Raw genomic sequence first — 57,671 nt, forward strand, 5'->3', positions numbered from 1 at the left:
GGCCATGAAGTCGGTGGCCTTGTCGGTGGTGAACTGCTCGTCCACCACGGTGATGCCCTTGCTGGCGGCGATCTTCTTGAACACATCGGCCACGCCCTGGCCGTAGGCGGTGCGGTCGTCGATCACGGCCACGCGCTTGAGCTTCAGGGTGTCCGCAGCGTAGAAGGCCAGGCCGGCGCCCAGCGCATTGTCATTCGAGATGATGCGGTAGGTGGTCTTGTAGCCGGGCTTGGTCAGGTTGGGGTTGGTGGCGGCACCGGTGATGTGCGGGATGCCGCAGTCGTTGTACACCTTGGCGGCCGGGATGGTGGTGCCCGAGTTCAGGTGACCAACCACGCCGGCGACCTTGGCGTCGCACAGCTTCTGTGCCGCTGCGGTGCCTTGCTTCGGATCGGCTGCGTCGTCTTCAGCGGCCAGTTCCCACTTGATCTTCTTGCCACCGATCACGATGTTTTGCGTGTTCAGGTCTTCAACGGCCATGCGGGCGCCGTTCTCGTTGTCCTTGCCGTAGTGGGCCTGGGCACCCGACATCGGGGCGACGTGGCCGATCTTCACGACCTGAACGTCTTGTGCCGAGGCAGCGCCTGCCAGAACTGCCAGTGCGGCAACAGCGGTAAGTGTCAACTTCAATTGCATGGATGAACTCCGAATCAGTAATAAACGCCGATAGAAGGCGGCGGTGGAAGGTATTTCAATTTCCGGGCCAGCTTTGTCGGGAGATGCCCTTAAAGCCCTCTTGCATCACTTCGATTCATGGACCAGCAGCTGCGTTAATAGATCCGACACCGATCTGCCGCCCGTTCCGTTGGAAGTTTCGAATCCACGTCTGCCGCCACGCCGGCACAGCCGCCCGCCAAGCATCAGAAAAAATGATGTCACTTGAAGTGCGCTAATTGGCATCAAGCTGTAACAAAAACCCCACAGACCGAAGTTACGAAATGCAAACCTGTCTCTAAAATCCGCCACCTGTCGTCAAAGACATTTATTTGTGGGCGAAAAACCATTTCGCCTCATCTTGGTGCCTTCCTGGTCGGATGCACCCAGACGCGGCGCGATGCGGCCCCTCTGACTCACCCCTGCCCCACCTGAACACAGGATTTGCAATGAAAAAGACATTTCTGATGACCGCCCTCGCCCTGAGCATGGGCTCGGCCTTTGCTCAATCGAGCGTCACCCTGTACGGCGTGATCGACACCGCCTACCAGCACCAGACCAATGCCACCGCCGCGGGCGGCAACCTGAACGCAGTCACTTCGGGCTCGATCAGCGGCAGCCGTTACGGTTTCAAGGGCAAGGAAGACCTGGGCGGCGGTCTGTACTCGCTGTTCACCCTGGAAGCTGGCTTCAACCCCAATGATGGCAGCCGCGGTCAAGGTGGCCTGGCTTTCGGTCGTCAAGCCTTCGTGGGCCTGGGCGGTGACTTCGGCCAGCTGACCGTGGGCCGTCAGTACACCCCGCTGTTCGAGCACTATGGCAACTTCGACCCGCTGTGGGGCATCTCCAACGTGAACGAGTCGGGCTTCTACCTGGCCTACGGCACCTTCCGTCAGAACAACGCCGTTCGCTATGCCAAGAACATCGCCGGCGTGAACTTCGCCGCCATGCACGGCTTTGGCAACGTGTCGGGTTCCACCTCGGCCGGGCAGCTGAACGGCCTGCAAGCCAACTACACCGCCGGCCCCCTGCTGGTGGGCGCGGCTTACCAGAAGTTTGACGTGAACGCCTCGGCCAGCACCAACCTGGGCAGCACCTCCAACGCCATGATCGGTGCCAACTACGGCTTCGGCCCGGCCCGCGTGTTCTTCAACTACATGGACACCAAGCTGAGCACCGGCGCCAAGAGCGACGTCGCCACCCTGGGCGTGAACTACGAAGTGGCCCCGCTGGTGGGCCTGGTGGGTACGTACTACAACGACAAGACCAAGTCGACCACCAACGTGAACGGCAGCCGCAACACCCTGGCCCTGGGCCTGACCTACTCGCTGAGCAAGCGCACCATGGTCTACACCTATGTGGATCGCTCCAAGCAAAACAGCGGTTATTCGGCGACCGCCATCTCGGCCGGTTCGGACCTGTTCGGCGCCCCGACCACGCTGACCACCCGCTCCAACCTGATGGTGGGCGTGCGTCACGCCTTCTGATCGGCCCGCCCGATCGGACCCGCGATCGCCGCTGCCCGGCACCCGGGTCCTGGTTTCTCCAAGTTCAAGCCCCTCGCAGCCGCGAGGGGCTTTTTTCATGGTCAGGCCGCCTCGGTTTGCAAGAGGGCCCACAGCCGACTCGACGACAGCGGCATCTGCAGTCTTGGTGCCGCATCGGCATGGCCAGCCCGCGCCAGGGCATCGGCCACGGCATTCACCAAGGTGGGGGTGGCGCCGATGGTGCCCAGTTCACCCACGCCCTTGACACCCAGAGGGTTGTTCTTGCATGGGGTGGATTCGTCCATCGTGGTGCGGAAATCGGGCGCCAGATCGGCCCGGGGTGCTGCGTAATCCATCAGGCTGCCGGTGACCAGTTGACCGGTTTCGCGGTCGTACAACAGGTGCTCGCTCATGGCCTGCCCCAGGCCTTGCACCGCCCCGCCGTCGAGCTGTCCACGCACGATGAGCGGGTTCACCACCCGCCCCACATCGTTGACCGAGGAGTAGGCCACCACCTGCAAGTCACCCGTCTGCGGATCCAGCTCCACTTCGCAGACATGGCAGCCATTCGGCCAGGTGGGGCCCGACACCGTGCTGGTCGAGTCGATGTGGATGCGCTGCTCGCTCTGGGCCCGTGCCAGTGCAAACAGGTCGATCCCCAGATCGGTGCCTTTCACACTGAAACGACCGCCTTCATAAGAAATGTCTTCGGCCGCCACCTCCAGCTCGGCCGCCGCCAGGGTCTTGGCATGCTCGATGGTGCGCTCGGCCCCCACCCGCACGGCCGAGCCGCCAGTGAACAGCGAGCGTGAGCCCGCACTGCCAAAGCCGTCGCCTCGGTCGGTGTCGCCCAGCACCACGCGCACCTGGGTGATCGGCACACCGAACACATCCACCACCAACTGCGCCAGCGTGGTGGCAATGCCCTGGCCCATGGCGTTCACCGCCGAGAAGACCTCGATGGTGTCGTCCGGCAGCACCGTCACGGTGACGCGTTCCTCGAACACATTGCCCCCCGTCCACTCCAGGAAGGTGGCGATGCCCTGGCCGCGCAGCAGGCCCTTCTGACGCGAAGCCGCCGCCCGCGCCTCGAAGCCGGCCCAATCGGCCTGGGCCAGGGCCTGGTCCATGACCTTCTCGAAGCAGCCGGTGTCGTAGGTCTGCCCCATGGGGTTTTTGTAGGGCATCTGCTCGGGCTGGATGAAGTTGCGACGACGCAGGGCGACCCGGTCGATGCCGGTCTGCCGGGCCGCCTCGTCCATCAGGCGCTCCATCGTGAAGATGGCCTCGGGCCGGCCTGCACCGCGGTAGGCCCCGGTGGGCGCGGTGTTGGTCAGCACCGCCTTGAAATGGAAGTCGATGGTCTGGATGTCGTACACGCTGGTCTGCACCCAGGGGCCGATCAACAACTGGATGGCCACCCCGGTGCCGGTGGCATAGGCCCCCACATTGGCCAGCGAGCGCAGCCGCAGGCCCAGGATCTTGCCGTCGGCGGCCAGGGCCAGCTCGGCCCGGGTCTGCAGATCACGGCCATGGCTGGACGACAGGAACTCCTCGCTGCGCTCGGCCACCCATTTCACGGGGCGCTGCAGGCGCTGGGCACTCCAGGCCACCACCATGTCTTCGGGGTAGGCCCCCGTCTTCATGCCGAAGCCGCCGCCCACATCGCCCACCACCACCCGCAGGCGCTCGCGCGGCAGGCCCAGCACGGCGATCAGGGTGTCACGCACGCCCGAGGGCATCTGGGTGCTCATGCGCAGGGTCAGGCGCCCATCGGCAGGATCGGGGTAGGCCAGCACGGTGCGCGGCTCCAGCGTGAGGGCCGCCAGGCGCTGGTTGACCACCTCCAGCGCCACCACATGGGCGGCCTGGGCAAAGGCCGCGGCACAGGCGGCCGGGTTGCCATGCTGCATCTCGGCCGCGATGTTGTCGGGGGCCTCGGGGCACAGACTTGGGGCGCCCGCGCTGATGGCGTCGTCGAGGTTCACCACCATGGGCAACTCGTCGTATTCAACGAACACCGCCTCGGCCGCATCTCGGGCCTGCTGGGGCGTTTCGGCCACCACCGCCACCACGGCCTCGCCGACATAGCGCACCCGCTCGTGGGCCAGCGGGTGGCGCGGTGGCGAGGCCGCCACACCATCGGCCCGCTTGAAACCGGCGTTGCCCGGCAGCGGCTTGACGCCGGCCTGCACCAGATCAGCCCCGGTGTAGACGCCCAGCACCCCGGGCAGACCCAGCGCCCCGGAGATGTCGATGCTCACGATGCGCGCATGGGGGTAAGGCGAGCGCTGAAACGCCAAATGGGTCTGGCCGGGCAGGCTGAAGTCGTCGGCATAACGGCCTGCCCCCTTGAGCAGACCTTCGTCTTCGAGGCGCAGCACGGCCTGGCCGCTGCCGAATCGGGCAAAGGAAGTGGGTGTGTTCACGGATTTGTCTCACTGGTTGGGGCTTTGGAAACAGGATGCGGAAAACGGGAAATGCACCGCCGACCACTCTAGCCAATTCCCGCCCATCCTGCTGTCACGCGCCTCGCGCCGGGCCCTCCGTGTGCCCATCAGGCACCGATCTGGCGCAAAACACCCCGAAAAATGCCCCACAACCCAGGAATGCTTCGTGCTTGATGCTGCATCGCAGCAATACCCCCGTGGTGTGCGATCGAGTGACATCACGCGGGGTCTTCTGGCCTCTTTTCCAACCCTCGATAGGAGCCTTTCATGCTGGACCGAACCTCAACCCTGTTCTCCCACGTCAAGCCTGGCGACAACGACTACGTCAGCGGCGGATTGCGCGACTTCTTCCTGTACCGGGACCTGGGCGTGGCCGCGGCCACGCACGGCAAGGTGATCGCCCACCTGGTGAAGGCCAACATGGCGCCCGAAGCCGGCACGGGTTGGCACCGGCATGAGGCCGATTTCCAGATCGTCATCATGCTCAAGGGCTGGGCACGCTTCATGTACGAAGACCAGGAAACCCTGGTGCAGGCCGGTGACTGCGTGCACCAGCGCCCGGGCATCCGGCATTACCTGTTCGACTACTCACCCGACATGGAGTACCTCGAGATCGTGTCGCCGGCCGATTTCAAGACGGTGGACGTGCCTGCCGTCTGCCCCATCCCGGCGCCCACCCCCTGGGCGTGAAGCCCGGCATGCACCCGCCTGGGGCGGGTGCACCGGAGCCGGGCACCCAAGGGTCAGAACTCGGCGTCCAATTCGTCGATCTCATCGGGCTCCAGGGCCGCGGCCGCCACCCACTCTTTCATGGCGGGCAGGGCCATGATCGTCTGGCAATAGGCGGCACACACCGGGTCCAGCGCCACGTCGTAGGTCAGAAAACGGGTCACCACCGGCGCGAACATGGCGTCGGCGATGCAGGGCTGGGCACCGAACAGATAGGGGCCGCCATAGCGCTGCAGGCACTCGGTCCAGATGGTGGTGATGCGGTCGATGTCGGTCTGCGCGCGCGACCACAGCTTGAAGCCCGGGAAATGCGCCTTGATGTTCATGGGCAGGGACGAGCGCAGCGCGCTGAAGCCCGAATGCATCTCGCCACAGATGGCCCGGCAATGGGCTCGGGCCGCGCGATCGGCCGGCAACAGGCCGGCATGGGGCTTGATTTCGTTGAGGTATTCGCCAATGGCCAGGGTGTCCCACACATAGAGGCCATCGTGGTCCAGGGCCGGCACCCGCATCGACGCCGACAACAGCAGCATCTCGGCCTTCATGTCGGGGTCGTCGGGCGAAATCACCTTTTCGGTGAAGGCCAGCCCCGCCAGCTTCGCCATCAGCCAGCCGCGCAAGGCCCAGGCACCGTAGTTCTTGCTGCTGATCGTCAAAACCGCTTTGGCCATGGCTTGCTCCTGTTGGTCCAGCGGCTGTGCAAGCCCCGTGCCATGCCGCCAGCCCTGGGCCTTGGCCCGCAACTTGCCTTCGCCCCGGCAACACCCACCGAAAGATTGCCATGCTGTATCAGGCCTACCAACTCCAGTCTGACCTGATGTCCCCGCTGCGCCTGATGGCCCAGGCCGTGGGCTCGGCGTTCATGGTGCCCGGCACCGAACGCACGGTGCTGCGCCAGATGGCGGCCGCCGGCGAGGTGTTCTCGCGCCTGAGGCTCACGCACAGCCGGCCGGCCTATGGCATCGAGGCGGTGCAGATCGGCGAACAGCGCGTGGCCATCACCGAGCGGGTGGCGCACACCCTGCCCTTCGGCACCCTGCTGCACTTTGCCAAAGACCCGGCCGCCGGCCTGCCCACCCAACCGCCGGTGCTGCTGGCCGCGCCGCTGTCGGGCCACTTTGCCACCCTGCTGCGCGAAACCGTGCGCACCCTGCTGCAGGACCACGACGTCTACATCACCGATTGGCACAACGCCCGCGACGTGGCCCTGCGCGAAGGCGCTTTCGGGCTGGACGACTACATCCGCTACATGATGCTGTTCCTGCAGCACATCGGCCCCGGCACCCACCTGGTGGCCGTGTGCCAGCCCTGCGTGGCGGCCTTGGCCGCCACCGCCTTGCTGGCCGAAGACGACGACCCCGCCCAGCCGCGCAGCCTGACCCTGATGGCCGGCCCGGTGGACTGCCGCGTCAACCCCACCGAAGTGAACCGCCTGGCCACCAGCAAACCGATCGAGTGGTTTGAAAAGAACCTGATCAGCCATGTGCCACTGCCGCACCGCGGCTTCATGCGCCGCGTGTACCCGGGCTTCGTGCAGCTCAGCGCCTTCATGAGCATGAACCTGGAGCGCCATCAACAATCGTTCGAGCACCTCTACCAGCACATCCTGGAAGGCCGGCTCGACGAGGCCGACACCATCAAGACCTTCTACGAAGAGTACCTGGCGGTGAACGACCTGCCCGCCGAGTTCTACCTGGAGACGGTGGAGAAGGTGTTCCAGACCTACGACCTGGCCGTGGGCCAGCTCCACTACCAAGGCCGCCGCGTCAACCCCGCCGCCGTCCGGCGCACGGCCCTGCTCACGGTCGAGGGGGAGCGCGACGACATCTGCGCCATCGGCCAGACCGTGGCCGCACAAGACCTGTGCAAAAGCGTGCGCCCCTACCTGAAGAACCACCATGTGCAGACCGGCGTGGGCCACTACGGCGTGTTCAGCGGTCGCAAGTGGAACCAGCAGATCTACCCCCGGGTGCGCGACAGCATCCACGCCAGCCTGGGCTGAGCCCCTGACCCGTCCAGCACTGGCAGCCAACACCTCGGCGCCAGCCTCTGGGCCTCGACCGGGAGGAGGGGCACAGTGGGGCCCATGCCCGTGAAACACCACCCACAACCCATTCACAGCACGCTTGAAACTGACGAATTTCGAGTTGTCCTGGCATTGATCTCCCAGGCCAGGCAGCAGGCTGTGCAAGCGGTGAACACCGCGCTGATCGATCTGTATTGGCAGATCGGCGGCATCATCAGCCGCAAGATCGCTTCAGCCGAATGGGGAACGGGTGTGGTCGACAAACTCGCCCATCGAATTGCCCAAGAACACCCGGGGCTGCGCGGCTTCACCCGACCCAACCTTTTCAGAATGCGGCAATTTCATGAGGCCTATCGCGATGCACCAACAGTCTCACCACTGGTGAGACAAATACCCTGGTCACACCATCTGCTCATACTGGCCCAGAGCAAACACCCCGAAGAAAAGCTGTTCTACCTGCAGATGACAGCCCAGGAATGCTGGAGCAAACGGGAACTCATGCGCCAACTCAAAAGTGCCTTGTTCGAGCGCCGCATGCTCAGTCCCGTCAGGGCAACTGCCGCACTCAGTCACCACCACCCTCAGGCTTTATCCGTCTTCAAAGACAGTTACCTGGTCGAGTTTCTGGGCCTGCCAGCGCAGCACAGTGAAGCCGATCTGCACGCGGGCCTGCTGGCCCAGTTGCGCGACTTCTTGATCGAACTGGGACGAGACTTCTGTTTCGTCGGCACACAGTTTCCCTTACAGGTGGGTCGACAAGACTTCGCGATTGACCTACTGCTCTTTCACCGGGGCTTGAACAGCCTGGTGGCGATTGAGTTGAAAGTGGGTCGATTCGAACCGGAACATTTAGGCAAGCTCAACTTCTACCTGGAGGCCCTGGACCGAGACCATCGCAAGCCCCACGAAAACCCCGCCATTGGCGTATTGCTGTGCGCCAGCCAGGACGACGAGGTGGTCGAATACGCGCTGAACCGCAGTTTGTCACCCGCCATGATCGCCCAGTACCAGACCCAGTTGCCCGACAAGAAACTGCTGCAACGCAAGCTCCAGGAGTTGCTGAGCCGACAGGATTGATGAAGTCCTCTGTGCTCAGCCCACCACCTGCCGCGCCACCCGCGCCACCTGGGCGGCGTCCACGCCAAAGAAGGCACGCAAGGCGGCTCGGGTGTCGCTGCGGCCGAAACCGTCGGTGCCCAAGGTGACATAGCGGCGCCCGGCCGGCACCCAGGCGCGCACGCTCTCGGGCACGGCGCGCACGTAGTCGGTGGCGGCAATGACCGGGCCTTCGGTGTCGGCCAGCAGGGCCGTCAGCCACGGAGTGCCGGGCTCGGATTCACCGGCCAGGGCCCGGGCCTCGCAGGCCTGGCCGTCACGGGCCAGTTCGCTCCAGCTGGTGACGCTGATCACGTCCACACTGAAACCCTCGGCCGCCAGTTGTTGCGCGGCCTTGACCACCTCGGTGAGGATGGCGCCCGAGCCGAGCAGGGTCACCTTGTGGGTGGCCGTGCCGGGGATGCGCTGCAGCCGGTAGGCGCCGCGCAACACGCCCTGCGACGCGCCTTCGGGCAGGTCGGCTTGGGCGTAGTTCTCGTTCATCAGGGTGAGGTAATAAAAAACGTCTTGCTGCTCGACCAACATCTCGCGCATGCCCTGGTCGATGATCACGGCCAGCTCGCCCGCGTAGGCCGGGTCGTAGGCCTTGCAGTTGGGGATGGTGGCCGCCACCAGGTGGCTGCTGCCGTCCTGGTGCTGCAGGCCTTCGCCGCCCAGCGTGGTGCGGCCCGAGGTGGCACCCAGCAGAAAGCCGCGGGCGCGCTGGTCGGCCGCGGCCCAGATGGCGTCGCCCACGCGCTGAAAGCCGAACATCGAGTAATAGATGTAGAAGGGCAGCATGGCCAGGCCGTGCACGCTGTAGCTGGTGGCCGCCGCCGTCCAGCTGGCGATGGCGCCGGCCTCGCTGATGCCTTCTTCGAGGATCTGGCCGTCCAGGGCCTCGCGGTAGCTCAGCACCGAGCCGATGTCTTCGGGGGCATAACGCTGGCCCACGCTGCTGTAGATGCCCACCTGCTTGAACAGATTGGCCATGCCGAAGGTGCGCGCCTCGTCGGCCACGATGGGCACGATGCGCGGGCCCAGCTGCGGGTCTTTGAGCAGGTTGCCCAGCATGCGCACAAAGGCCATGGTGGTGCTCATCTCCTTGCCCTCGGGCTGCAGGGCAAACTGCCCGTAGCGGGACAGCTCGGGCACCGGCACCACCGCGCAGGCGGCTTCGCGGCGCGGCAGGTAGCCCCCCAGGGTGGCCCGGCGCTGCTGCAGGTAGCGCATCTCGGCACTGTCGGGCGCAGGCTTGTAAAAGGTCAGCGACCTGGCCTGCTCATCGCTGAGCGGCAGCTGGAAGCGGTTGCGGTACTCGATCAGGTCGTCTTCGTCGAGCTTCTTCTGGCTGTGCGTGGTCATCTTGCCTTGACCGGCCGTGCCCATGCCATAGCCCTTCTTGGTGTGGGCCAGGATCACGGTGGGCTGGCCGCGGTGCGCAGCGGCCGCGGCATAGGCGGCGTGGATCTTGACCAGATCGTGCCCGCCGCGCTTGAGGCGGTCGATCTGCTCGTCGGTCAGGCCCATGGCCAGCGCGGCCAGTTCGGGGTTCTGGCCGAAGAAGTTGTCGCGGTTGAAACGGCCGTCCTTGGCGGCGAAGGTCTGCATCTGACCGTCCACCGTGGCCGACAGGGCGCGGGCCAGGGCGCCGGTGATGTCGCGCGCAAACAAGCCGTCCCAGTCACTGCCCCAGACCAGCTTGACCACGTTCCAGCCGGCGCCGGCAAACAGGCGCTCCAGTTCGTCGATGATGCGGCCGTTGCCGCGCACCGGGCCATCGAGCCGCTGCAGATTGCAGTTGACCACCCAGACCAGGTTGTCCAGGCCCTCGCGGGCGGCCAGGGTCAGGGCGCTCATGCTCTCGGGCTCGTCCATCTCGCCATCACCGAACACGCCCCACACCTTGCGCCCACTGCAGTCCAGCAACTGCCGGTGCGACAGGTAGCGCATGAAACGCGCGTGGTAGATCGAGCTGATCGGCCCCAGGCCCATCGAGCCGGTGGGGAACTGCCAGAACTCGGGCATCAGCCACGGGTGGGGGTAGCTGCTCAGGCCCTGGGCGCCGGCCGCCGGGGCCGAGATCTCCTGGCGGTAGTGCATCAGGTCGGCCTCCTGCAGGCGGCCTTCGAGGAAGGCGCGGGCATACACCCCGGGGGCACTGTGCGGCTGGAAGAACACCAGATCACCGCGGTGCTGGCCCGGGCCCAGGCCCTGGCGCGCATGGAAGAAGTGGTTGAACCCCACCTCGAACAGGTCGGCCGCGCTGGCGTAGCTGGCAATGTGACCGCCCAGCTCGGCCGAGCCGCCGGTTTCCACCTGGTTGGCGCGCACCACCATGGCCAGGGCGTTCCAGCGCATCAGGGAGGCGAGTCGCTCCTCGACGGCCAGATCACCCGGGAAGGGCGGTTGCTGCCCCACCGGCACCGTGTTCACATAGGCTGTGTTGAGCCCGGGGCGCCAGCCGGTCTGGTGCGCCCGGGCCAGGCGCGCCAGCTCGTCCAGCACGAAGCGGGCGCGCTCCGGCCCCTGGGTCTGCACCAGGGACTCGAAGGCCTCACGCCATTCGGCGGTCTCGGTCGGGTCGGCATCGGGGAGGCCATCACTGAGCTGCAGGAGACGGGGGTCGGCAGGTGCGTTCATAGCTCGGTACTTTAGAGAAATGGCCGCAGAATGAGCCGCCAAATCAAGCCACAAAAACACATCAACGCAGCACAATATGCTGCACAACCAAAAATACCAAGCACATGAAGCTCGACACCCTGGACCTTCGCATCCTGGCCGAACTGCAGGCCGATGGCGCCCTGTCGAACGTCGAACTGGCCCGACGCGTGCATCTGTCGCCCTCGCCCTGCCTGGCCCGCGTCAAGGCGATGGAGCAATCGGGCGTCATCTCGCGCTACGTGGCGCTGGCCAGTGCGGCGGCGCTGGGGCTGGGGCTCAATGTGTTCATCTCGATCAGCCTGCGCACCCAGAGCAAGGCCGCGTTGGCCGACTTCGAGCAGCGCATCTGCGAGCACGACGAGGTCATGGAGTGCTACCTCATGACCGGCGACAGCGACTACCTGATCCGCGTGGCCGTGACCGACATCGCCGCCCTGGAGCGCTTCATCCTCGAACAACTCACGCCGATTCCGGGTGTGGAGAAGATCCGCTCCAGCTTCGCCCTCAAGCAGGTGCGCTACAAAACCGCCCTCCCCTTACCCGCCGCCGGTCGCTGATAAGGGAAAACGAGACATATGACCTTGACATAGCGCCTATTTCCATCTTGTAACAATTTTTTGATTCACCCAGAATGGGGCTGTCCGAACCGGTGTCGTCGGGTCCGTTCCAGGAAGGCCGCCAATCATGCAGGGCAGGGGAGTTCAAAAAAATCATCATCCAGGCGGCCGTTTGCTGGCTGGGCTGTGCCATGTCTTTCTGAGCTGGGCGCTGCTGATGCTGGCTCAGCCTGGCTGGGCCGGCGAAGCCTTTCGCCTGCGCTTCGCGCCTGAAAAGGACTACGGACCGTTCATCTACCTGACCGACGAGGGACAGGTGGAAGGCCTGTCGGCCGACTTCCTGACGGCCATGGCGGCCCATGGCGAACTCCAGATCGACACCCTGCCAGCCCAACCCCTGGCATCCATCCTGGAGGCGGCCCGGCAAGGGCAGGTCGACCTGATCTCCTCGCTGCGCCCCACCCCGGAGCGGGCCGAGTTTCTGGGCTTCACCCGCCCCTATGTCACGGTGCCCGCGGTGCTGGTCACCCTGCCCAGCCGGGACCCCCAGTCGCTGAGCGACTTCCGTGGCCGGCCTGTGGCCGTGGGCCGTGGCTATGCCGTGGAAACCTTTGTGCGCGAAAAGTACCCCGAGGTGCAATGGACGCCGGTGGACGACGACAGCGAAGGCCTGCGCCTGCTGCGTTCGGGCCAGGTGGGGGCGGTGGTGGCCGATGTGGCGAGCGTGCATTTTGCGGCCGACCGGCTGGGGCTGCGCGGGATTCAGGTGAACGCGGCCATCGGCTTCGAATACCCGCTGAGTTTCGCCTTTCCCAAGTCCCGGCCGGACATCGGGCGGGTGCTGGAGGAGAGCCTGCGCCGCCTTCCGGAAACCCGGCGCCAGTCACTGCGTCAACGCTGGCTCGACGGGCGTCAGCAAAGCAGCGACGACCCGCGCGCGGTGTGGCTGCGCCGAGTGGGGCTGGGCCTGGCGGCGGTGGCCGTGCTCGGCCTGGTGGTGACCCAGATGCGCAGGAGCCCGGATGCCGACGCCACCTGAGCCCGACATCTCCGCCTTCAGCGAGCTGGAGCCCGAGCCCTCCGGCCCGCCGGCAGGGCGCTACAGCCTGTGGGGTGCCGCCCTCTCAGGCGCCCTGCTGTATGCCCTGCTGGCCGCCATGAGCATTGCCTTGTCTCGTCTGCCGGGCAGCGTGGCCACCTTGTGGTTTGCCAACATGGCCGGTGCCTTGCAGGTGGCGCGCCGACCGGCGCGTGAAGCCTGGGTGCTGCTGCCCGCGCTGATCCTGGGCAACCTGGGCGCCAATCTGCTGCTGGTGGAAGACTGGCATGCCGCCGTGGCCTTTGTGCTGCCCAACCTGATCGAAGTGGGCCTGGCAGCGCAGGCGCTGCGCCGGGTGAAGGGCGACATCGATCTGTTGAGCAGCCCGGCACGCCTGCTGCTGATCCTGCTGAACGCGGGCCTGGTGCCGGCGCTGGTGGGCGCCACCCTGGGAGCGGCCATGCTGGCCGGCAGCACGTCGGCCACGTTCGGCTTCCTGTGGCCGCGCTGGCTGGAGGGCAGCCTGATCGGCGCCATCTCCATGCTGCCGCTCATGCTGTTCGTGCTGATGCATGGCCTGCGCACTCTTTGGCGCCAGGTGTGCACCCTCGAAAACGGCTCGCTGCTGCTGCTGAGCGCGGCCGTGGCCCTGGTGGTGCCGGTGAGCGTGCCCTTTCCCTTTGTCTACATCACCCTGCCCCTGGCCCTGGCCGCCCTGCGGGGTGGCTTTGCGGTGACGGCCAGTGCCTGCCTGCTGGTGTCGGTGCTGACAGGGGCTCAGATCGGCCTGGGCCTGTTGATCCCACCGCCCACCACCTTGCACTGGGAGCATGTGCTGTTCTACCTGCCCATCCTGGCCGTGGTGGTGCCCCCCACCTTGCTGGCCAGTGCCATGGAGGGCTACCGTCGCAGCCTGCGCGAACTGCGCAGCAGCGAACGCCGGCTGCGCACCCTGTACAGCCACACCCCGGCGCTGATGATGTCCTTTCTGCCCGACGGGCGCCTGCTGAGTGTGAGCGATCTCTGGCTCCACAAGCTCGGGCGCTCAGGGCCCGAAGTGCTGGGCCAGCCCTTCACCGATTTCATGCCGGCCGAATCGGCCCAGCACATCCAGGCCCATGTGCTGCCCGAGCTGCTGCAGCGTGGCCAGTGCCGGGACGTGGCCTGCCGCTGGGTCACCGGCCGGGGCGAGCTGATCGAATCGCGCCTGTCGGCCGTGTGGGAGCGCAACGCGCGCGGCCAGGCCACGCGCGCGCTGGCGGTGATCGAGGATGTGACCGAGAACCAGCGTCTGGCCCATTTCGCGGCCCAGCGCGAGTTCATCGAAGTGACCCTGCACTCCATCGGCGACGGGGTGGTGGCCTGCGATGCCGAAGGCCGCATCCAGTACCTCAACCCCGTGGCCGAAGCCTTGCTGGGCGTGCAGCGCCAGAGCGCGCTGGGGCATGCCTTCGACCAGACCCTGGTGCTGCTCGACCCCGAAACCCGCTTGCGCATCGACAACCCGGTGCTGCGCTGCCTGCGCACCGGCCGCGGCTCCGGCCTGCCCCGCGAAGCGCTGATGCGTGGCCTGTCGGGGCAACACCACCCGATCCAGCACGCGGTGTCGCCCATCTTCGACCCGCACGGCCAGTTGCGTGGCGCCGTGATGGTGTTCCAGGACGTGCGCGAAGCCCGTGCGCTGGAGCAGCGCATGGCCCACCTGGCCCACCACGACGCCCTGACCGACCTGCCCAACCGCGTGCTGCTGCAAGACCGCATCCAGCAGGCCTGCGAGCGCAGCCGCCGCGAGGGCGGGGGCTTTGGCGTGATGTTCCTTGACCTGGACCACTTCAAGCACGTCAACGACTCGCTGGGCCACGCCGCAGGGGACGAGCTGCTGCGCGAAATGGCGCGTCGCCTCAAGACCACACTGCGCACCTGCGACACCATCTGCCGCCTGGGTGGCGACGAGTTCGTCATGCTGATCGGCGATATCCAGAGCCCGCAAGACCTGAGCGCCGTGGCCGAGAAGGTGCTGACCGAAGTGGCCCGCCCCTGTCTGATCGCGGGGCGCGACATGAACATGTCGGTCAGCCTGGGCCTGGCGCTGTTCCCCGCCGATGGCGAGAACGTGGAACTGCTCATGAAGCATGCCGACACCGCCATGTACCGTGCCAAGCGGGAGGGGCGCAACCGCTACCACTTCTTCTCGCGGGCACTGGACGAGGCCGCCACCGTGCGCCTGCAGCTGGAGCAGGACATCCGCCGGGGCATTGCAGAGCGCGAATTCATCGTGCACTACCAGCCCCTGGTGCGGGCCCGCGATGGCGCGGTGATCGGGGCCGAAGCCCTGGTGCGCTGGCAGCGCGGGCCTGAGGCGTGCTGGGGCCCGGGGCAATTCATCCCGGTGGCCGAAGAAAGCGGCCTGATCGTGGCACTGGGCGAACAGGTGCTGGAGCAGGCCTGCGCCCAATTGCGCCAATGGCAGGACCTGGGCCTGCCGGTGCAGCGCCTGTGCGTCAATGTCTCGCCGCTGCAGTTTGCTGCGCCGGGCTTTGTCGAGCAGGTGCTGGCCCAGGCCGGCCGCCACCACATCAACCCGGCCCTGCTGGAGCTTGAGATCACCGAGGCGTCCCTGATGAGCCACCCCGAGCAGACCCGCGAGGCCCTGCAACGGCTGAAGGCGGTGGGCGTGAAAGCGGCGCTGGATGACTTCGGCACCGGCTACTCCAGCCTGGGCTACCTGCGGCAGTTCCCGGTCGACACACTCAAGGTCGACCGCTCTTTTGTGGCCGAACTGCAGCAGGACGCCGGCAACCAGCAACTGGTGGCCGCCATCGTGGCCATGGCCGCCACCCTGAAGCTGCACGTGGTGGCCGAGGGCGTGGAAACCCAGGCCCAGGCCGCCCTGCTGGCCGACATGGGCTGCGACACCCTGCAGGGCTTTCTGTTCGCCCGCCCCATGCCCGCCGCCGCCATGAGCTCCTGGCTGGGCCGACGCTGGCCCACCGAGACGCCAGCCACCGAGCCCCAGCGGGCCCCGGGATCAGGCCCAGCCCTGCAACACGACCTTGCCGCGGGCGCGCCCTGATTCCACGTGGGCATGGGCCCGGCGCAGGTTGGCCGCATTGATGGGCCCCATGTTTTCGCCTTCGGTGCTGCGCAACTGGCCGGCATCGACCAACTCGGCCACGCGGCTGAGCAGGCGGTGCTGCTCGATCTGGTCGGGCGTGCCGAAGCGGCTGCGCGCAAACATCATCTCCCAATGCAGGCTCAGGCACTTGGGCTTGAGGGCCATCACATCGAGTTCGCCCGGCGCCAGCTCATCGATCAAGCCCAGCCGACCCTGGGGCGCCAGCAGCTCGACCAGTTGCGGGAAATAGTCGCCGGTGTGGGTCAGCGAAGCCACCAGCGGCACCTCGGTATGGCCCAGCGCCTGCAACTGCGGGAGCAGGGGCTGGCCATGGTCGATCACGGCATGGGCCCCCAGGGCCTCGCACCACTGGCGCGTCTCGGGGCGCGACGCGGTGGCCACCACGGTCAGGGCCGTGAGCCGACGGGCCAGCTGCAGCAGGATGGAGCCCACCCCGCCGCCGGCGCCCAGCACCAGCAGGGTCTGCCCGGCGCCGCCTTGCCCATCGGCCTGCAGCGGCACCCCCAGGCGATCGAACAGCAGCTCCCAGGCGGTGATGGCCGTCAGCGGCAAGGCGGCGGCCTGGGCGTCGCTGAGGCTGGCGGGCGCCCGCGCGGCGATGCGCTCGTCCACCAGCTGCCGCTCGGCATTGCTGCCGGGGCGGGTGATGCTGCCCGCATACCAGACCCGCTCACCGGGCTGGAACAAGGTGACCGCCGGGCCCACGGCCAGCACCGTGCCCACCGCATCCCAGCCCAGCACCTCGGCCTGGCCGGGGGCCGGGGCGCGGCTGCGCCGCACCTTGGTGTCCACCGGGTTGACCGACACGGCCGACACGGCCACCAGCAGATCGTGCGGCGCCAGGCTCTGCGCCTGCGGGGCGGGCAACTGCAGATCGAGCAGCGACTCGGGGTGGTCGATGGGCAAGGCCTGGTGGTAGCCCACGGCTTTCATGAGGGGGGAAGAGGTCATGGCATGCGTCCTTCTGACAAAAAGAGTAATGAAGGGGAGAATCTAGGCCTGCATATTCATTTGATAAACCACCCATAAACAGCATCAGTTTCAAATGAAACTTGAAAATATCGACGAGCTGCGCGTGGCCCTGGCCTGTGCCGACACGGGCAGCCTGACGCGCAGCGCACAGCGCCTGCACATCACACCTGCGGCGGCCAGTGCCGCCCTCAAGAAGCTGGAGTCGCGCCTGGGCGTGCGCCTGTTCGAGCGCAGCACACGCAGCATGCGCATCACGCCGGGGGGTGAGCTGTTCTGCCAGTACGCCCGCCGCGCCCTGGACCTGCTCGACGAGGGCCAGGCCCAGTTGCACGACGATGGGGCCCAGTTGGTGGGCACCATCCGCCTGGCGGCCTCCAGCGACCTGACGCGGCGCGTGTTGCTCGACTGGCTGGACGACTTTCTGCAGGACCACCCGGCGGTCGAGCTGCAACTGGCCGTCAGCGACACCTTGACCGACGTGGTGCGCGACCAGGTCGACCTGGCCCTGCGCTACGGCGAGCTGGACGACTCGCGCCTGGTGGCCCGCCGCTTGCTGACCACCCGGCGGGTGGTGTGCGCCGCCCCCGCCTACCTGGCCCGCCACGGCACCCCGCAACACCCCAGCGAACTGGCGCAGCACGAATGCCTGAGCTTCATGATCCGCGGCCGGCGGGTGCTGCAGTGGCCGTTTGAACGCAACGACGGGCAGGAATCACTGACGGTGCGCGTGCAGGGCCGGCGCAGCGCAGACGACGCCGAGATCGCCCACCGCTGGGCCCTGGCGGGCCACGGCATCCTGTGCAAGAGCGAGATCGATGTGCACGCCCACCTGGCCAGTGGCGCCCTGGTGCGCCTGCTGCCCGACTGGCAGGGCATCACCATGCCGCTGCATGCGGTGCTGCCCAGCAACCGCTTTGTGCCGGCCCGGGTGCGGGCGCTGGTCGACACCCTGGCCCGGCGCTTCGAGGCCTCGGGCATGGGCCTGCCCGGCCCCTTGGCGCACACGGGTGGGCCCGCTTCGCTACCATCGAGCCCATGACCCAAGACCTGTTCCGCCAAGATGCCCGGCTGCGCGAATGCAGCGCCCACGTGACCGCCCTGACCGACGCCGGCGTGGTGCTGGACCGCAGCGTGTTCTACCCCCTGGGCGGCGGCCAGGCCGGTGACGCCGGGCAGCTGCTGCTGGCCGACGGCAGCGCGCTGCACATCATCGACACCCGCAAGGCCAAGGACGAACAGGGCCAGCCCACCGCCGACATCGTGCATGTGCCAGCCCCCGGGCAGGAGGCCGTGCTGGCCCGGCTGCAGCCGGGCAGCGAGCTCACGGCGCGCATCGACTGGGAGCGCCGCCACCGCCTGATGCGCTTTCACACCGCCACCCACCTGCTGTGTCACCTGGTGGCGCAACCGGTGAACGGCTGCTCGATCACGCCCGACTATGCCCGGCTCGACTTCCACATGACCGAGCCCCTGGACAAGGACACCCTGAGCGCCGGCCTGGCGCGCCTGGTGGCGGCGGCGCTGCCGGTGACGGTGGGCGCCATCAGCGATGCCGAGCTGGACGCCAACCCCGAGCTGGTCAAAAGCATGTCGGTGCAGCCCCCGCGGGGCAGCGGCCAGGTGCGCACCATCGCTATTGCGGCCCTGCCCGGCAGCACGGAGCTGGTCGATCTGCAGCCCTGCGGCGGCACCCACGTGGCCAACACCGCCGAGATCGGCGCCCTGGTGGTGACCAAGATCGAGAAGAAAAGCGCCAACTCACGCCGGGTGGTGCTGGGGTTTGCAGCGTGAGGCAGCAGCCCCCGATCGGCGGAACTTCGGCCACGGCGCCCGCTCCCAGAGCGGCCATGTCCTTTTTACATCCCACGCTCCGCGCCTTGCGCTCCTGGCGGCTGACCACGGCCCTGCTGGGCGCGGCCAGCCTGCTGCTGCCCGCCACCGCCCCGGCCCAGATCGAACTGCGCACCGGCGCCGGGGCCGGCCGGCCGGCCTTGTCCAGCCCGGCCGCGCCGCCCAGCAGCGTCAGCACCCCGCGCGTGCGGGCCGAGTTGCTGGCCCTGGCGCCGCAAGGCGTGGGTCCGGGCCAGCCGCTGTGGCTGGGCCTGCAGATCACCCACCAGCCCGAATGGCACACCTACTGGAAGAACCCCGGCGACTCCGGCCTGCCCACCCAGTTGAGCTGGCAGTTGCCCGCCGGCCTGAGCGCCGGCGAGATCGCCTGGCCCGTGCCGCACAAGATCCGCATCGGCGCCCTGGCCAACCTGGGCTACGAAGGCACGGTGCTGCTGCCGGTGCCCGTGACCGTGGCGCCGGGCTGGACCGCGGCCTCGGGCACGCTGCCGATCCGCCTCAAGGCCAGCTGGCTGGTGTGCCGCCAGGAATGCATTCCTGAAGAGGCCGAACTGGGGCTGGACCTGCCGGTGGGCAGCTCCACCGCGGCCAGCCTGCCCGCATTCGAGGCCGCGCGGGCCGCCCAGCCCCAGGCCCTGGCCGGTGCACTGGCCAGCCAGAGTGCCGCCCAGGTGTCGGCCGATGGCCTGAGCCTGCGCATTGCCGGCCTGCCGGCGGCCTGGCGCGGCCAGCCCCTGAACCTGTACCCTGAAACCCCGGAGCTGCTCGACATCGCCGCCCCGGCCGAGTCGCGCTGGGACGGCGATACCTGGGTCACCCGGGTGCCCCTGTCGGCCCAGCGCAGCGGCCAAGCCAGCCAGATCGCGGTGGTGCTGCAACGCGAAGGCACGGCCCTGCCGGCCTGGCGGGTCGAACTGCCGGTGCGCGGCGACTGGCCGGCCACGCCGGTGGCCGGCAAGGTCGAGGTCTCGCCCGCACTGAGCGCCGCGCTGGCGGCCAACCAGGCCGCGACCCAGGCAGCGCCCGCCACCGAAAGCGGCACGGGCTCTGCCTGGCTGCCGGCCCTGCTGGGCGCCTTGCTGGGGGGGCTGATCCTGAACCTGATGCCCTGCGTGTTCCCGGTGCTGGCCATCAAACTGCTGGGCTTTTCGCGCCACAGCGGCGAGCACGGTGCCCGCCACCTGCGCCTGCAGGGCCTGGCCTACACCGGCGGGGTGGTGCTGTCTTTTCTGGCCCTGGGGGCGCTGATGCTGGCCTTGCGCGCGGGCGGTGCCCAGCTGGGTTGGGGCTTTCAGCTGCAGTCGCCCGGCGTGGTGGCGGCACTGGCGGCCCTGTTCACCCTGGTCGGGCTGAACCTGGCAGGCGTGTTCGAGTTCGGCGCCTGGCTGCCCAGCGGGCTGGCCGGCGTGCAGGCGCGCCACCCGGTCATTGACGCCGGCCTGTCGGGCGTGCTGGCCGTGGCCATCGCCTCGCCCTGCACCGCGCCCTTCATGGGCGCCTCGCTGGGCTTTGCCGTGGCGCTGCCCGCCGCCGAGGCGCTGGCCATCTTCGCCGCCCTGGGCCTGGGCATGGCCCTGCCCTACCTGGCGGTGGCCCTGGTGCCCGGTCTGAGCCACGGCCTGGCGCGGCGCCTGCCCCGCCCCGGCCCCTGGATGGTGGTGTTTCGCCAGTTGATGGCCTTCCCCATGTTCGGCACCGTGGCCTGGCTGGTCTGGGTGCTGGGCCAGCAAAGCGGCATCGACGGCGCGGGCGCCCTGCTGGCCCTGCTGGTGGCCCTGAGCGCCACCGTCTGGGCGCTGACGCTGCGCCACCGCGCCCGGCGGGTGCTGGGTGCCGCTTTTGCCGCCTTGCTGCTGTGGCTGGGCTGGAGCCTGGGGCCCCAGGTGACCCACCTGGCCGAAGCGACCGGCAACAGCGCCCAGGCCGATACGACCTGGACGCCCTGGTCCGAAGCCCAGGTACAGACCCTGGTGGCCCAAGGCCGGCCGGTGTTCATCGACTTCACCGCCGCCTGGTGCGTGACCTGCCAGGTCAACAAGCGCAGCACACTGTCCAATCCGGCCTTGCTGGCCGACATGGCTCAGAACAAAGTCGCCTTGCTGCGCGCCGACTGGACACGGCAGGACCCGGCCATCACCACCGCCTTGCGTGCCCTGGGCCGCAGCGGCGTGCCTGTTTACGTGGCCTACCGGCCGGGCCAGCCGCCCCAGGTGCTGTCCGAGCTGCTGAGCGTGCGCGACGTGCGCCAGGCCCTGAACCTGCCGGGCCCCTGAGCGGCCCGGCCCCTTGCCACAGAACGGCCCCAGAACGGAAGACCATGCCCGCCTTTCCACTCTATGAACCCGAAGCCCCCTCGCGCGCCGAGGTCGAAGCCCTGCCTGGGCGCACCCTGCTGCAGTTCGGCACCGACTGGTGCGGCCACTGCCGCGCCGCCCAGGTGCCGGTGACCGAAGCCCTGGCCGCCCACCCCGGGCTGCGCCACCTGCTGGTGGAAGACGGCCCTGGCCGCCCGCTGGGCCGCGCCTACGGCGTCAAGCTGTGGCCGACGCTGATCCTGCTGATCGATGGCCAGGAAAAGGCCAGGCTGGTGCGCCCGACCGAGACAGCCGCGGTGCTGCAGTGGCTGGCCACTGACTAAGCCCCGTAACCCACCTGAAGGCCCAGGGTGAACAAGGCGATGCCCCGTGACCGACGACATCTTTTTGTTACAACAAAATAAAGATTGAAGCCGGCAAATCCACCATCCTAAAATGGTGGACCTTGAATACGACCCCCGCAAAAACGAAGCCAACATCCGGCTGCGCGGCCTCTCGTTTGAGCTGGTGAGCCAGTTCGATTTCGAGTCCTCGCTGACCTGGCGTGACACGCGCCAGCCCTACCCTGAAACGCGCTACATCGCTCTGGGCCTGATCGGTGCACGAACCCATGTGGTGGTGTACTCCGAGACGAAGCGGGGCATCCGGGTGATCAGTTTGCGCAAGGCCAACTTCAGAGAGCAAAGTCGCTATGAGCAAGAAGCCCCATCCTGAGATGACCGACGCCGACAATCCGGCCTGGACAGAGGCCATGTTCAAGCAGGCTGTGCGCATGGACGACCTGCCCGACAGCCTGCGCGACAAGCTCAGGCGCCCCCCCCGCGGCCCTCAGAAAGCACCGCGCAAAGTCTCCACCACCATTCGACTGTCACCTGAGGTGGTGGCCGCTTTCCGGGCGGCAGGCGATGGCTGGCAAACCCGCATCGATCAAGCCCTCAAAGAGTGGCTGAAGATGCACCCACAGGTTTGAATGCCTGCGTTTCACGGTCGCATCAACGCATCGAAATTGATCCAGGGCAAGAAACCCTGGCCCCCAGCGTTACAGCCGGAACGCACGGTGCTGCGACAATCCAGGGATGAGCACCTCCGCCGCCCCCCACCCAGCCGCCAGCCGCTTCGCGCCGCTGCAAAACGACACCTTTCTGCGCGCCTGCTGGCGCCAGGCCACCGACCACACCCCGCTGTGGCTGATGCGTCAGGCCGGCCGTTACTTGCCCGAGTACTGCGCCACCCGGGCTCGGGCCGGCAGCTTCATGGGCCTGGCCACCAACACCGATTTCGCCACCGAGGTCACGCTGCAGCCATTGGAGCGCTATGCGCTGGACGCGGCCATCCTGTTCTCTGACATCCTGACCGTGCCCGATGCCATGGGCCTGGGCCTGTCCTTCGCCCAGGGCGAGGGCCCGCGCTTTGCCACCCCGGTGCGTGACGAGGCCGCCGTGGCGGCCCTGCAGGTGCCCGACATGGACAAGCTGCGCTACGTGTTCGACGCCGTCACCAGCATCCGCCACGCCCTGAAGGGCCGGGTGCCGCTGATCGGCTTCTCGGGCAGCCCCTGGACGCTGGCCTGCTACATGGTCGAAGGCAAGGGCAGCGATGACTACCGCCTGGTCAAGACCATGCTGTACAGCCGCCCCGACCTCATGCACCGCATGCTCGAGGTCAACGCCGATGCCGTGGCCACCTACCTGAACGCCCAGATCGAGGCCGGCGCCCAGGCGGTGATGATTTTTGACAGCTGGGGTGGCGTGCTGGCCGATGGCGCCTTCCAGCAGTTCAGCCTGGCCTACACGGCCCGCGTGCTGCAGCAACTCAAGCGCGAACATGAGGGCGTGGCCATTCCGCGCATCGTGTTCACCAAGGGCGGCGGCCAGTGGCTGGAGGCCATGTCGGCCCTGGACTGCGAGGTGCTGGGCCTGGATTGGACGGTCAACCTGGGCCAGGCGCGCGCCCGCGTGGGCGGTGCCGTGGGTGGCCCGGGCAAGGCCTTGCAGGGCAACATCGACCCCAACGTGCTGTTCGCCCCGCCGCAGCAGATTGCACAAGAGGTGGCCCGCGTGCTCGACAGCTTCGGCACCCCGCACCTGGACCCGCTGACCACCGGCCCCACCCACATCTTCAACCTGGGCCACGGCATCAGCCAGTACACCCCGCCCGAACACGTGAGCGCCCTGGTCGAGGCCGTGCACACCCACTCACGGCGCCAGCGCGGGCTCTGAAGCCTGCGCGCGCACCCTGAAACGCCCGGTCCGGGCGTTTTTTTTCGCCTTGGCATGAGCCGCTGGAACAAGCCTGAACAGCCTCGTCAAGCCTCTTATGCACAAATCATCTGATGCACCGCAACACATGGGCAGCGCGGTCGCTCGCACCGCAGGCATCTGCAAGTTGTTGATTCATATGGATTTTATGGATTGCCAATTTTGCAGGCAACCTAAGCAAAGCCTTGTGGCACAAGGGTTTTGACGGTTCACGAACGGGATATCAACAAAGTTATCCACAGGTTCTGTGAATTTTTGTTAAAACCACCATCTGACAAGCACTTAGCGCCGTGTTTTCAAGCCTGACCTCAGCAATGGCGATGGTCGGCGAACGAACCTCGGTCTGCCAGACCTCCACTTCCCAAGACGAGCGCCAAGACAAGCCGCCTGGAGAACTGCAAAAGACCTGGCCGTCAAGCACTTATGCACAAAATATCTGATGCATCGCAACACGCTGCCCGTCCTGGAACCACCCCACACGGATTCCCTAAGTCGTTGATTCATAAGGATTTTGCGTTTTGCCGATTTTGTGGGCAGCGTAAGCAAACCCTTGTGCCACAAGGGTTTGCGGCGCTCGAGGGGCGGATATCAACAAAGTTATCCACAGCTTCTGTGAACACCTGAAAAACCCCTTTTGGCATCAAGCACTTAGCGCTGTTTTCTCGGCCCAGGATGAACTGAACGGAGCGGATTGACCGACAGTCGGAAAGTCTCGCGCCTGTTTCCACAGGGCCAATCCATCGGCCGCCCTTGACACAGGGCAGGCTCCGAAACTTGTGCACAGCAGCAAGCCACCCCCAGGCTTGGCCTGAAGAGGGTCGGTTTTCACAATCCACGTTTTCATGCATTTCCAAGCTATTGATTTCATTGAACTTTTCAAAGTGCCCAATTAACAGGCAAGCTGTTGAAAGCCTTGTGGGACAAGGCTTTGGCATGGCTGGCGACAGGCTATCCCCAAAGTTATCCACAGAAAACCGGTGCTCTTCTGAAAAGTACAAGCAAATCAAGCACTTGCGGACGAGTCGTGAGGCCTCGGCTGATGCGGACAAGTCTGTGGACAGTTGGCGCGGCCTTGGGGACAAGTCTTGTTGGCACGAAAGTGCGTTCGCTGGTCGAAGTTATGCACAAAACTGGGGCACCTGCCCGGCCATGAAAAACACCGCTTCTGGGCCGCTTGAAAATACGGCTAAGTCCTTGTCCGCATTCAATTTGCGAGCGGCCATGGCGGCAGAGGCCGCCGCCCGCGCGAGCGGCCCAGGCCAAGCCCGGTGGCCCTGCGCGAGCATCTGTCAACAAACTTATCCACAGATGACACAGGCGTTCCAAGCCGGGGGCTGGGTCGGGCACCCGGCGCACTGACGCACAATCCAACCCCATGACCCACCGGATTGCCGTCGTGGTCCAGACGCCGGCCCACAGCGGCCTCTCGGGGCCCCTCACCTACCTGAGCCCGGAGCCCGTGGCCCCGGGCACCCTGGTGCGCGTGCCCCTGGGCAAGCGCGAGACCCTGGGCGTGGTCTGGCCGGTGCCTGAAGCCGAGCTGGACAGCGCCGGGGTGGCCGAACGCCAGATCGCCGGCGTGCTGGGCGGCCTGCCGCCCCTGGGCCAGGCCTGGATGCGGCTGGTGAGCTTTTCGGCCCGGTACTACCAGCGCTCGCTCGGCGAAGTGGCGTTGGCTGCCCTGCCCCCTCAACTGCGGGAGCTGGGCCCCGAACAGTTGGCGCGCCGGCTCAAGCGCCAACCGGTGGCGGCCGACAGTGCTGACACCCAGGCCAGCGCGGTGGCCTTGCCCGAATTGACGGCCGAGCAGTTGGAGGTGACCCGGGCCATTGAAGAGGGCAGCGGCCCCTTCCTGCTGTTTGGCGCCACCGGCAGCGGCAAGACCGAGGTCTACCTGCGCAGCGTGCAGGCCCTGCTGGAGCGCGACCCCACGGCCCAGGCCCTGGTGATGGTGCCCGAGATCAACCTGACGCCGCAGCTGGAAGAGCGCTTCCAGGCCCGCTTTGCGCCGCACTGGGGCCCGCAGGCGGTGGTCTCGATGCACAGCGGCATGACCAACCCGCAGCGCCTCAAGAGCTGGCTGGCCGCACATGGCGGCGCGGCGCGCATCGTGCTGGGCACGCGCATGGCCATCTTCGCCTCGCTGCCGGGCCTGCGCCTGATCATCGTGGACGAGGAGCACGACCCCAGCTACAAGCAGCAGGAGGGGGCCCGCTACTCGGCGCGCGACCTGGCGGTGTACCGCGCCCAGCAGGAAGGCGCCAAGGTGCTGCTGGGCTCGGCCACGCCCTCGCTCGAGAGCTGGCACCACAGCCGCCCGGCCGCCGAAGGCGGGCGCTACCAGCGCCTGCTGATGCCCACACGGGTGGGTGCCGCAGCCGCGGCCGGCCTGCCCCGGGTGTGCCGGGTGGACATGAACCGCCAGCCCCGGGGCAGTGTCTTCTCGGCACCACTGAGTGCCGCCCTGCGCGAGCGGGTGGCCCGCGGCGAGCAGGTGATGATCTTCTTGAACCGGCGCGGCTACTCGCCCGTGCTGCACTGCCGCGACTGCGGCTGGAAGAGCGAATGCCCGCACTGCAGCGCGTTTCGCGTCTTCCACAAGATCGACCGCACCCTGCGCTGCCACCACTGCGGCTTCACCCAGCCCGTGCCCCGCGCCTGCCCCGAGTGCGGCAACCTGGACATCTCGCCGCTGGGCCGGGGCACCGAACAGCTCGAAGAGCAGTTGGCCGAATTGTTCGAAGGCACGCTGCGGCCCGACGGCCAGCCGGTGCGCATCGCCCGCATCGATGCCGACAGCACCCGGGCCAAGGGCGCCCTGGAGTCGCAACTGGCCCAGGTGCACACCGGCGAGGTCGACGTGCTGGTGGGCACACAGATGATTGCCAAGGGGCACGACTTCCGCCGCGTCACCCTGGTGGCGGCCATCAACCCCGACGGCGCCCTGTTCTCCAGCGACTTCCGGGCGCCCGAGCGCCTATTTGCCCTGCTGATGCAGGCGGGCGGACGGGCCGGCCGCGACGCCGCCTTCGTGAGCGCACAAAACAGCGAAGGTGAGATGTGGGTGCAGACCTTCCACCCCGACCACCCGCTGTTCGAAGCCCTGAAGCGGCACGACTACCCGGCCTTTGCCGCGCAACAACTGCGCGAGCGCGAGCAGGCCGGCATGCCGCCTTTCTCTTTCCAGGCCCTGGTGCGCGCCGAGGCGCGCAGCCAGGACGTGGCCCAGGCCTTTCTGAATGCCGCCAGCGCTGCCGGTGAGGCCCTGCCCGGGGCCGAGCAGGTGTTCCGCTTTCCGGCCGTGCCCATGACGGTGCAGCGTGTGGCCAACATCGAGCGGGCCCAGATGCTCATAGAGTCGGATTCGCGCGCCGCGCTGCAGCGCTTTCTGGCCGCCTGGCAGGGCGTGCTGCACGCCACCCGCAGCCAGCCCGAGCACAAGGGCCTGATCCGCTGGGCCATCGATGTCGACCCGCTCATGATCTGAGCCTCTCGCGCCCGAAGCTGCGCCACTGGTGCCGTCGGCCTGGTTACAAAGCTCTCAAAGCGAAAGATCAAAGGACGGCGGCCGCCCCCTGGCTCGACACTGCGCAGGCTTTGCAAGGCCCGGGGAAGGGCCCTGGGTCTTCATGCAGAGCGAGCAAGTACAAACAGGGAGCACATTCCATGAAAAACCGTTTCTGGCCCAGCGCCACGCTGGCCGCCGCACTGAGCCTCACCGTCAGCCTGGCCCACGCCTTCGACCTCGGGAGCGCCGTCAGCGCCGCCGGCAAGGGCCTCAAGGCCGCCACCCTGAGCGACGCCGAAGTGGCCGATGTGGCGCGCCAGGTCAGCGCATCAGAGGACAAGCGCAACAAGGTGGCGGCCGCCGGCTCGTCGTATGCGGCCCGGCTGGACCGGCTGGCCGCAGGCCTGAAAAGCGAAGACGGCCTGAAGCTCAACTTCAAGGTCTACCTCAACCCCGAGGTGAATGCCTTTGCCATGGCCGATGGCACCGTGCGGGTGTACAGCGGCTTGATGGACAAGATGAATGACAACGAACTGCGCTTTGTCGTCGGCCACGAAATCGCGCACGTGAAGCTGGGCCACAGCAAAAAGGCCTTGCAGGCCGCCTATGCGGCCTCTGCGGCACGCGATGCGGCCGCCGCCTCCAGCAATACGGCGGTCGCCGTGCTCAGCCAGTCGGCGCTGGGGGATCTGGCCGAAAAGCTGATTCACGCGCAATTCTCACAAAGCCAGGAAAGCGATGCCGATGCGTACTCGGTCCGCTTCATGCAAAAGCACCAATACGACACCCAGGCCGCCAGCAGCGCACTGCGCAAACTGCAAGACCTGGGCGGCGGTGAGAAGAGCATGTTCTCCAGCCACCCGGCCCCGGGCGAGCGGGCCAAACAGGTGGAGTCTCAGCTGAAGGGTTGAGGCGGCTCTCGCGCTCAGCGCAGCCAGGCCACGGCAGCCGGAAAGCTGACAAAGGCCACCACCGTCGACAGCAGGATGATGCGCGCCACGCGCCCCGTGTCGGCGCCAAAGCGCTCGGTCAGCATGGACACATTGCTGGCGCTGGGCAAGGCCGCCAGCAAGACCACCACGGTCAAGGCGAAGGGGTCCAGCGGCAAGCCGGCGGCCATGGCGGCGCGGCCGGCACCCCACACCAGCAGAGGGTGCAGCACCAGCTTGTACAGCGCAATGCGCGGCACATCGCCCCAGCCCCGGGGGCTCGCGGCCTGGCGCGAGGGCAGCATCTGCGAACGCGCCAGCACCGCGCCCATGGTGAACAGGGCCACGGGCGAGGCCGCATCGGCCAGCAGCGAGACGGTTTTCTGCAGCGGCGCCGGCAGGCTGAAGCCCAGCACCGAGGCCAGCCCACCCAGCAAAATGGACCAAGGCATGGGGTTGGCGGCCACCCCGCGCAAGGCATTGCGCAAGGCCTGCGCCACGCCATGCTGGCCGGCCCCGTCCAGGCGCGACAAGGCAATGCACAACGAAGAGGTGAAGACCATGTCGGCCACCAGCGTGACGATGGTGGGCCCCACCACCTGCGCCCCCAGCAGAGCCACCAGCAAGGGCACGCCCATGAAGCCGGTGTTGGGAAACGCCGCCACCAGGGCGCCGAAGGCGGTGTCGTTCCAGCCCGGCCGGTTGGCTGCCGGCCCGCGGCGGGTGGTGAGCACGGTCAGCCCCACCAGCGCCAGCGAGCACAGCAGGTAGACCCCGAACAGCGTGGCGTCCAGCATCTGGGCAATCGGGGTGCTGGCCCCGAAGCGGTACAGCATGCAAGGCAGGGCAAAGAACAACACAAAGCCGTTCAGCCCGCCAATGGCCTCCAGCGGCAGCATGCGCCGGCGCGCCGCCACATAGCCACACAGGACCAGGGCAAAGAACGGAAAGGTGACTTGCAGAATCGAGAGCACGGCAAAACGCTTTCAGCCGGCAGCCCGGCAGGGGGTGCCGGGCGGACCCCCAACCTCGGCAAGCGGCCTATTCTGCCGGCTTTGCGGACAGGCTCAAGGCTTCAGCGCCAAGGCCTGGGATTCGGCGGCGCAGTCACGGGCCAGGGGCGGCGCGGCCTGGCGCAAGGCCGCCACCTCGGCCGCCGCACGCTTCCATTGGGCCTGGTAGACCGGATCGGCCTGCAGCCGTGCCACCACCGCGGCCGCCACGACACGGCCGTTGTCCACATCGCTTTGCCAATGCGCGCCGCAGATCATGCGGCTTTGGCCAAAGGCATAACCCCGGGCCAGCAAGGCGTCGGTGCGCTCCGGCATCAGGCTGGTGAGCACCAGGGCCCAGGCCCAGCCGATGGCCGTGTGGCCCGAGGGGTAGGAGCCATCGCTGCGCAACGCGGTCTCGTCGTCCGGGGTGCAAGTGCCGGTGTTGTTGACCACGAAGGGGCGCTGGCGCTGGTAGAACACCTTGGCCTTGTAGGTGCTCAGCCCGGCGTCGGCAAAACTGCGCTGCATCAGCGTGGTCAGGTGGGGGGTGAGCTGGGGGTCGAACTCAAAGCCCGTGGTGCAGGCAAAGGCGTTGGCCGAGGCCGGGAATTTCAGATTGGCATCCTGCCGCGCCAGCGCACCGCGCGGCCCCTGGGCCAGGGCGCGGGTGTTTTCAAACGCGGCCTGATCGGCCTGGGCCGCCGCCGAGCCCGGTGCGGGCGGCGCCGGCAGCAGGGCCAGGCTGTCAGGGTATTGCGCAGCCGACAGGTAGCCGCGCATCACGCCCGAGCCAGGGCGGGTTTCACCCACCTCGGCCAGGGTGGTGGGCGGCTCGGACGGATCATTGGCTGAGCCGGCGTGGCTGCCACCGCAGCCGCTCAGGAACAGGGGCGAGGCGAGTGCCGCCCCCAGGGCCAGCACAACCGGACAGGAGCGTGGGGCAAGCCCACGGGGGGCGGGATGGAGGTGACGAGTGGGCAAGGGCATGGGTGTTGTCTCCGGATCGCAAGCGTTGTGAACGGAGCCGGCCTCGGCAGGCAGGTACCGGCTCCCGGGCCGGCCAGCGCGCCGGCGCCAGCCGGGGCCCCACCAGCGTGCGCTGGCCGGTGCCGGTATCATTGCGGGCCCCGCTGGCCACCCCGCCGCTCATCAGCCTGTCACAGGCGCCTTCCATCACCCCATGTCTGCCGGTCTGAATTTCGCCCAACTTGAAGCTGTGAACTACCTCCAGGGCCCCTGCCTGGTGTTGGCAGGCGCCGGCTCGGGCAAGACACGGGTGATCACGATGAAGATCGCGCGCCTGATCGAGGCGGGCATGCCCCCGAAGCGCATCGCGGCCATCACCTTCACCAACAAGGCCGCGGCCGAAATGCGCGAGCGGGCCAAGGGCCTGATCGGGCGCAATGCCAAAGACCTGGTGATCTGCACCTTCCACGCGCTGGGCGTGCGCCTGATGCGCGAAGACGGCCAGGCCCTGGGCCTGAAGCCGCAGTTCAGCATCCTGGACGCCGATGACGTGACCGGCATCCTGAAAGACTGCGGCGGCAGCCCCGACATGGCCACGGCGCGCCAGTGGCAATGGACCATCAGTGCCTGGAAGAACCAGGGCATGAACTCGGCCGATGCCATGGCCCAGGCCGAGAACGACCACGAGCGGGTGATCGCCGAGATCATGGCGCGCTATGAAGAACGCCTGACGGCCTACCAGAGCGTCGACTTCGACGACCTGATCGGCATGCCCTTGAAGCTGTTGCGCGACTTCCCCGAGGTACGCGAGAAATGGCAGAACACCCTGGGCCATGTGCTGGTGGACGAATACCAGGACACCAATGCCACCCAGTACGAGGTGCTCAAGGCCCTGGTGGGCGAACGCGCGCGCTTCACCGCGGTGGGCGACGACGACCAGTCGATCTACGGCTGGCGCGGTGCCACGCTGGACAACCTGCGCAAGCTGCCGATCGATTTTCCGCAGCTCAAGGTGATCAAGCTGGAGCAGAACTACCGCTCCACCTCGGCCATCCTGCGCGCGGCCAACAACGTGATCCAGCCCAACCCCAAGCTGTTTCCCAAGACCCTGTTCTCGGAGCTGGGCGAGGGCGAGCCGGTGCGCGTGGTCGACGCCGACAACGAAGAGCACGAGGCCGAGCGCGCCGTGGCCCGCATCCAGAGCCTGCGCGCCACCTCGCAATGGAAGAACCTGAAGGATTTCGCCATCCTGTACCGCGCCAACCACCAGGCGCGCATGTTCGAGCAGGCGCTGCGCCGTGCGCAGATCCCGTACAAGGTGTCGGGCGGCCAAAGCTTTTTTGACCGGGCCGAAATCAAGGACCTGTGCGCCTGGTTCCGGCTGTGGATCAACAACGACGACAACCCCGCCTTCCTGCGCTCCATCACCACGCCCAAGCGCGGCATCGGCCACACCACGCTGGCCCAGTTGGGGGTGTATGCCGACCAGTACAAGCTGAGCCTGTTCGAGTCGCTGTTCAGCTCATCGCTGCAGAACGTGCTGCCGGCGCGGGCGTCGGCGGGGCTGCAGGAGTTCGGCCGCTACGTGAACGACCTGGAATACCGGGCCAAGCAGACGCTGGGCGCCGAAGATGCACGCGCCTTCCTCAACGAGTTCCTCAAAGAGATCGGTTACGAGCAGCATCTGTACGACAACGAGGACAGCGAGAAGGCCGCAGCCACCCGCTGGACCAACGTGATGGAGTTCTGCGACTGGATGGCCGGGCGCTGCGGTGGCCAGATCGACGACACCGCGGGCGTGACCACCAGCACCGAGAAAAAGAACCTGCTGGAGGTGGCGCAGACGATTGCCCTGCTGTCGACCATCAGCGACCGCGAACAGGAGCAGGACGTGGTGACGCTGTCCACCCTGCACGCCTCCAAGGGCCTGGAGTGGCCGCATGTGATGCTGGTGGGCGTGAACGAGAACATCCTGCCCTTCAAGATGGACCAGGAGCCCGGCAGCGCCGAGAGCGGTGAAAGCCTGGCGCTGCGCCTGCAGGAAGAACGCCGCCTGATGTATGTGGGCATCACCCGCGCCCAGCGCACGCTGGCGGTGAGCTGGACGCGCCGGCGCAAGAAGGGCCGCGAAATGGTCGCCGCCCTGCCCAGCCGATTCATCGCCGAAATGGCCCTGGACCAGAAGACCGTGAAGGAAGACCCGCGCGAGAAGCTCAAGGCCTTGCGCGCCGAATTCGCCAAGCGGGCGGCGGCCGGCGCCGCACCCACCTGAACCGCGCCCCCCGGTCTACCGGGCCCGACGCACTGACACTGCCATGCTCCGACCCTCCAGCCCCCTGAAAAAGCTGCTCCTGCTGGCCGCCCTGAGCGGGGGCCTGCAGGCCCTGGCCGCCGATGCCCCGGCACCGGCCCAAGCCGCCACCGCGACACCCCAGGCACTCACGGCCCCCCAGGCCGCGCCCTGCCCTCAGCCCGATGAGCTGCAGGCGGCGGATCTGTACGGCCTGTGGCGGGCCGAGTTCGAACCCCAGGCCACCCCGGCCACCGTGCTGCTGGAGCGCCACCCCGATCTGGCCGGCAGCGTGCGGGGCGTGCTGCAGCGCGAGGGCGTGCGGGCCTGGGTCAGCGGCGACGTGGACAATGGCGACTTCACGCTCGAAGAGTCCGCCAACGGGCGCAACATCTCGGCCACCTGGCTGGGCGAAGTCAGCCCCGAGAGCTGCGGACGTGAAATCAAAGGCACATGGACCTCCGAAACACAGCCCCAGAAACCGCTGCGCTTTGTGCTGCGCAAGGTGGCCCGATGAAACCATCCGTCTATTCCATCCGCCGGGCCGTGGCCCAGGTGTCGGCTCTGGCCTTCATGACGCTGGCTGGCCCGCTGCTGGCACAGGTGGCGCCGGCCCCTGCAGCCGCCAGCGCCGTCACCGGTTGGCAGGCCTGCAAGGCCCTGGCCCACGACCCGGCAGCACGACTGGCCTGCTTTGACGACTGGGCCGAGCAACGCACGGCCCCCAGCCCCACCGTGGCGGCCAAGCCGACTCAGCCAACCGACGGGGGCAGCAGCCCGGCCGCGCCGCTGCGCGAGCTCACGGTGTCGCCCGGGGCGCTGGCCAGCCAGCAGCCGAGCACCCGCCCCGTGGACACCACCCTGCCGGCCACGCGCATCATCACCGTGGGCAGCGAAGCCGGCTGCCACGACCCGCAATACTCGGAGCTGTCGCGCTTCTGGGAGCTGGAGGCGGGCAGCGACTGCGGCACCTTCGGCATCCGGGGCTACCGCCCGATCAGCCTGTCGGTGATTGCCTCGGACAGCGTCAACACCCAGCCCAGTTCGCCCAGCGAAGGCCACACCCAGACCACGGCCATCGACTACCGCCGCACCGAGACCCGGCTGCAGCTGTCGGTGCGCACCAAGATCGCCCAAGGCCTGCTGACCCAGGGCCACCCCACACTGAAAGACTCGCTGTGGTTCGGCTACACCCAGCAGTCGTACTGGCAGCTGTTCAGCCCCGAGATCTCGCGCCCGTTCCGCACCACCGACCACGAGCCCGAGCTGGTGTACGTGTACCCGACCACCCTGGCCCTGCCCGGCGGCTGGCGGCTGCGCTACAACGGGCTGGGCCTGGTGCACCAGTCCAACGGCCAAAGCCTGCCACTGTCGCGCAGCTGGAACCGCTATTACTGGATGGCGGGCGCCGAGCTGGACTCGCGCTGGCGGCTGCAGGGGCGGCTGTGGCGACGCATCTCGGAGAGCGCGGCCAATGACGACAACCCCGGCATCAGCAACTACATCGGGCGCGGTGAGTTGTCGCTGGCCTGGAACAAGGACCTGGACAACACCCTGATCGCCACGGCACGGCACTCGCTGGGCTCGCAGGCCCGGGGCTCGGTGCGCCTGGAATGGCTCAAGGCCCTGGGCAACGGCCCGGCCACCGGTGGGCACAGCGGGCTGCGCCTGCACACCCAGCTATTCAGCGGCTACGGCGACAGCCTGGTCGATTACAACCGGCGCCGCGTGGTGTTCAGCGTGGGCCTGAGCCTGGTGGACTTCTGAGGCAGATCAAGGCATGGTGACCGTCAGCCCCGCGAAGGGCTGACTGGTGTACGCTTGCGCGCCAGCCGGTGCCCCCCCTGGATACGGGGTGTTGTTACGGGGGTGTTTTACCGGCCTTTTCCAACCATCAAACCGAAGCGCACACACCACAATCAGATCAAGAGGACAAACCGATGGATCTGCAATACCAACTCAAAGCCGGCAGCTACTATCTGTACGACATGAAGGAGCCGCCCAGCCCGTACACGGGTGAACGGCGCTTCCGCCTGAAGACGGACACCGTGGCCATCGCCTTTGACCGCAGCACCGGCGAGCTGCACCAGCATGGCAACCCGACGCGCATCCAGTCGTGGGCCACCGGTGCCCGGCGACGCCTGCGGGCCGCGGGGGCGATCGACATCGCCAACGACATCGTGGTGGTGTCGGGCCCGCTGCCGGTGGAAGAGATCAACAAGTGCCTGGGCATCAGCGGCTATTGCCGTCGGCTGTTCCACCGCCTGCATGCCCTGCCCCACGGCAAGTTCCCCAAGGCCACGCCGCCCCGGCAAGGCCCCTTCAGCCAGCAACAATCGGCCTACGGTGCCTCCTCGGCAGGCCGCCGCCCCACGCATTGAATTGACGGCCCGGGGTGGATGCCCCCGGTTGACGAACCCGAGGGCGACCATCCGGTGCCAGCCCACCACCCCAGCAGGGAACCAGGCCTAGCATGCATCTTGCTTAGGCTGTGGCATGCCCACCCCTTCCCTTCCGTACAAGGCACGGCCGAGCCTCCAGGCTGGCTGCACTGAAGCCCCTTCGGGCCGGCCAACAGGCCGGCATGCGAGGGTGCCATCATGATCCTGGACTTCTCCATCGTCCTGGCGCAATGGCCCCTGTTGCTCAAAGGCCTGGCGCTGACCTGCCTGTTGACCCTGCTCACCGCCCCTCTGGGAGTGGCCCTGGGCGTGCTGTGCGCCTGGCTGCGCGTGCAGGGTCCGGCCTGGCTGCGTGCTGTGGTGGCCGCCTATGTGGAGTTGGTGCGCAACACGCCCTTCATCATCCAGCTGTTCTTTGTCTTTTTCGGGCTGCCTTCGCTGGGCCTGCGCCTGTCGCCCGAAGTGGCCAGCGCGCTGGCCATGGTGCTGAACCTGGGCGCCTATGCCAGCGAGATCGCGCGCGCTGGCATCGAGGCCACGCCCCAGGGGCAGATCGAGGCCGCACTGAGCCTGGCCATGAGCCGCTGGCAGATCTTCACCCGGGTGGTGCTGCCGCCGGCACTGGCCCGTGTCTGGCCGGCGCTGGTGAGCCAGATGATCATCGTGATGCTGGGCTCCTCGGTGTGCGGACAGATCTCGACCGAGGAGTTCTCGTTTGCCGCCAACCTGATCGCCAGCCGCACTTTCCGCAACTTCGAGGCCTACATCCTGGTCACCGGGGCCTACCTGGCCCTGGCGGTGGCCCTGCGCCGCCTGCTGAACTGGTTCGGGCCGCGTTTCATCTTTGGCCGCTGAGGAGTCGCTGCGATGGTTGAATTTTCTCTGTGGGACATCGCCCGGCACCTGCTGCTGGCCCTGCGCTGGACGGCCGGCCTGTCACTGATCGCCTTCGTCGGCGGCGGTGCGGTCGGGCTGGCCCTGCTGGTGGCACGCACCGCGCGCTGGCCTGGGGCCCAGCGCGGCGTGGCCCTGTATGTGCAGCTGTTTCAGGGCACCCCGCTGCTGATGCAGCTGTTTCTGACCTACTTCGGCCTGGCCATGCTGGGCGTGGAGACCACCCCGCTGACCGCCGCCTCGCTGTGCCTGACGCTGTACGCCAGTGCCTACCTGACCGAGATCTGGCGCGGCTACGTGGAGTCGATCCCGCGCGGGCAATGGGAGGCCTCGGCCAGCCTGGCCATGAACTTTGGCGAGCAGTTGCGCCATGTGATCCTGCCGCAGGCCGCTCGCCTGGCGATTGCCCCCACCGTGGGCTTTCTGGTGCAGGTGATCAAGGGCACGGCCCTGGCCTCGGTGATCGGCTTTGTGGAAGTGACCAAGGCCGGCCAGATGATCGCCAATGCCACCTACCAACCGTTTCTGGTCTACAGCTGCGTGGGCCTGATGTACTTCGTGCTGTGCTTTCCGCTGTCGTGGTGGAGCCGGCGCATCGAGCGCGCCCTGCGCCCCCAACGCTGAGTTCTGCCCCCTTCTACCGCACCCAGCCGCCCCCGACCGGAACCCCGCCATGACCCAGCCTGAGCCCGCCACCCCCAGCACCCTGCCCCTGATCGACATCCGCGGCCTGCGCAAACGCTACGGCGACAACGAGGTGCTCAAAGGCATCGACCTGCAGATCCACCGCCGCGAGGTGGTGTGCATCATCGGCAAAAGCGGCTCGGGCAAAAGCACGCTGCTGCGCTGCATCAACGGCCTGGAGGTGTTTCAGGAAGGCGCGCTGACCGTGCACGGCCAACCCCTGCAGCCCGACAACGCCCAGGCCATGCGCGAGCTGCGCCAGAACGTGGGCATGATCTTCCAGAGCTTCAACCTGTTCCCCCACCTGAGCGCCGGGCGCAACGTGATGTTGGCCCCCACCCTGGTCAAAAGCCTGCCGCAGGCCGAGGCCCGCCGCCGGGCCGAGCAGTTGCTGGAGCGCGTGGGCCTGGGCAGCAAGTTCGACAGCCTGCCCGAGCAGTTGTCCGGCGGTCAGCAGCAGCGCGTGGCCATTGCGCGCGCGCTGGCCATGGACCCTGAGGTGCTGCTGTGCGACGAGGTGACCTCCGCCCTGGACCCCGAGCTGGTGGGCGAGGTGCTGCAGGTGGTGGAAAGCCTGGCCGAACAGGGCATGACCCTGGTGATGGTCACGCACGAGATGAACTTTGCCCGCAAGGTCAGTGATCGCATCATCTTCATGCACCAGGGCAAGGTGCATGAGGAGGGCCCACCCGAGGCCTTGTTCAGCCAGCCGGCCACACCCGAGCTGCGCCAGTTCCTGTCGGCCATGGCTTGATCGGCGCCCTGCAAGCCTTGTCCTGCGGCCTCCGTCCTGACCGACCGGCATCTGGCGCTTGCCAACGGTCGGAAACCATGTCACAAACACAGCAAGCATTGAAACTTTTTGATACGAAAGCGCGGCATTCGCCTCGCTTTCCGTGACGGGTGCTTCGGCCCTGAAAGAGCACCCGGGTTCTGTCCGTGTCCGTGTTCATTTCGCGATCGGAGTTGTCAATGAAGTTGTCCGACCTGAGGATTGGCGCCAAGCTGGGCGCCGCATTCGCCACCATCGTCGTGATGACGATGGCCCTGGGTATTTTTGCCTGGAGCCAGTTGGGCGCCATCAACAACAACGTGGTCGACCTGGCCAGCAACTGGCTGCCCTCGATCCGGGTGCTGGGCGAGATCCAGGACACGCTGGGCCAGATCCGCCGGGCAGAAGGCCAGCACGTGATCGCCACCGCGGCCGAAGACAAGAAGGCCCAGGAAGAACGAACGCGCAAACTGGTGCAGTTGCTGGGCGAGCAGGAAAAGCGTTACGAGGCGATGCTGACGCCCCCTGAGAAACCGATCTACGCCGATTACCAGCAGCACCGGCAGGCCTATCTGGCCAGCTCGGAAAAACTGGCCGCCCTGTCCGCCCAGGGCGAGGAGAAATTGCCCGATACCCGGGCTTATTTCAATGGCGAGGCCCGCAGCACCATGCAGGCCACGTTTGCCGACGTTCAGAAGTTGGCCGAGCTCAACCTGAAAGGTGCTGATGACTCGTTCCGCCGCTCGCAGGAGCGCTATGCGCAGACCCTGGTCTGGGTGGCGGCGGCCGTGGCCCTGTCGCTGGTGCTGGCGGTGGTGCTGGGGCTGTTGCTGACCCGGGCCATCGTGCGCCCCCTGGCCCAGGCGGTGAGCGTGGCCGAGCACCTGGCCGCCGGCGACCTGACGGTGGCGGTCGATGTGTCAGGCAAGGACGAAACCGGCCTGCTGCTCAAAGCCATGGCGCACATGCGGGACCAGTTCAGCCTGATCGTGCAACGGGTGCGCAGCAATGCCGAAGGGGTGTCCAGCGCCAGCGCCGAAATCGCCATGGGCAACCAGGACCTGTCCAACCGCACCGAGCAGCAGGCCAGCGCTTTGGAACAGACGGCGGCCTCGATGGAAGAACTGAACGCCACCGTGAAGCACAACGCCGACAACGCACGCGGCGCCAATCAACTGGCTCAGAGCGCCTCCCACGTGGCCACCCAGGGCGGGCAGGTGGTGTCGGAGGTGGTCGACACCATGCGCGGCATCAACGACAGCTCCCGCCGCATCTCCGACATCATCAGCGTGATCGACGGCATCGCCTTCCAGACCAACATCCTGGCCCTGAACGCCGCGGTGGAGGCAGCCCGGGCCGGTGAGCAAGGGCGTGGCTTTGCCGTGGTGGCCAGCGAGGTGCGCAGCCTGGCCGGCCGCTCGGCCGAAGCCGCCAAGGAGATCAAGGCCTTGATCTCAGACAGCGTGGAGCGCGTGGGGCACGGCAGCACCCTGGTCGACAAGGCTGGCGCCACCATGGCCGATGTGGTGAGCTCGATCCGCCGGGTGACCGACATCGTGGGTGAGATCAGCGCCGCCAGCACCGAGCAGAGCTCGGGCGTGGCCCAGGTGGGCGAGGCCATCACCCACATGGACCAGGCCACCCAGCAGAACGCCGCCATGGTGGAAGAGATGTCGGCCGCCGCCAATGCCTTGCGCACCCAGGCTGCCGAGCTGGTGGAGGCGGTGGCCCAGTTCAAGATCACCAGCGACCAGACACGCGCCAAAACGGCCCCCCAGCCTCAGGCCGCCCCCACCAGCCCGCGACCGGTCAGCCGGGGCCCGGCCGTGGCCAAGCTGATTCAGACCAAAGCCCCGGCCTCTTCCGCCGTGCCCGCATCGGCACCATCGCCCGCGCTCAGCCACAGCAAAGGCAACGATGACTGGGAGAGCTTCTGAAGAACCCAGGCTCCGGGGTTCAGACGCTGTGCGCCGGCTCTGTGGCCGGCCACAACAGGCCGGTCAATTGCTGAGGCACATCGTTGTCAAAGCTCATCAGCGCCTCGGGCGGCTGCGCCGCCGCCGCAGCCTGCAACACCGCAGCCACGCGGGCACTCTGCGGCGCACTGGGGGCCGCCTTCAACTGCAGCGCCAGCGCGGCCAAGGTTGCGTCCAACAAACGCTCGGAACCCAGCACGCTCCAGGCGTAGTCGATCTCATAGCGCTCCACCGCCTGGCTCAGGCTCTCGCCATCCAGCCGGGCTTCCGCAGCGAAATCATTCAGCGTGCGGGTGCTGAGCAGCCCTTGCAGCGCCTGGGCGTGGTCTTGGATGGAGAGGGTATCGACGACCATGGGGTGTCCTTTGGAGGTGAGGCAGCTTGCCGGCCCACCGGCCCGACCGATGTGACTCAAAAGCCGCCAAGGCTGAATCCGGCACAGTGCCGACGCAGACAAACAGAAAGCCACCCTGCCGGGTGGCCGCATGGGAGAGGCCCGAAACGAAAAAAGCCCTAAGCGGTTGATTGCTTAGGGCTTTTTGATGTTTTGGTGGCCTGGGACGGAATCGAACCATCGACACGCGGATTTTCAATCCGCTGCTCTACCAACTGAGCTACCGGGCCTGCCGAGAAATAAATTATAGCAAGCTTTTTTGAGGCAAAAACGAAAAAACCTCAAATTGCATTTTTTTTGCTGCGCGACAGGTCGACGCCGAGCTGACGCAGCTTGCGGTACAGGTGGGTGCGCTCCAGCCCGGTCTTTTCAGCCACGCGGGTCATGGAGCCGTTTTCCTGCAGCAAGTGGAATTCGAAATAGGCTTTCTCGAAGCCGTCGCGCGCTTCGCGCAGGGGCTTGTCCAGGTCGAACAGTTGCTGGGCCTGGGTCTGCACTTCGGCCAGCAGAGTGACGGGCGTGGCCTGGGCTTCGATCCGGGGTTCGGGCACATTGACCACGGGGGCCGCGGTCTTGCGCAGTTGGTTGCGGGCCAGGCCCTGCTCCACGGCCTTCAGCAGCTTTTGCAGGGTGATGGGCTTTTCGAGGAAGGAGAAGGCCCCGATGCGGGTGGCTTCGACGGCGGTATCGATGGTGGCGTGACCGCTCATCATGATCACGGGCATGGACAGCAGGCCGCCGGCCGCCCACTCCTTGAGGAGGCTGACGCCATCGGTGTCGGGCATCCAGATGTCGAGCAGGACCAGGTCGAACTCGTCGCGCTGCCGGGCGTTGCGCGCTTGCGAAGCGTTTTCGGCAAGTTCGACGTTGTGGCCCTCATCGTTGAGGATTTCGGACAGCAGATCCCGGATGCCCAGTTCGTCGTCGACCACCAGTATGTTTGCCATGATTGAAAGAAAGCGGTTCCAGGGAAGATGTTGTGTCAGGCAGGGGATGCCGGCGCAGTGGCGAATGATAGCGACACTTGAGCCCCGGCGATGTTGTCTCCGCTCATGTGATTGGAGAGATCGATCCGTGCACCATGCTCGTCGGCGATTTTCTTGACTACTGCAAGTCCCAGGCCAGTGCCTTTGGATTTGGTGGTGACATAGGGCTCGAAGGCCCTTTTGAGGATGTAGTCGGGAAAGCCGGTGCCGTGATCGCGCACCACCAGGCGCACGCGGCGCGAACTTTCGCTCCAGCGGGTGCGGATCTCGACCGGCTGGCGGTCGGCTGCGGCCACCCCCTCGGTGGCATCCTGCGCGTTCTGCAGCAGGTTGTGGATGACCTGGCGCAACTGCTGGGCGTCGCCCAGCACCGGCAGGCAGCGCGGGTCCAGCTCGGCTCGCACCGGCACGGTGGCGTTCTCGGGCCCATAAAGATGCAGGATGTCCTGCACCAGGGCGTTGAGGTCCAGGGGTTTGAGTTCGGCGGCGGGCAGACGAGCGTAGTCGCGGAACTCGTTGACCAGGCGCTTCATACCGTCCACCTGATCGACGATGGTCTTGACTGACTTGGTGAGCACGGCCTGCTCAGGGGCCGCCAGCTTGCCGCTGAGCTTCATCTCCAGGCGTTCGGCCGACAACTGGATGGGCGTGAGCGGGTTCTTGATTTCATGGGCCAGGCGGCGCGCCACCTCGCCCCAGGCCTGGGCGCGCTGGGCCGAGACGATTTCGGAGATGTCGTCAAACACCAGCAAGCGAGCGGAACCGGGCATTTCGGCGCCCCGGGCAACCAGCGTGATCATGCTGGCGGCCGCCCCGTTTTGTCCGTCGGGCAATTCGAAGGATTGCTGCCAGTGGTCCAGTCCGTGCTGCTGGGCGTTTTCGCCCAGAAAGGCGTCGAACTGACTCTGCACACGCTGCGCGAAGTCTTCCAGGCTGGGCACCGCCGACAGTGGGCGCCCTTCGTAGGCAGCCAGCGGCACCTTGAGGATGCGTGTGGCCCCAGGGTTGGACGACTGGATCTGCCCTTGCGCGTCCAGCACGATCACCCCGGCGGTGAGGTTGTCCAGAATGGTCTGCAGATTGGCCCGGGCAGTGCTGACCTGGCGCATGCTCTTTTCGACTGTGGCGCGGGCGTCGGCCAATTGCTGGGTCATGTCGGCAAACGAGCGGGTGAGGCCGCCCAGCTCGTCGCGGCCTTGCAGCACGGCTTTGGGGCTGAGGTTGCCGGCGGCCACTTCGCGCACGCCCTCGGCCAGCACCAGCAGGGGCCGGGCCAGCTGGTTGCCCAGCAACACGGCAAGCAGCACGGCGCCAAACACCGCCAGGAACAGGCTCAGTGTGAGGGTGCCGATGTACATGCGGCGCAGGCCGGACCGTGCCAGGGCACGCTCCTGGTATTCACGGTAGGCCTCTTGCACGGCCAGGGCATTGGCGACCAGCGTCGGCGGCAAGGGTACTGAAACCTGCAAAAAGCGCGATTCGGACAACAGGCCCAGGCTGGACGAGTTGACCAGGGCCATGGCGCGGATGCGGGCGTTGTTGATGGCAGCCGCGTTGGCGGGGTCGTCCAGGCCTTCGATCTGGGCCACGGCGCGCTGCTTGCGCACATTGCGGATGTTCTGTACCGAGGGGCGCTCCGGGTTGAGCTGGAAGCGCGACTGGCCCACGCTGGCCACCAGTTGGCCCGAAGCACTCCAGAGCACGACGTCGCTGGCCCCGAGCTGGTCGCGGATCTTTTCCAGCACCAGGCCGGCGGTGGCATCGGGCACATCGGTGAGCTGCGAGCCCGCGGCCCGGGTCTTGTTGGCCAGGTCGTTGGACAAGGTGTCGAGGGTGGCCCGGCCCAGGTTCACGCCAGCGTCCAGCGCGCCCTCGACCTTGACGTCAAACCAGCTTTCGATCGAGCGCGACACGAACTGGTAGGACACCACATAGATCAGCACGCCGGGCACAAAGCCCACCAGGGCAAAGATGGCCGCCAGCTTGACCAGCAAGCGGCTGCCGAAGCGCCCGCGCCTCAGCCGCTGGTACAGGCGCAGGGCGATCCACAGGATGGCCGACAGCAAGGCGCCCGCCACGATGAGGTTGATGACGAACAGGCGCAGGTAGTTGCGCTCGTACAAGGCCCGGTTGTTGGTGGCCTGGGTGAGCAAGAACAGCAGCAAGATGCCGATGATGACCATCATGGCAATGCCGATGCCGACGGTCCACCGGGCGGTGCGGGTGCTGAACAGGGAGTGTCGGTCGATGCCCGGTCTGGGCGCCGTGCTCATTTGGCAGGCTCCGGCTGCAGGCGCTGGTTGCGGCTGGCGGCCAGGTTCCAGTCGGTCCGGCCGGTCACGCCCAGTTGGAAGGGGCGAGGCAGTTGCGAGACATCCAGGCGGAAGCGGAAATCGACGCTGTGTCGGGCCTCGTTGTCGATGGCCGCCGCATCGGCGATGCGCCAGCGTGAGATGCGTTGGATGGCGCCAAGCGCCTCATCCAGGTCTTCAAAGCTCTGGCCCAGGCTCACGCCCAGGCCGGAGTTGGCAATCGGGGTGGGCGCCACCTGCAGGCGCCAGCGGCGCGTCAGGGGCTGGTAGGCCAGGCGCATGTAGCGGGCCACACTGACCACACGCTGGTCATACCAGTACCAGCGGTCGCGCAGCACCTCGGCCTCGGCCACAAAGTACAAGGGGATGCCTTTGGCCGCAGCATCGGCCACCAGCTGGGGCAGGTCAAAACGCACGGAGGCCGACAGGAAAAGCCCCTCTTCGGTGCGCTCCAGCCGCATTTGAGATACCTCTATCTCGGGCGTGTCGGCCCAAGCAGGCCGAATGCACCAGAAAAGGGCAGCCAGCAGCCATCCCGCGAGAAAGACGATCCGGTCAATCTGCGCGTTTTTCGAGCAAGGCGTAGAAAAATCCGTCGTGGTCACGGAGCCCATTGTCCCGGACGGGATCCCCCTTGCGCGCCGTGCGGGGAATTAAATGCCCAGGCGACGGGCTTAAAGCGGCGTCGGTGTTGTGCGCAAGAAACGTTTGAATCTGCAATTCACCCTCGGCGCGGAAGACGGAGCAGGTGCAATAAAGCAGCCGCCCCCCTGGGCGCACCAGGGGCCACAGCAAGGACAGCAAGGCCGCCTGGATGATGGCCAGCTGGCCGATATCGCTTTCGCGGCGCAACCAACGCACATCAGGATGGCGCCGCACGATGCCTGAAGCGGTGCAAGGCGCATCGAGCAAGATGCCGTCGTAGGGCAGCTTCTGGCCGTTTTCGGGCCACCAGAGTTCCGGGTCACGCGCGTCGGCGGCCACCACGCGGGCTTGCAGGCCCAGGCGCGACAGGTTCTGGTGAATGCGCTCGCAGCGGCGGGCGTCGATGTCCAGAGCCGTGACGTCGCAGTCGGCCAGCTCCAGGAGGTGGGCCGTCTTGCCGCCCGGGGCGGCGCAGGCGTCCAGCAGGCGCAGGCGCTGGCCGGGGCGGGCCGGGCTCAGGCCGTCCAGCAGCAAGGGGGCGGCCAGTTGAGCCCCGGCGTCCTGCACCGACACGTCGCCGACGTCGAAACCGGGTACCTCGGACACGGGACGGGCCTGCTCGAGCATGACGGCTGGGCCACCCAGGGCCTCGGCCGCGATGCCGGCTGCCGCCAGCCGCTGCAGGTAGGCGGACACCGTGGTGTGGCGCTGGTTGACGCGCAGGGTCATGGGCGCCTGGGTGGCGTTGGTGCGCAGGATCTCTTGCCAATGGCGCGGGTGGTCCTGGCGCAGACGGTCGATCCACCAGCGAGGGTGGTTCCATTGCGCCATGGGTTCGCGGGCCGTGGCCTCGACCAGGGCATCGCGCTCACGCAGAAAGCGGCGCAGGCAGGCATTGATGAAGGACGACTGGGGCCGGATGGCCGGCAGGCGCTTGGCCGCCTCGACCGCCTGATCGACCAGGGTGAATGTTTCGTAAGGCGCGTCCTGCTCGCGCCAGCCCAGGGCCAGCGCCGTGCACAACAGGGCATCGGCCAGCACCGGCGGGTTGCGCGGGGCGAGCTTGCGTCGCAAGGCTTCGGCCTGGCCCAGCCAGCGCAGCACATGGAACAGCAGAGATTGCACGCCGGGGCGCAACTCTGCGGGCACCGCCTCGATGGCGGTGGTGGCCGAGGCGCCTGAGCGGACCTCTGCCAGGGCCACAGCCACGGCTTGCAGCTGTTGCCAAAGAGGGATGGAGCCGCTGTAGTCGCCTGATTTCAGGCCGGCATTCAAATCAATTTTTTTGTAGTTGCTTGTCATAAAGACCGTGCCGTCCTGTAGGCAAAAACCCAGGCCAGCAATATCGCCGGAAACTGGCGGATGGCTTGGTTGTACCGTTGCGCCGCCTCATTGAAAACGTCCACCGCAGCCTGATCCTGAAGCAGCATCTGTTCCCAGTGGGCACTCAGAACCTGGGGCAGGCGGGGCACGCCGGAGTCCTCATCGGCCAGCACCTGGCGGATCGCCATGCGAAAGACGGTCCAGGCCGACGACAGTGATCCCAGCAGCTCCGAGTTCAAGGGGCTGAGTTTGGCGGCCTGCATACAGGCGCGAAACTGGGCCACCGCAGGCTGAAGAACGTGCAAATCGGGCCGCCCGTGCTCGGCACTGTCGACGCCATCTGCAGGGGTCGACGCCTCTTGCGGGCTGTGCAGCCATTGCACCTCGATCCAGGCCAGGTGTTTGAGCCACTGAGACTCAAGCAAGCTGAATGCCTGGACGGCGGCCACACGCAGACGCACCAGGCGGTTGTAGGCCCCGACGGCCCAGAACAGGAGCACGGCCACCGTGATCCAGACCCCGATCGGCAGGTCAAGCAAACCTTCCAAGGACATGGCAGGCTCCACGCATTCCAAAAGCTAGTGTCAGATGAAAAACGCCCCAGTCCCATCGTTGAATGGGGCTGGGGCGCTGATCGCTCACGCGTCAAAGGGCGTGCTTACTCCGAGGCAGCACCTTCGGCTTCGGCGCTGGCGTCCTGGCTGGCAGCCAGGTCGGCGGCTTCGGCTTCGGCGATGGCACGGCGCTCGGCTTCGTCCATGGCGTCCTTGGCCTTGCGGGCCTGGTGGTAGGCCAGACCGGTACCGGCCGGGATCAGGCGACCCACGATGACGTTTTCCTTCAGGCCACGCAGCTCGTCGCGCTTGCCCATGATGGCAGCCTCGGTGAGCACGCGGGTCGTTTCCTGGAACGACGCGGCCGAGATGAAGGAGTCGGTCGACAGCGAGGCCTTGGTGATACCCAGCAACAGGTTGCTGTAGGTGGCAGGCACCTTGTTGTCGCGCTGCAGGGCCTCATTGGTGTTGAGGATCTCCGAACGCTCGACTTGCTCGCCAGCGATGTAGTTCGACTCGCCGGTGTTATCGACCACCACACGACGCAGCATCTGGCGAACGATCACTTCAATGTGCTTGTCGTTGATCTTCACGCCTTGCAAGCGGTACACGTCCTGCACTTCGTCGACGATGTAGCGGGCCAGTTCTTCCATGCCCAGCAGGCGCAGGATGTCTTGCGGGTCGGCCGGGCCGTCCACAATCGATTCGCCCTTGTTGACCACCTGGCCTTCGTGCACCAGGATGTTCTTTTCCTTGGGCACGAGTTCTTCCCAGACCTTGCCTTCCGGATCGGTGATCTGCAGGCGGACCTTGCCCTTGGTTTCCTTGCCGAAAGACACGGTACCGGTCATTTCGGCCAGGGTGCCCTTGTCCTTCGGGGTACGGGCTTCGAAGAGTTCGGCCACACGCGGCAGACCGCCGGTGATGTCGCGGGTCTTCTGACCTTCGATTGGGATACGGGCCAGCACTTCGCCTGGGCCCACGTCCTGACCGTCGCGCACCTGGATCAGAGCGCCGACCTGGAAGCCGATGGTCACCGAGTGATCGGTGCCCGGGATCTTGACTTCCTGGCCTTGGGCGTCGATCAGCTTGACCTGAGGACGGACCACCTTGGCCGAACCACGACGCTTGGGATCGATCACCACCAGGGTGGACAGACCGGTCACTTCGTCGACCTGCTTGGCAACGGTCAGACCTTCTTCGACGTTCTCGAACTTCACCTGACCGGCGAACTCGGTGATGATCGGGCGGGTCAGCGGATCCCAGTTGGCGAGGATGGTGCCAGCCTTGATGGTCTGGTCAGCCTTCACCGTCAGGGTTGCGCCGTAAGGCACCTTGTGGCGTTCGCGTTCGCGGCCATGCTCGTCCTGGATGATGATTTCACCCGAACGTGCAATCACCACCAGTTCGCCCTTGGTGTTGCTCACGTAGCGCATCGTGGCATTGAAGCCGATGATGCCGTTGGACTTGGCTTCCACGCTGGAGGCGATGGCAGCGCGCGAGGCGGCACCACCGATGTGGAAGGTACGCATGGTCAGCTGGGTACCCGGCTCACCGATGGACTGGGCAGCGATCACACCCACGGCTTCGCCGAGGTTGATCAGACCGCCGCGGCCCAAGTCGCGGCCATAGCACTTGGCGCACAGACCGTAGCGGGTTTCGCAGATCAGTGCAGTGCGGACCTTCACTTCGTCGACGCCAGCGGCTTCGAGGTCTTCGATCAGGTCTTCGTCCAGCATGCTGCCGGCCACAGCCAGCACAGCGCGGGTTTCCGGGTGCAGCACGTCTTCGGCAGCGGTGCGGCCCAGGATACGGTCGCGCAGCGATTCGATCACTTCACCGCCTTCGACGATGGCGCGCATCAGCGAGCCATTGGTGGTGCCGCAATCGTCTTCGGTGACCACCAGATCCTGCGTCACATCGACCAGACGACGGGTCAGGTAACCCGAGTTGGCCGTCTTCAGCGCCGTATCCGCCAGACCCTTCCGGGCACCGTGGGTGGAGATGAAGTACTGCAACACGTTCAGACCTTCACGGAAGTTCGCCGTGATGGGGGTCTCGATGATGGAGCCGTCAGGCTTGGCCATCAGACCCCGCATCCCTGCGAGCTGACGGATCTGGGCGGCAGAGCCGCGGGCGCCGGAGTCGGCCATCATGTAAATCGAGTTGAACGATTCCTGATCGACTTCATTGCCGTGGCGGTCGATGGTCTTTTGCTTGGCCAACTGGGCCATCATGACCTTGGAGACCTCGTCACCCGACTTGCCCCAGATGTCCACCACCTTGTTGTAGCGTTCGCCAGCGGTCACGAGACCGGAGACGTACTGCTGTTCGATTTCCTTCACCTCGCGCTCGGAGCGCTCGATGATGCCTTGCTTCTCCGGCGGCACCAGCATGTCGTCGATGCAGATCGAGATGCCGGCACGGGTGGCCAGACGGAAACCGTTTTGCAGCAGCTTGTCGGCGAAGACCACCGTTTCCTTGAGACCGCACTTGCGGAAGGAGACGTTGATCAGCTTCGAGATTTCCTTCTTCTTGAGCGCCTTGTTGATGTTGGCAAAAGGCAGGCCCTTGGGCAGGATCTCGGACAGCAGAGCGCGGCCGGCGGTGGTTTCCACCAGCTTGGTGTCGGGCACGAATTCGCCGGTGGCCTTGTCCTTGTTCCACTCGGTGATACGCACGGTGACGCGGGCGGTCAGCTCGACCTGGCCGGCATCGAAAGCGCGTTGCACTTCGGGCACGTCGGAGAACACCAGACCTTCGCCCTTGGCGTTGATGCGGTCACGGGTCGTGTAGTACAGACCCAGCACCACGTCTTGCGAGGGCACGATCGAGGGTTCGCCGGAGGCCGGGAACAGCACGTTGTTGGAGGCCAGCATCAGCGTGCGGGCTTCCATCTGGGCTTCCACCGACAGCGGCACGTGAACAGCCATCTGGTCACCGTCGAAGTCGGCGTTGAAGGCCGCGCAAACCAGCGGGTGCAGTTGGATGGCCTTGCCTTCGATCAGGATGGGTTCGAAGGCCTGGATGCCCAGACGGTGCAGCGTAGGCGCACGGTTGAGCATGATCGGGTGTTCCTTGATGACTTCTTCAAGGATGTCCCACACCACCGGGGTGCCGGATTCAACTTCCTTCTTGGCCGCCTTGATGGTGGTGGCAATGCCCATCGCCTCGAGGCGCGAGAAGATGAAGGGCTTGAACAGTTCCAGCGCCATCAGCTTGGGCAGACCGCACTGGTGCAGCTTCAGGGTCGGGCCCACGGTAATGACCGAACGACCCGAGTAGTCGACGCGCTTGCCCAGCAAGTTCTGACGGAAACGACCGCTCTTGCCCTTGATCATGTCGGCCAGCGACTTGAGAGCACGCTTGTTGGCACCGGTCATGGCCTTGCCGCGGCGGCCGTTGTCGAGCAGCGAGTCGACGGCTTCCTGCAGCATCCGCTTTTCGTTGCGGGCGATGATTTCAGGGGCCTTCAACTCCAGCAGGCGACGCAGACGGCTGTTGCGGTTGATGACGCGGCGGTACAGGTCGTTCAGGTCGGAGGTGGCGAAACGGCCGCCATCCAACGGCACCAGCGGACGCAGGTCCGGCGGCAGCACGGGCAGCACTTCGAGCACCATCCACTCGGGCTTGATGCCCGACTTCTTGAAGGCTTCGAGCACCTTGAGGCGCTTGGCGTTCTTCTTGACCTTGACTTCAGAGCCGGTCAGGTCGCCGCGCAGGCGTTCGATCTCGGTGTCGATGTCGATCGACTCCAGCAGATCCTTGATGCCTTCAGCGCCCATCTTGGCGATGAATTCATCGCCGTATTCCTTGCGCTTGGCGTCGTAGTCGTCCTCGGACATGATGCTGAACTTCTTCAGCGGGGTCATGCCGGGGTCGGTCACCACATAGGCTTCAAAGTACAGCACGCGCTCGATGTCGCGCAGCGTCATGTCGAGCACCAGGCCCAGACGCGAAGGCAGCGACTTCAGGAACCAGATGTGGGCGCAAGGCGCGGCCAGGTCGATGTGGCCCATGCGTTCACGACGCACCTTGGTCTGGGTGACTTCAACGCCGCACTTCTCGCAGATCACACCGCGGTGCTTGAGGCGCTTGTACTTGCCGCACAGGCACTCGTAGTCCTTGATGGGGCCGAAGATCTTGGCGCAGAACAGGCCGTCACGCTCGGGCTTGAAGGTCCGGTAGTTGATGGTCTCGGGCTTCTTCACTTCACCGAAAGACCAGGAACGGATCTTCTCAGGCGAAGCCATGCCGATGCGGATGGCATCGAAATGCTCATCGGGCGTGAATTGCTTGAACAGGTCGAGTAGCGATTTCATGTGACTCTTTCCTTTTCAAATTAAGAACGTTCGAGTTCGATGTCCAGGCCCAGGGAACGGATTTCCTTGACCAGCACATTGAACGATTCCGGCATGCCGGCTTCGATGGCGTGTTCGCCCTTGACGATGCTTTCGTACACCTTGGTACGACCTTGCACGTCGTCGGACTTGACGGTGAGCATTTCCTGCAGAACGTAGGCGGCGCCGTAAGCTTCGAGCGCCCACACTTCCATTTCCCCGAAACGCTGACCACCGAACTGGGCCTTGCCGCCCAGCGGTTGCTGCGTGACCAGGGAGTACGGACCGGTGGAACGGGCGTGCATCTTGTCGTCGACCAAGTGGTGCAGCTTCAAGAAGTGCATGTAGCCAATGGTGGTCGGACGCTCGAACGGTTCACCCGTGCGGCCGTCGATCAGGTTGGCCTGTGTGCGGGCAGCGGTCAGACCCTTGGCGGCAGCGATGTCGTCCGGGTAGGCCAGCTTCAGCATGGCGCGGATGTCTTCTTCGGCGGCACCGTCGAACACCGGGCTGGCGAAAGGCACGCCAGACTTGAGGTTCTCGGCCATCTCGATGACGTCTTCGTCGCTGAGTTGGGACAGGTCTTCCTTGCGGCCGTGTGCGTTGTACAGCTCTTCGAAGAACTTGCGCAGTTCAGCCAGACGGCTTTCAGCCTGCAGCATGTTGCCGATGCGCTGGCCAATGCCCTTGCCGGCCCAGCCCAGGTGGACTTCCAGCACCTGACCGACGTTCATCCGCGAAGGCACGCCCAGCGGGTTCAGAACGATGTCGGCAGGGGTACCGTCGGCCATGTAGGGCATGTCTTCGACCGGAACGATCTTGGACACCACACCCTTGTTACCGTGACGGCCGGCCATCTTGTCACCAGGCTGCAGGCGACGCTTGACGGCCAGGTACACCTTGACCATCTTCAGCACGCCAGCGGGCAGCTCGTCGCCCTGGGTCAGCTTCTTGCGCTTTTCTTCAAAAGCCAGGTCGAAGCTGTGGCGGGTCTGTTCCAGCGAATTCTTGATGGATTCAAGCTGGGTGGCCACTTCGTCTTCAGCCGGACGGATGTCGAACCAGTGGAACTTCTCGACCGAGCTCAGGTAAGCCTTGTCGAGCTTGGTGCCCTTGGCCAGCTTCTGCGGTCCGCCGTTGGCGACGCGACCGGTGAGCAGCTTCTCGATACGGTCGAAGGCGTCGGCCTCGACGATGCGCAGCTGGTCGTTCAGGTCGAGGCGGAAGCGCTTGAGTTCATCGTCGATGATCTGTTGGGCGCGCTTGTCGCGGGTGATGCCTTCGCGGGTGAACACCTGCACGTCGATCACGGTGCCTTGCGAGCCCTGATCCACACGCAGCGAGGTGTCCTTCACGTCGGAAGCCTTCTCGCCGAAGATGGCGCGCAGCAGCTTCTCTTCAGGCGTGAGGGTGGTTTCGCCCTTGGGGGTGACCTTGCCCACCAGCACATCGCCGGGTTGCACTTCAGCGCCGACGTAGATGATGCCCGACTCGTCGAGGCGGTTCAGCTGCTGTTCGGACAGGTTGGGGATGTCGCGGGTGATTTCTTCCGCGCCCAGCTTGGTGTCGCGGGCCATGACCACCAGTTCCTCGATGTGGATCGAGGTGTAGCGGTCGTCAGCCACCACGCGTTCGGAGATCAGGATCGAATCTTCGAAGTTGTAGCCGTTCCAGGGCATGAACGCGATCAGCATGTTCTGGCCGATGGCGATTTCACCCAGGTCGGTCGAGGCGCCGTCAGCAATCACGTCACCCTTGGCCAGCTTGTCGCCACGCTTGACGATCGGACGCTGGTGGATGTTGGTGTTCTGGTTGGAACGCTGGTACTTGATGAGGTTGTAGATGTCCACACCCACTTCACCGGCCACAGCTTCGGCGTCGTTCACACGCACCACGATGCGGGTGGCATCGACGTAGTCCACCACGCCGCCACGGGTCGCCGTGACCACGGTGCCCGAGTCGACCGCGGCCACGCGCTCGATCCCGGTGCCCACCATGGGCTTCTCGGGACGCAGCACCGGCACGGCCTGACGCGACATGTTGGCACCCATCAAGGCGCGGTTCGCATCGTCGTGCTCGAGGAACGGAACCAGCGAGGCGGCCACCGACACGATCTGGGCAGGCGACACGTCCATGTACTGCACGCGCTCGGCGCTCAGCAGGGTCGATTCACCCTTTTCACGGGCCGACACCAGGTCACCCGTCAGACGGCCTTCGGCGTCCAGCGTGGCGTTGGCCTGGGCGATCACGTACTTGCCTTCTTCGATGGCCGACAGGTAATCGATCTGGTCGGTCACCTTGCCGTCCACCACTCGGCGGTACGGTGTTTCAATGAAGCCGTACTCGTTCAGTCGAGCGTACAGAGCCAGCGAGTTGATCAGACCGATGTTCGGGCCTTCAGGCGTTTCAATCGGGCAGACGCGACCGTAGTGGGTCACGTGCACGTCACGCACTTCGAAGCCGGCACGTTCACGGGTCAAACCGCCCGGGCCAAGGGCCGACACGCGGCGCTTGTGGGTGATTTCGGCCAGCGGGTTGGTCTGGTCCATGAACTGCGACAGCTGCGAGGCGCCGAAGAACTCCTTGAGGGCCGCAGAAATCGGCTTGGAGTTGATCAGGTCGTGCGGCATCAGCGGCTCTTGCTCAGCCTGGCCCAGACGCTCCTTCACAGCCTTCTCGATGCGAGCCAGACCGGTGCGGTACTGGTTTTCAGCCAGTTCGCCCACGCAACGCACACGGCGGTTGCCCAAGTGGTCGATGTCGTCGACTTCGCCGTTGCCGTTGCGCAGATCCACCAGGATCTTGACCACAGCCAGGATGTCTTCGTTGGTCAGCACCATCGGACCGGTCGACTCTTCGCGACCGATCTTGGCATTGAACTTCATGCGGCCGACGCGCGACAGATCGTAGGTGTCGGGGTTGTAGAACAGGCGCTGGAACAGGGCCTGCACAGCGTCTTCGGTCGGCGGCTCGCCGGGGCGCATCATGCGGTAGATGGCCACGCGGGCAGCGAACTCGTCGGTGGTTTCGTCGGTGCGCAGAGTCTGCGAGATGTACGGACCTTGGTCCAGTTCATTCGTGTAGATGCACTGCAGATCGAGGATGCCGGCGCTGCGCAGCTTCTTCAGCAGCACTTCGGTCAGTTCGTCGTTGGCCTTGGCCAGGATCTCACCCGTGTCGCCGTCAACGATGTTGCGAGCGACAACGCGGCCGATCAGGAAGTCTTCGGGGACGCTGACGTGGGTGGTGCCCGATTGCTCGAGTTCACGGGTGTGGCGCGCGGTGATGCGCTTGTCCTTGGCCACGACCACCTTGCCGGACTTGTCGGTGATGTCAAAACGAGCCACTTCACCACGCAGGCGCTCGGGCACGAATTCCATCTGTGCACCGCTGTCCATCAGGCGGAAATTGTCGTTGACAAAGAAGTTGGCCAGGATCGACTCGGGGTTCAGGCCAATGGCCTTGAGCAGGGTCGTGACCGGCATCTTGCGGCGGCGGTCCACACGGAAGTACAGCAGGTCCTTGGGGTCGAATTCGAAGTCGAGCCAGGAGCCACGGTAAGGAATCACACGCGCCGAGAACAGCAACTTGCCCGAGCTGTGGGTCTTGCCCTTGTCGTGTTCGAAGAACACGCCAGGCGAACGGTGCAACTGGGACACGATCACGCGCTCAGTGCCGTTGATGATGAACGACCCCTTGTCGGTCATCAGGGGCACTTCGCCCATGTAGACCTCTTGCTCTTTCACTTCCTTGACCACCTTGGACTGGGCGCTGGAGGATTCGCGGTCGTAAATGATCAGCTGAACTTTGGCGCGCACTGCCGAGGCGAAGGTCAAACCACGGGTTTGGCATTCACGAACATCGAACGCGGGTTTGGCGAGGTTGTACTCGACAAACTTCATCTCCACGAAACCGTTGTGCGAGACGATGGGGAAGGCAGCCTGAAAAGCGGCCTGCAAACCTTCGTTGGTGCGTTTCTGGGGGGCAACATCTGCCTGCAGGAATGCGGTGTAAGCATCCTTCTGCATCTGCAGCAGGTAAGGCACTTCGAGCACGCTGTCGCGGCTGCCGAAACTTTTGCGGATTCGCTTGCGTTCGGTGTATGAATAGGCCATGAAATCTCCGGGCAAAGACATGAGTCCTGGGTCTTCGACGACTGGACCCGCTAGACGGTGGTGCACGCTGGGCACACACGTGCGGGCTTGGCGGTTGGCCACTACCAACCATGGCTGACGGCGATGCATTGCACATCGCCCGGACCAAGGCATCTTCTGCTGTCGGGGTCAGAAGACACTCAAAAACTGCCACTGTGCAGCTTTTGGGTGCGCTCTGTGAGACGCATCCTATAAGCACCAAAGGCTGGAGGCCCTTTGTGAGCACTCCAGCCTCTGAGCGAGACCCAATTACTTGAGTTCGACCTTGGCGCCAGCTTCTTCCAGCTTCTTCTTGGCAGCTTCGGCGTCAGCCTTGGCAATGCCTTCCTTGACGGCCTTGGGAGCGCCGTCGACCAGGTCCTTGGCTTCCTTCAGACCCAGGCCGGTGATTTCACGCACGGCCTTGATGACGGACACCTTGTTGGCGCCGGCTTCAGTCAGCACGACGTTGAACTCGGTCTTCTCTTCTGCAACAGCAGCAGCAGCGCCGCCGCCAGCAGCAGGAGCGGCCATAGCGGCAGCGCTCACGCCAAACTTCTCTTCGATGGCCTTGACCAGGTCGTTGAGTTCGAGGACCGTCATGCTGTCGAGAGCGGTCAGAAATGCGTCTTTATCGAATGCCATTTTTAAATTCCTAACAATTGGTTCAAGGTTGCTGTGGGCTCAAGCGGCCACAGCAGCTTCTTCGGTTGCGCCTTCGCCTTTTTTGGCCGCCAGAGCACCCAACACCACAGCGGTGCGGGAGATCGGGGACATCAGCAAGCCACACAACTGGGCCAGCAACACTTCCTTCGACGGAATGTTGGCCAGTTGCTTAACGCCGTTCACATCCAGGGCTTTACCTGCGAAAGCGCCGCCGCGAATCACCAACTTGTCGTTGGTCTTCGCGAAATCGGCCACCACCTTAGCGGCGGCCACAGCGTCTTCGGAGAAGCCATAGATCAGCGGACCGGTCATCTGGTCGGCGACAACGTCAAACTGGCTGCCAGCCACAGCACGGCGGGCCAGGGTGTTCTTCAGAACACTCAGGCTCACACCCTTGCTGCGAGCGTCAACGCGCAGTTTGGTCATGTCAGCGACCGTGATGCCACGGTATTCCGCGATCACGAGCGTTTGAGCTTTAGCGGCGAGGCTGGTCACTTCGGAAATGACCGCTTCTTTCTCACTGCGATTCAGACTCAAGGTCTACTCCTTCAAAATGCGTCTCGGGATCACTCCCTCGACGCGCCTTAGTGCAGCGACCAACTGTTTTGGAAAATTTCCATCTGCAGCGGGATCGCCATCTGCGCTGGCCCCTCAGGTATTAAGTGCAAGCCTTGCGGCCCCCACACCAGCGGTCTTGGATGGCCCTGTGATCTCTTTCAAGACCCCAGGCCCACCACACCAGAGGACTTGCGCCCTCTGACGATTTCTTGCTCGAAGCGATTAAGCTGCGATGGTTTGGGTATCGACGCGAACGCCCACGCCCATGGTCGACGAGACAGCCACCTTGCGCAGGTAAACACCCTTGCTGGTCGCCGGCTTGGCCTTGTTCAGGGCATCCACCAGAGCAGCCAGGTTGCCCTGGAGCTTGTCGGTGTCGAACGAACGACGGCCGATGGTGGAGTGGACGATACCGGCCTTGTCAACGCGGAATTGCACTTGACCAGCCTTGGCATTGCGCACTGCAGTGGCGACGTCCGGGGTCACAGTACCCACCTTGGGGTTAGGCATCAAACCGCGCGGGCCCAGGATCTGACCCAGGGTACCCACGATGCGCATGGCATCGGGAGCCGCGATCACGACGTCGAAAGGCATGTCACCAGCCTTCACCTGGGCGGCCAGGTCGTCCATGCCGACCACGTCAGCGCCGGCAGCCTTGGCTTCTTCAGCCTTGGCGCCTTGGGCGAACACAGCCACGCGCTTGGTCTTGCCGGTACCGTTGGGCAGCACCACGGCGCCACGAACGACTTGATCCGACTTCTTAGCGTCAATGCCGAGCTGCACAGCCACGTCGATGGATTCATCGAACTTGGCGGTGGCGAACTCTTTCACCAGGGTGATGGCATCGTTCAGGGCATACAGCTTGTTGCTGTCGACCTTGCCTTGCAGGGCTTTTGCTTTTTTGGTGAGCTTAGTCATCACAGACCCTCCACCGTCACGCCCATGGAGCGTGCGGAACCAGCGATGGTACGAATAGCGGCATCAACGCTGGCAGCGTTCATGTCCTTCATCTTGGTCTTGGCGATTTCTTCGAGCTGAGCGCGAGTGATCTTGCCAACCTTGTCGCTGTGCGGACGAGCAGAGCCCTTGTCCAGCTTGATGGCCTTCTTGATCAGAGTCGTCGCGGGCGGCGTCTTGATGATGAAGGTGAAGCTCTTGTCAGCGAACGCGGTGATGACCACGGGCAGCGGCAGACCAGGTTCAACACCTTGGGTCTGGGCGTTGAACGCCTTGCAGAATTCCATGATGTTCAGGCCGCGCTGACCCAGTGCCGGGCCGATCGGGGGGGACGGGTTGGCCTTGCCAGCTGGCACTTGCAGCTTCACAAAACCGACGATTTTTTTCGCCATGCTTTACTCCTTGCGGGTCAAACGCCATGCAGGTCAAGCAACCAGCACATGGCTTCCCGGGGTTAACGACTCTTGATTTGACGCTGCGCCGAGTCGGGTGGCGCAGCAACCGGCAAGCCGGAAAAAATCAGGTCTTTTCGACCTGCGTGAATTCGAGTTCGACGGGTGTGGCGCGACCGAAGATCGTCACAGACACACGGACCTTGCTCTTTTCGTAGTTCACTTCTTCCACAGACCCATTGAAGTCTGTGAAAGGACCTTCCTTGACGCGAACCAACTCGCCGACCACAAACTCGACCTTGTGACGCGGCTTGTCGGTACCTTCCTGCATCTGACTGACGATCTTTTGGACTTCTTCTTCAGAGATCGGCGCAGGACGGTTCTTGGCGCCCCCCACAAAACCGGTGACCTTGTTGGTGTGCTTCACCAAGTGCCAGGATTCGTCATCCATCACCATCTCCACCAGCACGTAGCCAGGGAAAAAGCGGCGTTCAGTGGTCTTGCGCTGGCCATTCTTCATTTCCACCACTTCTTCGGTGGGAACCAGAATGCGCCCGAACTTGTGCTGCATACCAGCACGATTGATGCGCTCGGTGATGTTGCGTTCAACGGCCTTTTCCATGCCCGAATAGGCATGGACCACATACCAACGCAGATCGGGATTGGCGGGGGTGGCAGCCGCTGGGGCCACCGAATTGTCAACAGCGTCAGTCATTATCGTTTCCACCCCAGAATCAAGTCGTAGAACAACCACTCAAGGGTCTTGTCGGTGAACCACAGGAACAAAGCCATGATCACGACAAAGCCAAAGACATAGGCGGTGATCTGAATGGCTTCTTTGCGGGTAGGCCAGACAACCTTGCGCACTTCCCGCACAGCCTCACGGCCGAATGCCACCAACTGCCGACCCGACTCCGAAGTCAGGAACACAGCACCCGCAGCGACCAGACCAACAATCAGCGCAGCCCATTGCGCCAAAGCGCCCTGTTGAGTCAGCAGATAGAACGCCACCAAGGCTGCAAGCACCAATGCGCCTGCAGCCACGAGTTTGGCCTTGTCGGCCCCTGTGTTGACAGTTTCAACCTGTGAAGTTGCCATGATGGGCTGGATTCCGCTTCAAATTTGTTGCGTGTCCTGAGACACAGAAGCCCGTCAGGGCTTGACGGGCTTTTGGTGCCACCTTCAGGTGGCAGGGGCAGTAGGAATCGAACCTACAACCTTCGGTTTTGGAGACCGACGCTCTGCCAATTGAGCTATACCCCTCCGAGAAAATTACTCGATGATGGTGGCAACCACACCGGCGCCCACGGTCTTGCCACCTTCACGGATGGCGAAACGCAGACCTTCTTCCATGGCGATGGGGTTGATCAGCTTCACAGTGATCGACACGTTGTCGCCAGGCATGACCATTTCCTTGTCCTTCGGCAGCTCGATGGCGCCGGTCACGTCGGTCGTGCGGAAGTAGAACTGAGGACGGTAGTTGTTGAAGAACGGGGTGTGACGGCCGCCTTCATCCTTCGACAGAACGTAGATTTCTGCGGTGAAGTGGGTGTGCGGCTTGACGCTGCCCGGCTTGCACAGCACTTGGCCACGCTCGACGTCTTCACGCTTGGTACCGCGCAGCAAGATGCCGACGTTGTCGCCAGCTTGACCTTGATCCAGCAGCTTGCGGAACATTTCCACGCCAGTGCAGGTGGTCTTCACGGTGGGCTTGATACCCACGATTTCGATTTCTTCGCCGACCTTGATGATGCCGCGCTCA

At 65.5% G+C, this 57,671-nt stretch carries 46 protein-coding genes and 2 tRNA genes (1 of these 48 running past the window's edge); 24 read left to right on the forward strand and 24 right to left on the reverse strand.

Features of this window, described 5'->3' with window-relative positions:
• On the reverse strand, positions 1-636 hold a 636-nt coding region (locus L880_RS0121910; protein ID WP_043330242.1), incomplete at its 3' end, for a branched-chain amino acid ABC transporter substrate-binding protein.
• A gap of 467 nt (positions 637-1,103) precedes the next feature.
• On the opposite strand from L880_RS0121910, the gene L880_RS0121915 reads away from it, so the two are divergent.
• Positions 1,104-2,141 (forward strand): porin, encoded by a 1,038-nt coding sequence (locus tag L880_RS0121915; protein ID WP_027477501.1) that lies wholly within the window; start codon positions 1,104-1,106, stop codon positions 2,139-2,141.
• A 101-nt stretch (positions 2,142-2,242) separates the two neighbouring features.
• Here the strand turns inward: L880_RS0121915 and L880_RS0121920 are convergent, their stop codons facing one another.
• On the reverse strand, positions 2,243-4,570 hold the full coding sequence (locus tag L880_RS0121920; RefSeq protein ID WP_027477502.1) for a xanthine dehydrogenase family protein molybdopterin-binding subunit: 2,328 nt from the start codon (positions 4,568-4,570) through the stop codon (positions 2,243-2,245).
• 288 nt (positions 4,571-4,858) lie between these two features.
• Here L880_RS0121920 and L880_RS0121925 point away from each other — a divergent pair, with 288 nt between their 5' ends.
• Positions 4,859-5,281 (forward strand): cupin domain-containing protein, encoded by a 423-nt coding sequence (locus L880_RS0121925; protein ID WP_027477503.1) that lies wholly within the window; start codon positions 4,859-4,861, stop codon positions 5,279-5,281.
• Positions 5,282-5,334: 53 nt separating this feature from the next.
• Here L880_RS0121925 and L880_RS0121930 read toward each other — a convergent pair whose 3' ends face one another.
• Positions 5,335-5,991 (reverse strand): glutathione S-transferase, encoded by a 657-nt coding sequence (locus L880_RS0121930; protein ID WP_027477504.1) that lies wholly within the window; start codon positions 5,989-5,991, stop codon positions 5,335-5,337.
• Between the two features lie 110 nt (positions 5,992-6,101).
• Here L880_RS0121930 and L880_RS0121935 point away from each other — a divergent pair, with 110 nt between their 5' ends.
• Positions 6,102-7,322 carry a polyhydroxyalkanoate depolymerase gene (locus L880_RS0121935; RefSeq protein WP_027477505.1) on the forward strand — a complete coding sequence of 407 codons (1,221 nt, stop codon included), beginning with the start codon at positions 6,102-6,104 and terminating at the stop codon, positions 7,320-7,322.
• 84 nt (positions 7,323-7,406) lie between these two features.
• Complete coding sequence (locus tag L880_RS0121940; protein WP_084461526.1) at positions 7,407-8,423, forward strand: PDDEXK nuclease domain-containing protein; 1,017 nt, start codon at positions 7,407-7,409, stop codon at positions 8,421-8,423.
• Positions 8,424-8,438: 15 nt separating this feature from the next.
• Here the strand turns inward: L880_RS0121940 and mdeB are convergent, their stop codons facing one another.
• Complete coding sequence (gene mdeB, locus L880_RS0121945) at positions 8,439-11,084, reverse strand: alpha-ketoglutarate dehydrogenase (RefSeq protein WP_027477507.1); 2,646 nt, start codon at positions 11,082-11,084, stop codon at positions 8,439-8,441.
• Between the two features lie 104 nt (positions 11,085-11,188).
• Here mdeB and L880_RS0121950 point away from each other — a divergent pair, with 104 nt between their 5' ends.
• From L880_RS0121950 to L880_RS34505, 3 genes are all read left to right on the forward strand, one after another.
• On the forward strand, positions 11,189-11,662 hold the full coding sequence (locus L880_RS0121950; protein ID WP_027477508.1) for an Lrp/AsnC family transcriptional regulator: 474 nt from the start codon (positions 11,189-11,191) through the stop codon (positions 11,660-11,662).
• Between the two features lie 217 nt (positions 11,663-11,879).
• Positions 11,880-12,701 carry a transporter substrate-binding domain-containing protein gene (locus tag L880_RS33130; RefSeq protein ID WP_169737794.1) on the forward strand — a complete coding sequence of 274 codons (822 nt, stop codon included), beginning with the start codon at positions 11,880-11,882 and terminating at the stop codon, positions 12,699-12,701.
• Positions 12,685-15,774 carry a bifunctional diguanylate cyclase/phosphodiesterase gene (locus tag L880_RS34505; RefSeq protein WP_051443510.1) on the forward strand — a complete coding sequence of 1,030 codons (3,090 nt, stop codon included), beginning with the start codon at positions 12,685-12,687 and terminating at the stop codon, positions 15,772-15,774. Before L880_RS33130 ends, L880_RS34505 begins: the two co-directional genes overlap by 17 nt.
• On the opposite strand, the gene L880_RS0121965 is transcribed toward L880_RS34505, so the two are convergent.
• Positions 15,730-16,770 carry a zinc-binding alcohol dehydrogenase family protein gene (locus tag L880_RS0121965; RefSeq protein WP_027477509.1) on the reverse strand — a complete coding sequence of 347 codons (1,041 nt, stop codon included), beginning with the start codon at positions 16,768-16,770 and terminating at the stop codon, positions 15,730-15,732. The genes L880_RS34505 and L880_RS0121965 overlap by 45 nt on opposite strands.
• 112 nt (positions 16,771-16,882) lie before the next feature.
• Between L880_RS0121965 and L880_RS0121970 the strand changes: the two genes are divergently transcribed.
• From L880_RS0121970 to L880_RS0122015, 9 genes are all read left to right on the forward strand, one after another.
• Complete coding sequence (locus L880_RS0121970; protein ID WP_027477510.1) at positions 16,883-17,848, forward strand: LysR family transcriptional regulator; 966 nt, start codon at positions 16,883-16,885, stop codon at positions 17,846-17,848.
• A complete protein-coding gene (locus tag L880_RS0121975; protein ID WP_027477511.1) occupies positions 17,845-18,600 on the forward strand; it encodes an alanyl-tRNA editing protein in 756 nt (251 codons plus the stop codon). Before L880_RS0121970 ends, L880_RS0121975 begins: the two co-directional genes overlap by 4 nt.
• Positions 18,601-18,656: 56 nt before the next feature.
• Positions 18,657-20,933: a protein-disulfide reductase DsbD family protein gene (locus L880_RS0121980; protein ID WP_245615294.1), complete on the forward strand. Its 2,277-nt coding sequence runs from the start codon at positions 18,657-18,659 to the stop codon at positions 20,931-20,933.
• A gap of 44 nt (positions 20,934-20,977) precedes the next feature.
• Positions 20,978-21,298 (forward strand): thioredoxin family protein, encoded by a 321-nt coding sequence (locus L880_RS33140; protein WP_043330235.1) that lies wholly within the window; start codon positions 20,978-20,980, stop codon positions 21,296-21,298.
• Between the two features lie 112 nt (positions 21,299-21,410).
• The gene (locus tag L880_RS0121990; protein WP_084461533.1) at positions 21,411-21,689 is read left to right on the forward strand and encodes a BrnT family toxin; all 279 of its coding nucleotides are present in this window, start codon (positions 21,411-21,413) and stop codon (positions 21,687-21,689) included.
• Positions 21,667-21,945, forward strand: coding sequence for a BrnA antitoxin family protein (locus tag L880_RS0121995; protein WP_027477514.1), 279 nt, complete (start codon positions 21,667-21,669; stop codon positions 21,943-21,945). Before L880_RS0121990 ends, L880_RS0121995 begins: the two co-directional genes overlap by 23 nt.
• A gap of 106 nt (positions 21,946-22,051) precedes the next feature.
• On the forward strand, positions 22,052-23,194 hold the full coding sequence (hemE, locus tag L880_RS0122000; RefSeq protein WP_043330237.1) for a uroporphyrinogen decarboxylase: 1,143 nt from the start codon (positions 22,052-22,054) through the stop codon (positions 23,192-23,194).
• 1,414 nt (positions 23,195-24,608) lie between these two features.
• Positions 24,609-26,720, forward strand: a complete 2,112-nt coding sequence (priA, locus tag L880_RS0122010) for a replication restart helicase PriA (protein ID WP_027477516.1) — start codon at positions 24,609-24,611, stop codon at positions 26,718-26,720.
• 179 nt (positions 26,721-26,899) lie between these two features.
• Entirely contained in the window at positions 26,900-27,652 is a 753-nt protein-coding gene (locus L880_RS0122015) for a M48 family metalloprotease (RefSeq protein WP_027477517.1), read from the forward strand.
• 14 nt (positions 27,653-27,666) lie between these two features.
• On the opposite strand, the gene L880_RS0122020 is transcribed toward L880_RS0122015, so the two are convergent.
• Together L880_RS0122020 and L880_RS0122025 are read right to left on the reverse strand one after the other, a co-directional pair.
• Entirely contained in the window at positions 27,667-28,644 is a 978-nt protein-coding gene (locus L880_RS0122020; RefSeq protein WP_027477518.1) for an AEC family transporter, read from the reverse strand.
• A gap of 93 nt (positions 28,645-28,737) precedes the next feature.
• Complete coding sequence (locus tag L880_RS0122025) at positions 28,738-29,652, reverse strand: acid phosphatase (RefSeq protein ID WP_342669191.1); 915 nt, start codon at positions 29,650-29,652, stop codon at positions 28,738-28,740.
• 193 nt (positions 29,653-29,845) lie between these two features.
• Between L880_RS0122025 and L880_RS0122030 the strand changes: the two genes are divergently transcribed.
• The 8 genes from L880_RS0122030 (at position 29,846) to L880_RS0122065 (ending at position 38,610) form a co-directional block, all read left to right on the forward strand.
• Entirely contained in the window at positions 29,846-31,903 is a 2,058-nt protein-coding gene (locus L880_RS0122030) for an ATP-dependent helicase (RefSeq protein ID WP_019577973.1), read from the forward strand.
• A gap of 43 nt (positions 31,904-31,946) precedes the next feature.
• Entirely contained in the window at positions 31,947-32,438 is a 492-nt protein-coding gene (locus tag L880_RS0122035; RefSeq protein ID WP_051443511.1) for a hypothetical protein, read from the forward strand.
• The gene (locus L880_RS0122040) at positions 32,435-33,688 is read left to right on the forward strand and encodes a phospholipase A (RefSeq protein WP_027477521.1); all 1,254 of its coding nucleotides are present in this window, start codon (positions 32,435-32,437) and stop codon (positions 33,686-33,688) included. Before L880_RS0122035 ends, L880_RS0122040 begins: the two co-directional genes overlap by 4 nt.
• Positions 33,689-33,861: 173 nt before the next feature.
• Entirely contained in the window at positions 33,862-34,302 is a 441-nt protein-coding gene (locus L880_RS0122045; RefSeq protein ID WP_019577976.1) for a hypothetical protein, read from the forward strand.
• A gap of 219 nt (positions 34,303-34,521) precedes the next feature.
• Positions 34,522-35,178, forward strand: coding sequence for an amino acid ABC transporter permease (locus L880_RS0122050; protein ID WP_027477522.1), 657 nt, complete (start codon positions 34,522-34,524; stop codon positions 35,176-35,178).
• Between the two features lie 12 nt (positions 35,179-35,190).
• Positions 35,191-35,841, forward strand: a complete 651-nt coding sequence (locus L880_RS0122055) for an amino acid ABC transporter permease (RefSeq protein ID WP_027477523.1) — start codon at positions 35,191-35,193, stop codon at positions 35,839-35,841.
• A gap of 49 nt (positions 35,842-35,890) precedes the next feature.
• Positions 35,891-36,655, forward strand: coding sequence for an amino acid ABC transporter ATP-binding protein (locus L880_RS0122060; protein ID WP_019577979.1), 765 nt, complete (start codon positions 35,891-35,893; stop codon positions 36,653-36,655).
• A 218-nt stretch (positions 36,656-36,873) separates the two neighbouring features.
• Positions 36,874-38,610 (forward strand): methyl-accepting chemotaxis protein, encoded by a 1,737-nt coding sequence (locus tag L880_RS0122065; RefSeq protein WP_027477524.1) that lies wholly within the window; start codon positions 36,874-36,876, stop codon positions 38,608-38,610.
• Between the two features lie 19 nt (positions 38,611-38,629).
• Here the strand turns inward: L880_RS0122065 and L880_RS0122070 are convergent, their stop codons facing one another.
• The 17 genes from L880_RS0122070 to L880_RS0122150 form a co-directional block, all read right to left on the reverse strand.
• Complete coding sequence (locus L880_RS0122070; RefSeq protein WP_027477525.1) at positions 38,630-39,004, reverse strand: hypothetical protein; 375 nt, start codon at positions 39,002-39,004, stop codon at positions 38,630-38,632.
• Positions 39,005-39,197: 193 nt separating this feature from the next.
• Positions 39,198-39,273 (reverse strand) — tRNA-Phe (locus L880_RS0122075).
• 51 nt (positions 39,274-39,324) lie between these two features.
• Positions 39,325-39,990, reverse strand: a complete 666-nt coding sequence (locus tag L880_RS0122080; protein WP_019577982.1) for a response regulator — start codon at positions 39,988-39,990, stop codon at positions 39,325-39,327.
• Positions 39,991-40,025: 35 nt separating this feature from the next.
• Complete coding sequence (locus L880_RS0122085; RefSeq protein WP_027477526.1) at positions 40,026-42,302, reverse strand: sensor histidine kinase; 2,277 nt, start codon at positions 42,300-42,302, stop codon at positions 40,026-40,028.
• A complete protein-coding gene (locus L880_RS0122090; RefSeq protein ID WP_027477527.1) occupies positions 42,299-42,871 on the reverse strand; it encodes a DUF4390 domain-containing protein in 573 nt (190 codons plus the stop codon). The genes L880_RS0122085 and L880_RS0122090 overlap by 4 nt, the downstream gene beginning before the upstream one ends.
• Before the next feature lie 25 nt (positions 42,872-42,896).
• On the reverse strand, positions 42,897-44,288 hold the full coding sequence (gene rsmB, locus L880_RS0122095; protein ID WP_245615296.1) for a 16S rRNA (cytosine(967)-C(5))-methyltransferase RsmB: 1,392 nt from the start codon (positions 44,286-44,288) through the stop codon (positions 42,897-42,899).
• Positions 44,285-44,863, reverse strand: coding sequence for a LemA family protein (locus L880_RS0122100; protein ID WP_051443512.1), 579 nt, complete (start codon positions 44,861-44,863; stop codon positions 44,285-44,287). Before L880_RS0122100 ends, rsmB begins: the two co-directional genes overlap by 4 nt.
• Before the next feature lie 104 nt (positions 44,864-44,967).
• Positions 44,968-49,185: a DNA-directed RNA polymerase subunit beta' gene (gene rpoC / locus L880_RS0122105; protein WP_027477530.1), complete on the reverse strand. Its 4,218-nt coding sequence runs from the start codon at positions 49,183-49,185 to the stop codon at positions 44,968-44,970.
• A gap of 20 nt (positions 49,186-49,205) precedes the next feature.
• The gene (rpoB, locus tag L880_RS0122110; RefSeq protein WP_027477531.1) at positions 49,206-53,318 is read right to left on the reverse strand and encodes a DNA-directed RNA polymerase subunit beta; all 4,113 of its coding nucleotides are present in this window, start codon (positions 53,316-53,318) and stop codon (positions 49,206-49,208) included.
• A gap of 288 nt (positions 53,319-53,606) precedes the next feature.
• A complete protein-coding gene (gene rplL, locus L880_RS0122115; protein WP_027477532.1) occupies positions 53,607-53,981 on the reverse strand; it encodes a 50S ribosomal protein L7/L12 in 375 nt (124 codons plus the stop codon).
• A gap of 39 nt (positions 53,982-54,020) precedes the next feature.
• On the reverse strand, positions 54,021-54,539 hold the full coding sequence (gene rplJ / locus L880_RS0122120; RefSeq protein ID WP_027477533.1) for a 50S ribosomal protein L10: 519 nt from the start codon (positions 54,537-54,539) through the stop codon (positions 54,021-54,023).
• 243 nt (positions 54,540-54,782) lie between these two features.
• Entirely contained in the window at positions 54,783-55,478 is a 696-nt protein-coding gene (rplA, locus tag L880_RS0122125) for a 50S ribosomal protein L1 (protein ID WP_027477534.1), read from the reverse strand.
• On the reverse strand, positions 55,478-55,909 hold the full coding sequence (rplK, locus tag L880_RS0122130) for a 50S ribosomal protein L11 (RefSeq protein ID WP_019577992.1): 432 nt from the start codon (positions 55,907-55,909) through the stop codon (positions 55,478-55,480). Before rplK ends, rplA begins: the two co-directional genes overlap by 1 nt.
• A 127-nt stretch (positions 55,910-56,036) precedes the next feature.
• Positions 56,037-56,624, reverse strand: coding sequence for a transcription termination/antitermination protein NusG (gene nusG / locus L880_RS0122135; RefSeq protein ID WP_027477535.1), 588 nt, complete (start codon positions 56,622-56,624; stop codon positions 56,037-56,039).
• Complete coding sequence (secE, locus tag L880_RS0122140; protein ID WP_027477536.1) at positions 56,624-57,007, reverse strand: preprotein translocase subunit SecE; 384 nt, start codon at positions 57,005-57,007, stop codon at positions 56,624-56,626. The genes nusG and secE overlap by 1 nt, the downstream gene beginning before the upstream one ends.
• Positions 57,008-57,096: 89 nt before the next feature.
• Positions 57,097-57,172: transfer RNA gene (locus L880_RS0122145), tRNA-Trp, on the reverse strand.
• Between the two features lie 9 nt (positions 57,173-57,181).
• On the reverse strand, positions 57,182-57,671 hold part of the coding region annotated (locus tag L880_RS0122150) for an elongation factor Tu (protein ID WP_027476203.1) (this coding region is incomplete at its 5' end). 319 nt of the annotated region lie beyond the right edge of the window; 490 of 809 annotated nt are visible.

The sequence above is a fragment of the Curvibacter gracilis ATCC BAA-807 genome (assembly GCF_000518645.1).
Lineage (GTDB): Bacteria > Pseudomonadota > Gammaproteobacteria > Burkholderiales > Burkholderiaceae_C > Curvibacter > Curvibacter gracilis.

Coding starts and splice junctions, on each gene's coding strand:
- L880_RS0121950 (WP_027477508.1), top strand. CDS start 11,189: ATGAAGCTCGACACCCTGGACCTTCGCATCCTGGCCGAACTGCAGGCC.
- L880_RS33130 (WP_169737794.1), top strand. CDS start 11,880: ATGCTGGCTCAGCCTGGCTGGGCCGGCGAAGCCTTTCGCCTGCGCTTC.
- priA (WP_027477516.1), top strand. CDS start 24,609: ATGACCCACCGGATTGCCGTCGTGGTCCAGACGCCGGCCCACAGCGGC.
- L880_RS0121940 (WP_084461526.1), top strand. CDS start 7,407: ATGCCCGTGAAACACCACCCACAACCCATTCACAGCACGCTTGAAACT.
- L880_RS0122030 (WP_019577973.1), top strand. CDS start 29,846: ATGTCTGCCGGTCTGAATTTCGCCCAACTTGAAGCTGTGAACTACCTC.
- L880_RS0122015 (WP_027477517.1), top strand. CDS start 26,900: ATGAAAAACCGTTTCTGGCCCAGCGCCACGCTGGCCGCCGCACTGAGC.
- L880_RS0122070 (WP_027477525.1), bottom strand. CDS start 39,004: ATGGTCGTCGATACCCTCTCCATCCAAGACCACGCCCAGGCGCTGCAA.
- L880_RS0122065 (WP_027477524.1), top strand. CDS start 36,874: ATGAAGTTGTCCGACCTGAGGATTGGCGCCAAGCTGGGCGCCGCATTC.
- rplL (WP_027477532.1), bottom strand. CDS start 53,981: ATGGCATTCGATAAAGACGCATTTCTGACCGCTCTCGACAGCATGACG.
- L880_RS0122040 (WP_027477521.1), top strand. CDS start 32,435: ATGAAACCATCCGTCTATTCCATCCGCCGGGCCGTGGCCCAGGTGTCG.
- L880_RS0122050 (WP_027477522.1), top strand. CDS start 34,522: ATGATCCTGGACTTCTCCATCGTCCTGGCGCAATGGCCCCTGTTGCTC.
- L880_RS0122085 (WP_027477526.1), bottom strand. CDS start 42,302: ATGAGCACGGCGCCCAGACCGGGCATCGACCGACACTCCCTGTTCAGC.
- L880_RS0121935 (WP_027477505.1), top strand. CDS start 6,102: ATGCTGTATCAGGCCTACCAACTCCAGTCTGACCTGATGTCCCCGCTG.
- rpoC (WP_027477530.1), bottom strand. CDS start 49,185: ATGAAATCGCTACTCGACCTGTTCAAGCAATTCACGCCCGATGAGCAT.
- rplA (WP_027477534.1), bottom strand. CDS start 55,478: ATGACTAAGCTCACCAAAAAAGCAAAAGCCCTGCAAGGCAAGGTCGAC.
- L880_RS0121925 (WP_027477503.1), top strand. CDS start 4,859: ATGCTGGACCGAACCTCAACCCTGTTCTCCCACGTCAAGCCTGGCGAC.
- L880_RS0122060 (WP_019577979.1), top strand. CDS start 35,891: ATGACCCAGCCTGAGCCCGCCACCCCCAGCACCCTGCCCCTGATCGAC.
- rpoB (WP_027477531.1), bottom strand. CDS start 53,318: ATGGCCTATTCATACACCGAACGCAAGCGAATCCGCAAAAGTTTCGGC.
- L880_RS0122035 (WP_051443511.1), top strand. CDS start 31,947: ATGCTCCGACCCTCCAGCCCCCTGAAAAAGCTGCTCCTGCTGGCCGCC.
- L880_RS0121965 (WP_027477509.1), bottom strand. CDS start 16,770: ATGAAAGCCGTGGGCTACCACCAGGCCTTGCCCATCGACCACCCCGAG.
- mdeB (WP_027477507.1), bottom strand. CDS start 11,084: ATGAACGCACCTGCCGACCCCCGTCTCCTGCAGCTCAGTGATGGCCTC.
- L880_RS0122025 (WP_342669191.1), bottom strand. CDS start 29,652: ATGCCCTTGCCCACTCGTCACCTCCATCCCGCCCCCCGTGGGCTTGCC.
- L880_RS0122100 (WP_051443512.1), bottom strand. CDS start 44,863: ATGTCCTTGGAAGGTTTGCTTGACCTGCCGATCGGGGTCTGGATCACG.
- rplK (WP_019577992.1), bottom strand. CDS start 55,909: ATGGCGAAAAAAATCGTCGGTTTTGTGAAGCTGCAAGTGCCAGCTGGC.
- L880_RS0121980 (WP_245615294.1), top strand. CDS start 18,657: ATGTCCTTTTTACATCCCACGCTCCGCGCCTTGCGCTCCTGGCGGCTG.
- secE (WP_027477536.1), bottom strand. CDS start 57,007: ATGGCAACTTCACAGGTTGAAACTGTCAACACAGGGGCCGACAAGGCC.
- L880_RS0121990 (WP_084461533.1), top strand. CDS start 21,411: ATGGTGGACCTTGAATACGACCCCCGCAAAAACGAAGCCAACATCCGG.
- rsmB (WP_245615296.1), bottom strand. CDS start 44,288: ATGACAAGCAACTACAAAAAAATTGATTTGAATGCCGGCCTGAAATCA.
- L880_RS0122080 (WP_019577982.1), bottom strand. CDS start 39,990: ATGGCAAACATACTGGTGGTCGACGACGAACTGGGCATCCGGGATCTG.
- L880_RS34505 (WP_051443510.1), top strand. CDS start 12,685: ATGCCGACGCCACCTGAGCCCGACATCTCCGCCTTCAGCGAGCTGGAG.
- nusG (WP_027477535.1), bottom strand. CDS start 56,624: ATGACTGACGCTGTTGACAATTCGGTGGCCCCAGCGGCTGCCACCCCC.
- L880_RS33140 (WP_043330235.1), top strand. CDS start 20,978: ATGCCCGCCTTTCCACTCTATGAACCCGAAGCCCCCTCGCGCGCCGAG.
- L880_RS0121970 (WP_027477510.1), top strand. CDS start 16,883: ATGAAACTTGAAAATATCGACGAGCTGCGCGTGGCCCTGGCCTGTGCC.
- L880_RS0121975 (WP_027477511.1), top strand. CDS start 17,845: ATGACCCAAGACCTGTTCCGCCAAGATGCCCGGCTGCGCGAATGCAGC.
- L880_RS0121930 (WP_027477504.1), bottom strand. CDS start 5,991: ATGGCCAAAGCGGTTTTGACGATCAGCAGCAAGAACTACGGTGCCTGG.
- L880_RS0121995 (WP_027477514.1), top strand. CDS start 21,667: ATGAGCAAGAAGCCCCATCCTGAGATGACCGACGCCGACAATCCGGCC.
- L880_RS0122045 (WP_019577976.1), top strand. CDS start 33,862: ATGGATCTGCAATACCAACTCAAAGCCGGCAGCTACTATCTGTACGAC.
- hemE (WP_043330237.1), top strand. CDS start 22,052: ATGAGCACCTCCGCCGCCCCCCACCCAGCCGCCAGCCGCTTCGCGCCG.
- L880_RS0121915 (WP_027477501.1), top strand. CDS start 1,104: ATGAAAAAGACATTTCTGATGACCGCCCTCGCCCTGAGCATGGGCTCG.
- L880_RS0122055 (WP_027477523.1), top strand. CDS start 35,191: ATGGTTGAATTTTCTCTGTGGGACATCGCCCGGCACCTGCTGCTGGCC.